General features: G+C 54.1%; 43 protein-coding genes. 14 read left to right on the top strand and 29 right to left on the bottom strand.

Annotation, left to right across the window (positions count from 1 at the left end):
* The 5 genes from IM267_RS19890 to IM267_RS19870 all read left to right on the top strand — a co-directional run.
* The coding region (locus tag IM267_RS19890) for a sugar tyrosine-protein kinase (RefSeq protein ID WP_193034135.1) at positions 1–326 on the top strand (326 nt) is incomplete at its 5' end.
* A gap of 1,231 nt (positions 327–1,557) precedes the next feature.
* Entirely contained in the window at positions 1,558–2,733 is a 1,176-nt protein-coding gene (locus IM267_RS19885; RefSeq protein WP_193034134.1) for an MFS transporter, read from the top strand.
* Positions 2,702–3,673 carry an HTH-type transcriptional regulator YidZ gene (gene yidZ / locus IM267_RS19880; RefSeq protein ID WP_063868605.1) on the top strand — a complete coding sequence of 324 codons (972 nt, stop codon included), beginning with the start codon at positions 2,702–2,704 and terminating at the stop codon, positions 3,671–3,673. The genes IM267_RS19885 and yidZ overlap by 32 nt, the downstream gene beginning before the upstream one ends.
* A gap of 122 nt (positions 3,674–3,795) precedes the next feature.
* A complete protein-coding gene (locus IM267_RS19875) occupies positions 3,796–4,542 on the top strand; it encodes a 4'-phosphopantetheinyl transferase superfamily protein (protein WP_193034133.1) in 747 nt (248 codons plus the stop codon).
* Between the two features lie 36 nt (positions 4,543–4,578).
* Positions 4,579–5,145 carry an NADPH-dependent FMN reductase gene (locus IM267_RS19870; RefSeq protein WP_003861147.1) on the top strand — a complete coding sequence of 189 codons (567 nt, stop codon included), beginning with the start codon at positions 4,579–4,581 and terminating at the stop codon, positions 5,143–5,145.
* Positions 5,146–5,236: 91 nt separating this feature from the next.
* On the opposite strand, the gene adeP is transcribed toward IM267_RS19870, so the two are convergent.
* Positions 5,237–6,574: an adenine permease AdeP gene (gene adeP / locus IM267_RS19865; protein WP_139152660.1), complete on the bottom strand. Its 1,338-nt coding sequence runs from the start codon at positions 6,572–6,574 to the stop codon at positions 5,237–5,239.
* 165 nt (positions 6,575–6,739) lie between these two features.
* Between adeP and yieH the strand changes: the two genes are divergently transcribed.
* Positions 6,740–7,405 (top strand): 6-phosphogluconate phosphatase, encoded by a 666-nt coding sequence (gene yieH / locus IM267_RS19860; RefSeq protein WP_022649879.1) that lies wholly within the window; start codon positions 6,740–6,742, stop codon positions 7,403–7,405.
* A 44-nt stretch (positions 7,406–7,449) separates the two neighbouring features.
* Here the strand turns inward: yieH and phoU are convergent, their stop codons facing one another.
* The 24 genes from phoU to asnC form a co-directional block, all read right to left on the bottom strand.
* A complete protein-coding gene (gene phoU / locus IM267_RS19855) occupies positions 7,450–8,175 on the bottom strand; it encodes a phosphate signaling complex protein PhoU (protein WP_003861153.1) in 726 nt (241 codons plus the stop codon).
* A 26-nt stretch (positions 8,176–8,201) separates the two neighbouring features.
* Positions 8,202–8,975, bottom strand: coding sequence for a phosphate ABC transporter ATP-binding protein PstB (pstB, locus tag IM267_RS19850; protein WP_003861154.1), 774 nt, complete (start codon positions 8,973–8,975; stop codon positions 8,202–8,204).
* A 47-nt stretch (positions 8,976–9,022) separates the two neighbouring features.
* Positions 9,023–9,913: a phosphate ABC transporter permease PstA gene (pstA, locus tag IM267_RS19845; protein ID WP_003861156.1), complete on the bottom strand. Its 891-nt coding sequence runs from the start codon at positions 9,911–9,913 to the stop codon at positions 9,023–9,025.
* The gene (gene pstC / locus IM267_RS19840; protein WP_022649877.1) at positions 9,913–10,872 is read right to left on the bottom strand and encodes a phosphate ABC transporter permease PstC; all 960 of its coding nucleotides are present in this window, start codon (positions 10,870–10,872) and stop codon (positions 9,913–9,915) included. The genes pstA and pstC overlap by 1 nt, the downstream gene beginning before the upstream one ends.
* Positions 10,873–10,999: 127 nt before the next feature.
* Entirely contained in the window at positions 11,000–12,040 is a 1,041-nt protein-coding gene (pstS, locus tag IM267_RS19835) for a phosphate ABC transporter substrate-binding protein PstS (protein ID WP_063452042.1), read from the bottom strand.
* Positions 12,041–12,287: 247 nt separating this feature from the next.
* Positions 12,288–13,346, bottom strand: a complete 1,059-nt coding sequence (locus tag IM267_RS19830) for a fimbrial protein (protein WP_193034132.1) — start codon at positions 13,344–13,346, stop codon at positions 12,288–12,290.
* A gap of 12 nt (positions 13,347–13,358) precedes the next feature.
* Entirely contained in the window at positions 13,359–15,878 is a 2,520-nt protein-coding gene (locus IM267_RS19825) for a fimbria/pilus outer membrane usher protein (protein ID WP_193034131.1), read from the bottom strand.
* A gap of 24 nt (positions 15,879–15,902) precedes the next feature.
* A complete protein-coding gene (locus IM267_RS19820) occupies positions 15,903–16,589 on the bottom strand; it encodes a fimbrial chaperone (protein WP_063868592.1) in 687 nt (228 codons plus the stop codon).
* A gap of 84 nt (positions 16,590–16,673) precedes the next feature.
* Positions 16,674–17,243 carry a chaperone-usher fimbrial major subunit gene (locus IM267_RS19815; RefSeq protein ID WP_063868590.1) on the bottom strand — a complete coding sequence of 190 codons (570 nt, stop codon included), beginning with the start codon at positions 17,241–17,243 and terminating at the stop codon, positions 16,674–16,676.
* A 333-nt stretch (positions 17,244–17,576) separates the two neighbouring features.
* Positions 17,577–19,406: a glutamine--fructose-6-phosphate transaminase (isomerizing) gene (gene glmS, locus IM267_RS19810; protein ID WP_193034130.1), complete on the bottom strand. Its 1,830-nt coding sequence runs from the start codon at positions 19,404–19,406 to the stop codon at positions 17,577–17,579.
* A 347-nt stretch (positions 19,407–19,753) separates the two neighbouring features.
* Positions 19,754–21,124, bottom strand: a complete 1,371-nt coding sequence (gene glmU / locus IM267_RS19805; protein WP_112792448.1) for a bifunctional UDP-N-acetylglucosamine diphosphorylase/glucosamine-1-phosphate N-acetyltransferase GlmU — start codon at positions 21,122–21,124, stop codon at positions 19,754–19,756.
* Between the two features lie 138 nt (positions 21,125–21,262).
* Entirely contained in the window at positions 21,263–21,682 is a 420-nt protein-coding gene (locus tag IM267_RS19800; RefSeq protein WP_003862360.1) for a F0F1 ATP synthase subunit epsilon, read from the bottom strand.
* 20 nt (positions 21,683–21,702) lie between these two features.
* Positions 21,703–23,085, bottom strand: a complete 1,383-nt coding sequence (atpD, locus tag IM267_RS19795) for a F0F1 ATP synthase subunit beta (RefSeq protein WP_015570150.1) — start codon at positions 23,083–23,085, stop codon at positions 21,703–21,705.
* 31 nt (positions 23,086–23,116) lie between these two features.
* Positions 23,117–23,980 (bottom strand): F0F1 ATP synthase subunit gamma, encoded by an 864-nt coding sequence (gene atpG / locus IM267_RS19790; RefSeq protein WP_063452039.1) that lies wholly within the window; start codon positions 23,978–23,980, stop codon positions 23,117–23,119.
* A gap of 51 nt (positions 23,981–24,031) precedes the next feature.
* Positions 24,032–25,573 (bottom strand): F0F1 ATP synthase subunit alpha, encoded by a 1,542-nt coding sequence (gene atpA, locus IM267_RS19785; protein WP_063452038.1) that lies wholly within the window; start codon positions 25,571–25,573, stop codon positions 24,032–24,034.
* A 12-nt stretch (positions 25,574–25,585) separates the two neighbouring features.
* Positions 25,586–26,119 carry a F0F1 ATP synthase subunit delta gene (gene atpH / locus IM267_RS19780; protein WP_003862369.1) on the bottom strand — a complete coding sequence of 178 codons (534 nt, stop codon included), beginning with the start codon at positions 26,117–26,119 and terminating at the stop codon, positions 25,586–25,588.
* 14 nt (positions 26,120–26,133) lie between these two features.
* A complete protein-coding gene (atpF, locus tag IM267_RS19775) occupies positions 26,134–26,604 on the bottom strand; it encodes a F0F1 ATP synthase subunit B (protein WP_003862370.1) in 471 nt (156 codons plus the stop codon).
* A 48-nt stretch (positions 26,605–26,652) separates the two neighbouring features.
* Positions 26,653–26,892 carry a F0F1 ATP synthase subunit C gene (gene atpE, locus IM267_RS19770; RefSeq protein ID WP_000429386.1) on the bottom strand — a complete coding sequence of 80 codons (240 nt, stop codon included), beginning with the start codon at positions 26,890–26,892 and terminating at the stop codon, positions 26,653–26,655.
* A gap of 49 nt (positions 26,893–26,941) precedes the next feature.
* Entirely contained in the window at positions 26,942–27,757 is an 816-nt protein-coding gene (gene atpB, locus IM267_RS19765) for a F0F1 ATP synthase subunit A (protein ID WP_014881883.1), read from the bottom strand.
* 8 nt (positions 27,758–27,765) lie between these two features.
* Positions 27,766–28,146, bottom strand: a complete 381-nt coding sequence (atpI, locus tag IM267_RS19760; RefSeq protein ID WP_003862375.1) for a F0F1 ATP synthase subunit I — start codon at positions 28,144–28,146, stop codon at positions 27,766–27,768.
* A 616-nt stretch (positions 28,147–28,762) separates the two neighbouring features.
* A complete protein-coding gene (rsmG, locus tag IM267_RS19755; protein WP_193034129.1) occupies positions 28,763–29,386 on the bottom strand; it encodes a 16S rRNA (guanine(527)-N(7))-methyltransferase RsmG in 624 nt (207 codons plus the stop codon).
* A gap of 106 nt (positions 29,387–29,492) precedes the next feature.
* Positions 29,493–31,382 carry a tRNA uridine-5-carboxymethylaminomethyl(34) synthesis enzyme MnmG gene (mnmG, locus tag IM267_RS19750; RefSeq protein WP_107534297.1) on the bottom strand — a complete coding sequence of 630 codons (1,890 nt, stop codon included), beginning with the start codon at positions 31,380–31,382 and terminating at the stop codon, positions 29,493–29,495.
* 374 nt (positions 31,383–31,756) lie between these two features.
* Positions 31,757–32,206 (bottom strand): FMN-binding protein MioC, encoded by a 450-nt coding sequence (gene mioC, locus IM267_RS19745; protein WP_063452035.1) that lies wholly within the window; start codon positions 32,204–32,206, stop codon positions 31,757–31,759.
* 90 nt (positions 32,207–32,296) lie between these two features.
* Entirely contained in the window at positions 32,297–32,755 is a 459-nt protein-coding gene (gene asnC, locus IM267_RS19740) for a transcriptional regulator AsnC (RefSeq protein ID WP_003862383.1), read from the bottom strand.
* A gap of 151 nt (positions 32,756–32,906) precedes the next feature.
* Between asnC and asnA the strand changes: the two genes are divergently transcribed.
* A complete protein-coding gene (gene asnA, locus IM267_RS19735) occupies positions 32,907–33,899 on the top strand; it encodes an aspartate--ammonia ligase (RefSeq protein WP_107534295.1) in 993 nt (330 codons plus the stop codon).
* Here asnA and viaA read toward each other — a convergent pair whose 3' ends face one another.
* Both viaA and ravA read right to left on the bottom strand, forming a co-directional pair.
* Positions 33,900–35,351: an ATPase RavA stimulator ViaA gene (gene viaA / locus IM267_RS19730; RefSeq protein ID WP_107534293.1), complete on the bottom strand. Its 1,452-nt coding sequence runs from the start codon at positions 35,349–35,351 to the stop codon at positions 33,900–33,902.
* Positions 35,345–36,841, bottom strand: coding sequence for an ATPase RavA (ravA, locus tag IM267_RS19725; RefSeq protein WP_193034128.1), 1,497 nt, complete (start codon positions 36,839–36,841; stop codon positions 35,345–35,347). Before ravA ends, viaA begins: the two co-directional genes overlap by 7 nt.
* A gap of 222 nt (positions 36,842–37,063) precedes the next feature.
* Between ravA and kup the strand changes: the two genes are divergently transcribed.
* The 7 genes from kup (at position 37,064) to rbsR (ending at position 44,983) form a co-directional block, all read left to right on the top strand.
* Entirely contained in the window at positions 37,064–38,932 is a 1,869-nt protein-coding gene (gene kup / locus IM267_RS19720; RefSeq protein WP_006808744.1) for a low affinity potassium transporter Kup, read from the top strand.
* Between the two features lie 196 nt (positions 38,933–39,128).
* Entirely contained in the window at positions 39,129–39,548 is a 420-nt protein-coding gene (gene rbsD / locus IM267_RS19715; protein WP_193034127.1) for a D-ribose pyranase, read from the top strand.
* A gap of 7 nt (positions 39,549–39,555) precedes the next feature.
* Positions 39,556–41,061, top strand: a complete 1,506-nt coding sequence (gene rbsA / locus IM267_RS19710; protein WP_107534287.1) for a ribose ABC transporter ATP-binding protein RbsA — start codon at positions 39,556–39,558, stop codon at positions 41,059–41,061.
* A gap of 4 nt (positions 41,062–41,065) precedes the next feature.
* Positions 41,066–42,031, top strand: a complete 966-nt coding sequence (gene rbsC / locus IM267_RS19705; protein ID WP_047360514.1) for a ribose ABC transporter permease — start codon at positions 41,066–41,068, stop codon at positions 42,029–42,031.
* A 27-nt stretch (positions 42,032–42,058) separates the two neighbouring features.
* Positions 42,059–42,949 (top strand): ribose ABC transporter substrate-binding protein RbsB, encoded by an 891-nt coding sequence (gene rbsB, locus IM267_RS19700; RefSeq protein WP_193034126.1) that lies wholly within the window; start codon positions 42,059–42,061, stop codon positions 42,947–42,949.
* 108 nt (positions 42,950–43,057) lie between these two features.
* Positions 43,058–43,987: a ribokinase gene (gene rbsK / locus IM267_RS19695; RefSeq protein WP_193034125.1), complete on the top strand. Its 930-nt coding sequence runs from the start codon at positions 43,058–43,060 to the stop codon at positions 43,985–43,987.
* Positions 43,988–43,990: 3 nt separating this feature from the next.
* Positions 43,991–44,983, top strand: coding sequence for a ribose operon transcriptional repressor RbsR (rbsR, locus tag IM267_RS19690; protein WP_003862402.1), 993 nt, complete (start codon positions 43,991–43,993; stop codon positions 44,981–44,983).
* Here rbsR and mdtD read toward each other — a convergent pair.
* Both mdtD and IM267_RS19680 read right to left on the bottom strand, forming a co-directional pair.
* A complete protein-coding gene (mdtD, locus tag IM267_RS19685; protein WP_193034124.1) occupies positions 44,949–46,382 on the bottom strand; it encodes a multidrug transporter subunit MdtD in 1,434 nt (477 codons plus the stop codon). The two genes, rbsR and mdtD, sit on opposite strands and share 35 nt — an antisense overlap.
* Positions 46,379–47,086 (bottom strand): FadR/GntR family transcriptional regulator, encoded by a 708-nt coding sequence (locus IM267_RS19680; protein ID WP_064910073.1) that lies wholly within the window; start codon positions 47,084–47,086, stop codon positions 46,379–46,381. The genes mdtD and IM267_RS19680 overlap by 4 nt, the downstream gene beginning before the upstream one ends.
* Positions 47,087–47,268: the final 182 nt, after the last annotated feature.

Raw genomic sequence — 47,268 nt, 5'->3', positions numbered from 1 at the left:
ACTATCAGAGTTTATATAATAAAAACGATTTCTCCACTTTATATACTAATGGGACTGATGAATTTAAAAAAATCACAAGCAAAGAAGATTTTTTTACGTTAATGAAAAGAAAAAAGGAAGTTTTAGGTGATTTTATAAAGTCTGATTTGATATCAAGTAATGTCATCAACTCTAACGTAGTAGTACTTTCTTATCGTTCAGTATATAACCACTATTCATTAATAGAGGAGTTTACTTTAATAAGAAAAGATGAACGGGATAAATTGCGTTTAGGAACGTATTTTATTGATGACGGAGGCAAGCGTGGGAAAGTTATAAAACTATAAAAAATCCATTTAAAATGAAATAGAATAAAATCGTAAATAACACAAATGAATAATTCATGAGTGGAATGCGGCGACGGGATAAAGTGCAGCCACTAAATGTTACCTCGATTATACAAGGATAGACGGGAAAAATGATTGGCGCAGCAATAATATCAGCTATAAATCCACCATCCGGCAGTCGACAGGCTGGCAGAAGGGGAACTGTATCCAGGGTTGCTGGCAATGTGGTGGAATAACAGTAACAACGAAGACGCAGCGTTCATTTACCGTTATGACGAACACAGCAAGCTGACAGAAAAGGATGAATGCCTAATCCTCGAAGGCTGTAGCCATAGCCACCACTATTATTATGATAACCTGCATCGGCTGGTACATTACCGCTGTGAATAACAGGGAGCCGCACTGCTGGAAAGCCGTTAACTTTATAACTCGCTGGTCCATCGCTCGGTAAACGGGTGCGGGCCGCGAAAAATATATATGATCGCTGCGGGATCAAACAATTATATAGCCATGTATAATCCAGGTCACATTTATAATCATGGGTAGACATCACTGAGATATTATATCCAAGACGCAACATTATATAGTGAAACAGAAGCCTTAAATGAATAAGCGCAATAAATTCACTTGAATTATTTAACTCTAAACAACCGGACAACCTAACGCTTGAAAAAACAAGCATTGTAATTATTGAACACCTCTGCTTTTCAAGCACACCTACCACCCAAAAATAACCCAAAAACATTATACCCCATTATTTTTATGCATTACTAAAAACTATCTAAAATCTTATACATGGCTCTCAGTAGCTTTTTACAATGTATTGAAAGATGCCACCAAAAAATATAGCAAAATTAATATTGGCGGAATTAGCAATTCCAAAAACGCCATCAATCAATACATATCAAAAATAATAATATATATAACAAATACGAACCAAGAATAATGCATGATATAGCATAGGTGTTTTACACATTATTGCAGAAAAACTGTGATTTGATTACGCTAAAAGAGGACAGTATGGGCCAAAGCGTTATAGCTAACTGAAACTCAAAAATGCCCTTGCGATTATGCTCAACCTTCATCACGGTTTTAGAGTCCTTAGCAAGATAGGCTGCCGGTTACGCTGATGATTATTTTTTCCTTTCAGGAAATCACCATTGTCCAAATGGCAACTCGCTTTATCCCCTCCATGCCCCCTATCCTGCATGCCTGCATCCATGGGGGATTTATGGCTCGTTTTCTGTTCTGTAGTTTTGCACTCGTTCTGCTTTATCCATCCGGCATTGATATGTATCTGGTGGGGCTACCGCATATTGCCCGCGATCTGGGGGCCAGCGAGGCGCAGCTGCACATCGCGTTTTCGGCCTACCTTGGGGGGATGGCGTCGTCGATGGTGTTTGCCGGGAAAATCGCGGATAAAGCCGGTCGTCAGCCCGTCGCCATTACGGGTGCGGTTATTTTTGCGCTGGCATCGGTACTGTGTTCAATGGCTCAGGAAAGCACGATGTTCCTGGCAGGGCGCTTTATTCAGGGCATTGGCGCGGGCGGATGCTACGTGGTGGCGTTTGCCATTCTTCGCGATACCTTAAGCGCCCAGCGCCGCGCCAGGGTGCTGTCGATGCTGAACGGCATTACCTGCATCATCCCGGTGCTGGCGCCGGTCGTGGGCTACCTGATCATGCTGAAATTTCCATGGCAGAGCCTTTTCTGGACCATGGCCACCATGGGCACTATCGTCTTTATTCTGTCCGTGACGGTGCTGAAAGAGACCCATCCCGGTTCGCAGCAGATGCACCACGCTGCTACCTTTCATCCGGCTGAAAAGCTTCTGAATCGCTTTTTCCTGAGCCGCCTGACCATCATCACGCTCAGCGTGGCGGTGATCCTCACCTATGTAAACGTTTCCCCGGTGTTACTGATGGAAACGATGGGCTTCGATCGCGGTGAGTATTCGACGATGATGGCGCTCAATGCGATGGTCAGCATGGTGGTTTCATTCTCGATGCCCTTTGCACTCAATATTTTCCGCCAACGCACGATGATGCTCACTTCACAGACGCTGTTTCTCGCCGCCAGCGTCATTCTGGCGACCGCCACCTCACACGCGCTGATGCTGGTGAGTATGACCCTGATCTGCGCCGGATTCTCCGGCGGCTTCGGCGTGGCGATGAGTCAGGCGCTTGGTCCGTTCTCACTGCGGGCTGGCGTGGCAAGCTCGGTGCTGGGCATTGCGCAGGTCTGCGGTTCGTCGCTGTGGATTTGGCTGGCGGCAGTGATCGGCCTTCACGCGCTGAATATGCTGATCGGGGTGCTGATTGGCTGTAGCATACTTAGCATTATCTTACTTATGGTCATCCAGCCCGCGGCGCACTATGAAGAAGCCCATCAGCAGTCTCGATCTTAATCTTTTACTTTGCCTGCAACTGTTGTTGCAGGAGCGCAGCGTCACCAAAGCCGCGAAGCGGATGAACGTGACGCCGTCCGCGGTGAGTAAATCGCTGGCGAAGCTGCGCGACTGGTTCGACGATCCGCTGTTTGTAAAAACGCCTTTAGGACTACTGCCCACGCCGCTGACGGTGAGCCTGGAACAGGACCTGGCCGACTGGATGCAGATTGGTAATCAGATCGTCGATAAATCTCACCACAGCTCTCCTGGCGGGCTCAAGTTTGTGCTCGCCGCCGAAACGCCGCTGATGCTGATTCGCTTTAACACCCTGCTGGAGCAGGTGAATCAGCGCTACCCGCAGGCGACGGTGAAGTTGCGCCAGTGGGATTACGATTCGCTGGACGCCATTACGCGCGGGGAGGTTGATCTCGGTTTTACCGGCCGCGAAACGCACCCGCGCTCCCGCGAGCTGCTGAAGCTGATGCCATGGTTTATTGACTACGAAATCCTGTTCAGCGACCGTCCGTGCGTCTATTTGCGAGAAGACCATCCGGCACTTCGCGAAGCGTGGAACCTCGAGACGTTTCTGCGCTACCCGCACATCAGCATCTTCTGGGAGCGCAGCGATACCTGGGCGCTTGATGAGGTGCTAAAGGAGATGGGCCGCGAGCGCAACGTCGCCATGTGCCTGCCCGGCTTTGAACAGTCGATGTTTGTGGCGGCCCAGCCGGACCACAACTGCATTGCCACTGCGCCTTACTACTGCCATCACTATAATCAACTCCACCAGCGTAAACTTGTATGCCTTCCCATTCCCATCGATGAGGCACAGGCAGAAAAGTTGACCGTCCCCTTCACGCTCATCTGGCATAAGCGGAACAGCCATAATCCGAAAATTATCTGGCTGCGCGAAACCATAAAAGCCCTGTATACCGCGCCAGGTCAGGTTTTTGCCTAAGATAATGTAAAGTTCGGTCCTCAGGCTTCTCTTATTTCTATTTACTGATTAAAACAGAAGCTGAGTTAAGCGATAATCATGTAACCGTTTAACCGACTACGACCATTATCAAGGAGCGAAAAATGGCTACGCACTTTGCACGAGGAACATTAGCGGAAGGGCATCTCGTATCGGCCAGAATTTCTTCAGCCTGCCACGGTGAGGCGCTCAAGCTACCTGAACACCGCAGGACGCGGTTTTTAGCCTCCAGAGCACTTCTCGCAGAACTGCTTTTTATGCTGTACGGCACCAGCGAATTACCGGACATACTCACCCAGCCAGAAGGTCGCCCGGTTTTTGCGGACCCGGCACTCCCCCATTTTTCCATTGCGTACACCGGCAACATTGTTGGCGTCGCGCTGACCACCGAAGGCGATTGCGGGCTGGATATGGAGTTGCAACGCGTCACGCGCAGCTTCCACGGGGCTAACGCGCTTGATGAATACCCGCTCTCAAGCAATGAAATGCTGTGGATACGTAACCAGAACGACCCCGTTGAAGCCAGAGCGCAGCTCATTACCCTTCGCCAGAGCATCCGCAAACTGAGCGGTGCGGCGTCAGACGACGCCAGCCTGTTGCAGCTGCTGCCTGGCTCCGGACGCCTGCGGGCCACAAAAGCCTCGCTGGTAGAGGCGCTCAGCGACGCTGAGGACGTGTTGATCTGGTCTGTTGCGGTGAGTCCCGCCATCGAACGGCTGAAAATCTGGGAATTTGACAGTATTCGCGGTTGGCGTAGTCTTCCGGATGTCCCCGAGCGCGCCAACGAGCCCGCCGCGCGCCTGATGCGATTAACCAGTTTACCGGCAGAAAAAGCATACACCCATAGCTGATCCGTCCAGGATCATCATGATGAAACAGGAGTAATCATGTCTGATACGTTGAAAGTTGTTACGTTACTGGGAAGCCTGCGCAAAGGTTCTTTTAACGGGATGGTTGCACGCACGCTGCCGCAGCTGGCGCCTGCGGGAATGGAAATCAGTGCCCTGCCGTCTATTGGCGACATCCCGCTTTATGATGCTGACGTTCAGCAGGAAGAAGGGTTCCCGCAGAGCGTGGAAGCGATAGCCGAGCAGATCCGCCAGGCTGACGGCGTGGTGATTGTAACGCCAGAGTATAACTACTCGGTGCCGGGTGGCCTGAAGAACGCGATTGACTGGTTATCCCGTTTACCGGAGCAGCCGCTGTCAGGCAAACCGGTGCTGATCCAGACCAGCTCTATGGGCGCTATCGGCGGCGCGCGCTGCCAGTATCACCTGCGTCAGATCCTGGTGTTCCTGGATGCGATGGTCATGAACAAGCCGGAATTTATGGGCGGTGTGATTCAGAACAAGGTCGACCCGCAGACGGGTGAAGTGGTGGATCAGAGCACGCGTGACCATCTGTCTGGCCAGCTGACCGCGTTTGGGGATTATATTAAGCGGGTTAAAGCCTGATAAAAAAGCCCGGTGGCGCTAGCGCTTACCGGGCCTACACGCGTCAGTAGGTCAGGTAAGCGAAGCGCCACCTGACACCACAAACCGCACCTTAGTGCGCGTCAATAAACACAATCTTCAGCACAAACAGCAGCGCCACAATCATCACGCACGGGCTGAGTTCGCGGAAGCGACCGGTACCGATCTTCATCACGCAGTAAGAGATAAAGCCCAGCGCGATCCCTTCGGTGATCGAGAAGCTGAACGGCATCATTACGGCTGTAATAAAGGCTGGCACCGCTTCGGTTAAATCTTCCCACTTCACGCGCGCCAGGCTCGAGGTCATCAGCACGCCGACATAAATCAGCGCACCCGCCGCCGCGTACGGTGGCACCATCCCGGCGAGTGGAGAGAGGAAGATCACCAGCAGGAACAGCAGACCCACCACCACCGCCGTCAGGCCGGTACGGCCGCCCACGGAGACGCCGGAAGAGGATTCAATGTAAGCGGTAACAGACGAGGTGCCGATGAAAGAACCCGCAACGGAAGAGATGCTATCCACATACAGCGCCTGCTTCATGCGCGGGAATTTGCCTTTCTCGTCCGCCAGACCCGCTTTGTCCGTCACGCCAATCAGCGTACCGGAGGAGTCAAACAGGTTGACCAGCATGAAGGAGAAGATCACCCCCGCCAGGCCCAGGTTCAGAGAGCCCGCCAGATCAACGTGACCAATCACGGTAGAGACGCTCGGCGGCGCAGAGACAATACCGCTGTAATGCACGTCACCCAGCATCCAGCCCAGCAGCGTGGTCACGATGATAGAGACTAGCACCGCAGCGTGGATGTTGCGCGACGCCAGGATCGCGATGATGAAGAAGCCCAGCACGCCCAGCAGCACGCTGTGCGAGGTCAGGTTACCGATGCTCACCAGGGTTTCCGGGTTCGCCACGATCACACCGGCGTTTTTTAGCCCCATCATGCCGATGAACAGACCGATACCGCTGGTGATACCCACGCGCAGGCTCACCGGGATATTGGCAATCATCCAGTAGCGGACGCGGAAGATAGTCAGCAGCAGCAGGCCGACCGCGCCCCAGAAGATAGCGCCCATACCAACCTGCCACGGCAGGCCCATCGCCTGAACCACCACGAACGCGAAGAACGCGTTCAGACCCATCGCCGGGGCCAGCGCCACGGGCAGGTTAGCGAAAACGCCCATCAGAATGCTGCCAAGGGCCGCGATCAGACAGGTGGTAACAAAGACGGCGCTGGTGTCCATGCCAGCCACGCCCAGAATTTGCGGGTTCACAAAAACGATGTAGACCATCGTCAGGAAGGTAGTAAAACCGGCGATCACTTCGGTGCGTGCCGTTGTGCCGTGCTCGCGCAGTTTGAATACGCGCTCAAGCAGACCCTGACCAGATGTCTGGGTTGTGTGTTGTTGACTCATCATCAATTTCCGAACAAGGAGGGAAAATTCGTCGCTATCCTATACCAAAATGCGACAATAGTGGCGGTTACGGGATACTTTTTTCATTGATTTTGCTTATACGGCAACGATTGCGTCTCGTAAATCTGTCGTACGTAAACGTTAAACTTGTTAAAAGGGAAGGGCATGTCCGGAATTGAAGCGGTATTTTTCGACTGTGACGGTACGCTGGTCGACAGTGAGGTCATTTGTTCCCGCGCGTATGTCGCCATGTTCCAGGAATTTGGCATTACGCTCGATCTCGAAGAGGTGTTCAAACGCTTTAAGGGCGTGAAGCTGTACGAGATCATCGACATCATTAACGAAGAGCACGGGGTGGATCTGGCGAAAGCGGATCTGGAACCGGTGTACCGCGCCGAGGTCGCACGCCTCTTCGACGCCGAGCTGGAGGTTATCGCCGGCGCTAACGCGCTGCTGGATGCGATGACGGTGCCGATCTGCGTGGTCTCTAACGGCCCGGTCAGCAAAATGCAGCATTCGCTCGGCAAGCTGGACATGCTACACCACTTCCCGGAAAAACTGTTCAGCGGCTACGATATTCAGCGCTGGAAGCCCGATCCGGCATTGATGTTCCACGCGGCGAAGGCGATGAACGTCAACGTGGAGAACTGCATTCTGGTGGATGACTCGTCTGCGGGCGCGCAGTCGGGGATTGATGCAGGAATGGAAGTGTTTTACTTCTGTGCCGACCCGCACAACAAGCCGATCGATCATCCAAAAGTGACGACCTTTACCGACCTGGCTCAGCTGCCAGAACTGTGGAAGGCGCGGGGTTGGGATATTACGCGTTAAGCTAACGTAGGGCGGGTAAGCGCCAGCGCCACCCGCCACAAACATCACTCTTTCGGATCTTTACCCGCCAGCAGCTTGTCCAGCTCGTCGCCGCCCACGTGACGGAAGTCCTGCCCCTTCACGAAGTAGAAAATGTATTCACAAATGTTCTGGCAGCGGTCGCCAATACGCTCGATTGAGCGCGCGCAGAACAGCGCGGTCAGCACGCTTGGAATGGTACGGGAATCTTCCATCATGTAGGTCATCAGCTGACGCACAATGCCTTCGTATTCCTGGTCAACTTTCTTGTCTTCACGGTAGATACGCACCGCTTCGTCCAGATCCATGCGCGCAAAGGCGTCCAGCACGTCGTGCAGCATCTGCACGGTGTGGCGACCGAGAGACTCCAGGCTGACCAGCAGCGGCTGGTGCTGCTGAGAGAATTTCTCCAGCGCGGTGCGGCAGATTTTATCCGCGACGTCGCCAATACGCTCCAGCTCGGCGATAGTTTTGATGATCGCCATGACCAGACGCAGATCGCTCGCGGTCGGCTGACGCTTGGCAATGATGCGCACACACGCTTCGTCGATGGCGACTTCCATCATATTGACGTTGTGATCGCCTTCGATAACGCGCTTCGCCAGCTCGCTGTCCTGGTTGTGCATCGCCGTGATCGCATCAGAAAGCTGCTGCTCGACCATGCCGCCCATGGTCATCACCTGGGTGCGAATGCTTTCCAGCTCTGCGTTGAACTGGCCTGAAATGTGTTTATTAAGATTGAGGTTGTCCATGGTTTCTCCACATGCACTAAGGCAAATCAACCGTAGCGGCCAGTAATGTAATCTTCGGTTTGTTTCTTCGCGGGCCGGGTGAACAGCGCGTCCGTATCGCTGAACTCAATCAACTCGCCCAGGTACATAAACGCCGTGTGGTCAGAACAACGGGCAGCCTGCTGCATGTTGTGGGTGACGATCACCACGGTGTAATCCTGCTTCAGCTCGGTGATCAGCTCTTCAATACGCCCGGTTGAGATCGGGTCCAGCGCTGAGCACGGCTCATCCAGCAGCAATACTTCCGGGCGAATGGCGATACCGCGCGCAATGCACAGACGCTGCTGCTGACCACCGGAGAGAGAGTACCCGCTCTGGTGAAGTTTATCTTTGGTTTCGTTCCATAATGCGGCCTTGGTCAATGCCCACTGCACGCGCTCGTCCATGTCCGCACGGGAGAGCTTCTCAAACAGACGCACGCCAAAGGCGATGTTGTCATAGATCGACATCGGGAACGGCGTGGGTTTCTGGAACACCATCCCCACCTTCGCGCGCAGCAGGGCGATATCCTGGGTATTGGTCAGGATGTTGTCACCGTCCAGCAGAATTTCACCTTCCGCACGCTGCTCCGGATAGAGCGAATACATTTTGTTGAAGGTGCGCAGCAGCGTGGATTTACCACAGCCAGACGGACCGATAAATGCCGTGACCTGGTTCTTCGCGATATCCAGGTTGATATTCTTCAGGGCATGGAATTTGCCGTAGTAGAAGTTCAAATCACGAACCTGAATCTTACCCGGGGCAGTATCAACCATACTCATTGACTCATTTCCTCATTCGGCGCCGCGATGTGCCGCGCCGTAAAAATTTAACCGTGTTTCTTCTTCGCGAAAATGACGCGCGCCAGAATGTTCAGCAACAGTACGCAAAGGGTGATGATCAGCACCCCGGCCCAGGCCAGCTGCTGCCATTCCGCGAATGGGCTCATCGCAAATTTAAAGATCGTTACCGGTAGGTTGGCGATCGGCTGCATCATGTCCGTGCTCCAGAACTGGTTGGAGAGCGCGGTAAACAGCAGCGGTGCGGTTTCACCGGCGATACGGGCGATAGCCAGCAGGATGCCGGTCATGATCCCCGAGACGGACGCTTTCAGGGTGATCGCCGAAATCATCTTCCATTTCGGCGTGCCCAGCGCGTAAGCCGCTTCACGCAGGCTGTCCGGCACCAGTTTCAGCATGTTTTCAGTGGTACGAATAACGATAGGCACCTGCAACAGCGCCAGCGCAATCACACCCGCCCAGCCGGAGAAGTGTTCCATTTGTGCCACCACGATGGTGTAAACAAACAGACCCACAACAATCGATGGGGCAGATAGCAGAATGTCGTTAATAAAACGGATGACTTCAGCGATCCAGGATTTACGGCCATACTCCGCCAGATAGATACCCGCCATGATGCCCAGCGGCGTACCGAAAACGGTCGCCCACAGGATCAGCAGGCCGCTCCCCGCCAGGGCGTTTGCCAGACCACCGCCCGCCGTGTTCGGCGGCGGCGTCATCTCGGTGAACAGCGCCAGGGACATTCCATCGATGCCGCGGGTGATGGTGGACATCAGGATCCAGATCAGCCAGAACAGGCCGAACGCCATCGTGGCCATGGAAAGCGTCAGCGCAATGCGGTTTTTAATCCGGCGCTTTGACTGCATTTTGCGACGGGATTCCGCAAGCTGAGCGGTGTTTTGCATGTCGAGAGTCGCCATTAGCGTGCCCCCTCGTTTTTAGCCAGACGCATAATCATCAGCTTGGAGATAGCCAGTACGATAAAGGTGATAACAAACAGGATCAGGCCCAGCTCCATCAGCGCAGCAACGTGCAGCCCGGATTCCGCTTCGGCGAATTCGTTCGCCAGCGCAGAGGTAATGCTGTTGCCCGGCATGTACAGAGAGACGCTGTCGAGCTGGTAGGTGTTGCCGATGATAAAGGTCACCGCCATGGTTTCACCCAGCGCGCGGCCTAAGCCCAGCATGATGCCGCCGATCACCCCATTTTTGGTGAACGGAAGGACGATGCGCCAGATAACCTCCCAGGTGGTGCAGCCGATGCCGTAGGCCGACTCTTTCATCATCACCGGGGTTTGTTCGAAGACATCGCGCATAACCGCCGCAATGTACGGAATAATCATGATGGCGAGGATCACACCAGCCGCCAGAATACCGATACCGAATGCCGGGCCAGAGAACAGGGCGCCCACAAACGGAACGGCAGAAAGCACGTTACCGACCGGCTCCTGGAAGTACGTTGCAAACAGCGGAGCAAAGATAAACAGGCCCCACATGCCGTAAACGATACTTGGAATGGCCGCCAGCAGTTCGATGGCAATACCCAGCGGGCGTCGCAGCCAGCCCGGCGCCAGCTCCGTCAGGAACAGGGCAATACCGAAGCTTACCGGCACCGCAATCAGCAGGGCGATAAAGGAGGTTACCAGCGTGCCGTAAATCGGCACCAGCGCACCGTAGATATCGTTCGGCGCATCCCACTCTTTGGTCCACAGGAAGGCGAAACCAAATTTCTGAATGCTCGGCCAGGAGGAAAAGATCAGGGACACGATAATGCCGCCCAGCAGCAATAGCACAATCAGCGCAGCCAGTTTCACCAGGGCGCTGAAAATCATGTCACCTTTTTTACCCGGAGGGTTAAATGCAGGCTTGGTTGCAGCCATAAATTACTCTTCTTTTTGAGACGTCTTACGAATATGCCCGGTGGCGCTGACGCTTACCGGGCCTACAGGATGAACCGTAGGGCGGGATCGCTGCGCGCCACCCGCCATCTTCGTCAAAAATATCCTGTTAGTACAGCGCTTTACCGCTGCTGTCTTTCACGTTGGTTTTCCATGCAGCGCGAATCTGCTCAACCACGCTGTCCGGCAGGCTGGCGTAGTCCAGGTCGTTAGCCTGTTTGCCGCCGTTTTTATATGCCCAGTCGAAGAATTTCAGCACTTCTGCACCCTGCTCAGGTTTCTTCTGATCTTTGTGGACCAGAATGAAGGTGGTAGAAGTGATTGGCCACGCATCGTCGCCTTTCTGGTTAGTCAGGTCCTGCGCGAAGGATTTGCTCCAGTCTGCGCCTTTTGCGGCGTTAGCGAAGTTCTCTTCGGTCGGGCTAACCGGTTTGCCGTCAGCAGAAACCAGTTTGGTGTAAGCCAGGTTGTTCTGCTTCGCGTAAGCGTATTCTACGTAACCGATAGAGCCCGGCAGACGCTGTACGAAGGCAGCGATGCCGTCGTTACCTTTACCGCCCAGACCGGTTGGCCAGTTAACGGTAGAGCCGGAACCGACTTTGGATTTCCACTCTTCGTTCACTTTTGCCAGGTAGCTGGTGAACACGAAGGAGGTACCGGAACCGTCAGCGCGGCGAACCACAGCGATGTTCTGCGAAGGCAGCTTAACGCCCGGGTTCAGCTTAGTGATGGCTTCGTCGTCCCATTTTTTGATTTTGCCCAGGTAGATGTCGCCCAGGGTTTTGCCGTCCAGCACCAGCTCGCCTGATTTCAGGCCAGGGATGTTAACGGCCAGCACAACGCCGCCGATCACGGTCGGGAACTGGAACAGGCCTTCCTGATTCAGTTTTTCATCAGACAGCGGAGCGTCGGATGCGCCGAAATCAACGGTATTCGCGGTAATTTGTTTTACGCCACCGGAGGAGCCGATACCCTGATAGTTAACCTTGTTGCCGGTTTCTTTCTGGTAGGTATCCGCCCATTTGGCATACACCGGCGCAGGGAAGGTTGCACCAGCGCCAGTCAGGCTTGCTGCTGCGAAGGCAGAGAAAGCGCTCAGGGATAAGGTCGCGGCGACAACAGTTGCGACAGTGGTACGCATAACTTTCATAATGTCTCCTGCAAGGATTTCGTAAATCATTGTTTAAGTGGCTACGATGAGCAAAATAGGACAAACAGGTGACAGATAAATGTACGAATTATGACAGTTTTATGACAATCAACGCGTTTGCGTTAAGTGCATGATTTAAATATAAATAAAATCACATCCTTGTCATGATAATGTCACACTGAGATGCGTTAAGCCTGGTTCAAAGACGGGAATATGACAACGGCTGTCATAAACAGCCGTCGTGAGATCAGTTAGAAAATTCCAGGGTTATGGTGGCATCCGCATTAAACGTGCCGGGCGTCGGTCTCGCTCCGGTAGCGCTGGCCGGGGCGGCAGAGAACGTAATAGTGCCATTACTTCTTCCGCCAATAATGCTTGTAGAACCCATCTCCGTTTTGAGCGCGCCGCCGTTCACCATCACTGGATCGCCGTTTGTATCAAAGATTTTGATCCCCACGTCGTTGTTTGACGTTGAAACCATCGTGCTGTCGGCGCTGGCTGCCGTAGCGTTAAAATCAGCGTTCACCTTTTGCGAGCGGTCCAGACCGGAACAGCTCACCGTAACGGTTTTCTCAATTTTTTTACTGGTTATCGATGTGCCGGGCGTGGCGGAAAATTCAGAGGCGGGGATCTGACCAAAATCGATATTAATCACCTGCCCGTCGTTAATTTCACACTGCTGGGACGCAATGATTGAGCCTTTAATCCTGACTTTTGCGATCGCCTCTCCCCTGGGCAAATCATTAGATATTCCGCCGTAGACGAGGGCGACATCGGTCAGGGGAATCGTGACCAATCCGGTGATCGATTTTCGAATATAAAACGAGAGCATCGAAGACGTTCCGGTATCAAGCGTAATATCGTTTGACGAACCACAGGTGTGAGAGGCCGTACTGCGGTTAGAAACGTGCTCAAAAGGAATCGCCGTATAACCCACGTTTTTGATGAAGATCTTTACGCCGACATCGAGATATTCGTTTAGATTGTAATAAGAGACCTCACCAACCTTTTTATCAAATACGAGACCGCCGGTTGGGTCCGCCGTGTAGTAGATTGCCGAAAATCCCTTATTAAGCCGGTGCTTTGAATCACAGGAACAGTTGACCTGGTAGCTGTCGCTGGCCGTCGCCTCGGCGACATCCACCATCGTCTTTCCCGGAACGTTATCTTTAGCGCTAATACTCGTTTGGGGAAAATTCAGGTTAAGCACATGCGTGCCTGAAGTGGTCGTGCAGGTTCCTGCCACCTCAGCGAACGCCGTCGGGCTGGCCAATATCAGCAGGCCAGCGATAAGTAAGCTCTTCATCTAAAATCCTTTTTAATTACATACTACGGTTTGTTGGACCAGCGATGCTCCGGTCTGAGGGGAAATATGGAACGGTGCCCGGCATTCCACGCCGTTACCCGCACCCCACCGCAGCGCAAAAGTACCCTCTTCCGGAACGCCAGACAGGTAAAGTTGCCCGTTTTCTCCCACGATGCCCGTCAACAGCTCACCTTTACTTTCGCCGTTCGCGACGGCACCAAACGGTGCAGGCTTGCCGTTTGCCAGTATGACGTTGAATAGCACCCGATAACCCAGGTGGGTCAGAAACTCTGCTTTGACAATCGCACCGCGGGTCGGCACAAGATCGATCACGCTATTTTCAAGCTCCACGTTGGCTCGGGAGAAATAGTCGTTGTCGATGGCAACCCGGTTTTCGTCATAAGGATTAAGCTGGGTTTTCACCGCATAACCGCGCCAGTCGGTGGCTACGCCAGAGGTGTTTTCAACGGCTAGCCCCGACGCGCCAGGCGTTTTGATCAGCGCAACCGTCTCTCCAAGCTGCTGCGAGAACGTGACGCCTTCACCGTGCACAATAACGCCCCCGCGCGCGCCGAAATTAAGGTGTTCGGCGTTTGCGCTGTAGGCGTAGCTGCCGTCCAGCGTGCCGTAAGTGCCGTTATAGGTCATCGCAAGGTTGCTGGCATCCGCTGCGCTATCGCCTGTCCAGGATTGTTGCAGGTTATACGAGAGATTATCCCGTTCCAGCAGCGTTCCGCTTAACCCCACCTGATGGGATGCCTGCGCATTGTCGTTTTGCGTCATGGCATAGTTGAGGTAACTGTTTTTCGCCCAGCCGGACAGCGGAACCGAAAGAGAAAACATAAAGATATTTTCACCCCCGTTGTTATCCTCATCTTCGCTGGCGCTGTCGTGGTGCGTCGCGCTATCGGTGTAGCTCCACGACACGTTCCAGGAAACCATGCCGAGATTGTTGCTGTAGCCCGTCTGGATCAAGCGCTCTACCGCGTCGGTTTGCCAGTACTGTTGACGGCTCAGCGTCAGATAAACGTTCCCCCAGCCGCGTCCAAAAGACTGCGTCCATGTTCCCTCCAGACGGCTACGGCGGTTGCCCGTTTCCCAAAAATCACTTTCATCTCCCTGACGCGATGACCACTCGTTAAGGGTATAAAAACCCTGGGTAGAATAGCGGTAGCCCACCAGCCTGAAATTCGTGTCGGTGGCATCAATACGCTTGGAGTATAAGAAACGATAGGATTGCCCCTGAGATTCATCGCCCTCATCAAACCGGGCTTTCGCCTGCGTCACGTCCATAGAAAGCGCGCCAAACGCGCCCAAGTCTTTACCCACGCCCAGCGCCGCCGCGCGGTACTCGTCCGCCAGCTGCACGCCGCCATAAAGCGTGATACCGTCTGGCAGACCGCGCATGATTTGCGCCTGCATGACGTTTGGGGTAAAGCGATTGTCTTCCCGCATTTCGCCAATGCTGACGTCGAAGTCGGTTTGTCCTTCACGTTTCAGAATGGCCAGCGAAGCATAAGGCTGGATAAAATGTTGCTCGCTGCCGTCCTCTTCTTTGATGGTCACGTCCAGATCCCCACCCGAGCTGGTGGTATTGAGATCGGTAAGGGCAAACGCCCCCTGCGGCACGGCAGACTGAAAGATGACGTAACCGTTTTGCTTGATCGTCACCATGGCGTTGCTTTTCGCTACGCCGCGCACCACGGGTGCGAAGCCGTTCATGCTGGCGGGCAGCATGTCATCATCGGTGTAAAGCCGCACCCCGCGCAGTCTGGCCCCCTCAAAAACATCGCTTGCCGACCAGGTATCGCCCACCATGAACTGGCTGCGCAGCCCGGGAATATCACGCTGTAGCCACGAACTGACGGAGTGATATTCTGCATTGCCGCCTTCAGAGCTGAACGTGCTGTAGTTGCGTACCCGCCAGGCACCGAGATTCAGACCATTTTGCAGGTTGAGGTAATAGCTATCCGCCGTGTCGTCGTAGTCAGAGTGAACGGTATGGGAGCCTGAAAAATCATAATTAACCGAAAGCGCATTGATCCCCTGGTCCCAGCGTTCGGGGCTGATATAGCCCATGGCATAGTTGTCCAGCCAAATCTGCGGTATCACAATATTGAGCGTCAGCTTGTCCGTATCGAACTGCCATACGGAACCTTCAACAAGCGGCCCCGGCGCGACGCAGGCATCGTCATCAATGTCTGTAACCGCTTTGATGGCATCCGCTTTTACACCGAACGCTTTCAGCTGGCTGGAGAGGTGGGTGAAGCAGGGCTGGATCTCCCCCTCCGGATTATCCGCTATAAAGGTGACCTCGCGGCGCTCACGTTTTTTCCCGTTAATAAGGATATCCACTTTGTACGTGCCGGGTGGCAGCGTGTTTGCGCGATCGAACTGATGAATATCGATACCCGCCGGATGGTCAATCTCCAGCAAGGCGGGGTTAAAGAAGGCTTCTTTCGCCTGTAGCTGGCAAGCCAGCAGAAGCAGCGCCCCGGAGGCAAAGAGAACGTGAACAGGTGAACCGGCCATCTCGCATCATTCCTTGTTTTGCACTTAAAGGGAGAGATTCAGAGGCTCGCTAATCGCACCGTAGTCATTGATAAAACGCCAACGAAGCGTTTTGCCAGCCGCACCTGCGGGTAAAGGCAGCTCTAGCTTCTCGAAGGGTTTAAGCATATTGAGCGGAACTTCTTTGCCGTCGACGAACACATCCATCACGTTGATATGAATTGGAGCAGGGTTTTCTATTTGCAGATGGTTTCCCACGCGATGCCATTTCACCTTCATATACGCTTTTTCGGGCGTCATATTGAGCGCCACCGGGCGCCAGAACAGTTTGATTCGGGTTTTTATGGCAATTTCCATCGTGTTGCTATCCGCACTGCTCCCGGATGGTGGAATATTTTTGATATTCAGCCAGAAAACCGATTCCCGATCTTCGGGAAGCGCACCCTTGGTTTTAATAATGCGCAGGATTTTTTCCTGCTGCGGCTCCAGACGTGAAACCGGTGGAATAGCCGTGAAGGGAGGTGGGGTAGTCTCTTTTTTATCAAATGGCTCAACCCAAACCTGGATCAGGTAGGGAACGTTTGTCTCTTTATTGAAGATAGAAAACGTTTCATCAGCGCGATCGCTATTAAAAATCACGCGGGTGCCGCCGATAATGACCCCAGCCCAGGACGAAGACATATTCAAAAGACAAATAACAACGAACAGCGACTTAATAAGGTTGCACAACATAATTTCATCCGTGAAATGAGCCTGCTAAAGGAAAATTCGCCAGTACTCTCGCTTTTAACGTCAGCAGGCCCGGGCGAAAATCGATTACTTCATGTATTCGATGGTGAACTGTGAATCAGCGTTAGCCGTGCCTGGCGTAACATCGGCAGAAGTCGCGATATAACGCGCGATAAATTTCAGCTCAGCATTTCCTGAATCAATGGTTGTATAAGCGGAATCTTTGTACAGCTTAACCTGTGAATTATCAGCGCGGTTATAGATACGAATTGCCACGCCCGTCGCCGCAGTCTCTGTACCCTCACCGGTATAGTCGCCTGGCGTCGATGCAGTTATCGGGGTGCCGATGGCCAAATCGCCGTTGCCGTCAGAGGCTTCGGTGCCGTCAAAACGCGCTGCCGCCTGAGTGTACGTGGCCGGACATTTTTCCAGCTTAATGCTAAATTCGGTCGGGGCCGCCGTGGTGCCTACCGTGCTAAAAGCAGATCTATTAACTTTACCCAGGGCAACGGTCTGGCCAATAGTATCCGTGGTGACTTCACAGGTGCTGTCGATAACCTCACCGGTAAAATGCACCACGCCATCAGACGCGAGCGCCTGGTTTGCCATAAACAGTGAGCACAGAACAAAAGAACCTGTAATCCAATTACGTTTCATTACCACTCCGTTAAATCATGATTAATTCATTCATAAAACAAATATCAGCGAAAGAATTCTTCGCCTGAATGAGATTATATTTTATTAAGATTAACGGACAAAATCTGGAGCAGGTAAGTACAAATTAAATGAAAAGGTAAATAAATTAACTTGATAAAATAAATGCTGATTAATTAGAGAGTTAAAAGAAGTTAACTTTCTTTATATTAGCTAAAAAGACATATTCAGAAACATACACAAATAACACTTAATACTTTTTAGGAATAAATTTAGGTCGTAATAAAAAAGCCTCACATTTTCATGCGAGGCTTTTTCCATTATGTGTCGAGACGATTACTCTACGGTAACGGACTTCGCCAGGTTACGCGGCTGGTCAACGTCGGTGCCTTTGATCAGTGCCACGTGATAAGCCAGGAGTTGCAGCGGAACGGTGTAGAAGATCGGCGCAATTACCTCTTCCACATGCGGCATCTCGATGATGTGCATGTTGTCGCTGCTGACGAAACCGGCGTCTTTATCCGCGAAGACGTACAGCACGCCGCCACGGGCGCGAACTTCTTCGATGTTAGACTTCAGTTTTTCCAGCAGTTCGTTGTTTGGTGCAACAACGATCACCGGCATATCCGCGTCAATCAGCGCCAGCGGGCCGTGCTTCAGCTCGCCTGCCGCGTAGGCTTCCGCGTGGATGTAGGAGATCTCTTTCAGCTTCAGTGCGCCTTCCAGCGCGATAGGGTACTGATCGCCACGGCCCAGGAACAGAGCGTGGTGCTTATCAGAGAAGTCTTCAGCCAGCGCCTCAATGCGTTTGTCCTGAGACAGCATCTGCTCGATACGGCTCGGCAGCGCCTGGAGACCGTGAACGATGTCATGCTCAACGGAAGCATCTTCGCCTTTCAGACGCGCCAGCTTCGCCACCAGCATCAGCAGAACGGTCAGCTGCGTGGTAAACGCTTTGGTGGAGGCCACGCCGATTTCGGTGCCCGCTTTGGTCATCAGCGCCAGATCGGATTCACGCACCAGCGAAGAGCCCGGCACGTTACAGATGGCCAGAGAGCCCAGGTAACCCAACTCTTTAGACAGACGCAGCGCCGCCAGGGTATCCGCCGTTTCGCCAGACTGGGAAAGGGTGATCATCAGGCTGTTACGGCGCACAGCGGATTTACGATAGCGGAACTCAGACGCGATTTCGACATCGCACGGCACGCCCGCCAGGGATTCAAACCAGTAGCGAGAGACCATACCGGAGTTGTATGAGGTCCCGCAGGCCACAATCTGAATATGCTCAACCTTGCCGAGCAGCTCGTTGGCGTTCGCCCCCAGCTCGCTCAGATCCACCTCGCCGTGGCTGATGCGCCCGGTCAGGGTGTTTTTGATGGCGTTAGGCTGCTCGTAGATCTCTTTCTGCATGTAGTGACGGTAAGCGCCTTTGTCGCCCGCGTCGTATTGCAGGTTAGATTCGATCTCCTGACGCTTCACCTGCTCGCCTTTGGTATCGAAGACGGTCACGCTGCGGCGCGTCACTTCCGCGATATCGCCCTCTTCCAGGAAGATAAAGCGACGGGTAACCGGCAGGAGCGCCAACTGATCGGACGCGATAAAGTTCTCGCCCATGCCCAGACCGATAACCATCGGGCTACCGGAACGCGCGGCCAGCAGCGTGGACGGATCGCGGGAATCCATGATCACCGTACCGTAGGCGCCGCGCAGCTGAGGAATAGCACGCAGCACTGCCTCACGCAGCGTACCGCCCTGTGCCAGTTCCCAGTGTACGAGGTGAGCAATCACTTCGGTGTCGGTTTCAGAGACGAAGGTGTAGCCGCGCGCTCTAAGTTCTTCGCGCAGCGGTTCGTGGTTTTCGATAATGCCGTTATGCACCACCACGATGTGTTCAGACACATGCGGGTGCGCGTTGCCTTCAGACGGTTCACCGTGCGTCGCCCAGCGGGTGTGCGCAATACCGGTTCCCCCGTGCAGCGGATGTTCTTCCGCGGCCTGGGCCAGCATCTGCACTTTACCGAGACGGCGCAGACGGGTCATATGACCTTCTGCATCCACGACAGCCAGACCGGCAGAGTCATAGCCACGGTATTCCAGACGACGTAAACCTTCGAGAAGGATTTCAGCAATATCACGCTGCGCAACTGCGCCAACAATTCCACACATAATTTAGATTCCGAATTTAGGCATTATGCCTGCGTTGTCGCTGACCTGTATTTACCCTGCGTTTTTCACGCTGCGGCTGCGTTGGCTTCTCATACTCGCCACGGTCACTTACTTAAGTAAGCTCCCATGGACTCATACGCTTGCCGCCTTGCCACAACGCGAAATCCTTTGGGTAACGCCCTTTCCGGGCACCCCGAGCCTTGTAGAGAGTGGGGTTATTTTATGGGTACTGCCTGTGGGGGGAGATATATCTTTATCTCCTCTCCCGGGTTTGCCTGATGACGGCTACGCCTTATCAGGCCTACTCAATCGTAGGGCGGGTAAGCGCAGCGCCACCCGCCTTAGAGTTACTTTTTCTTCACCGGGCGTTTCCAGCCCTGCTTGCTGACCTGCGGCACGCGGCTTAACACCAGCTCGTTATCCGCTACGTCGCGCGTGACGGTCGTTCCGGCGGCAATGGTCACCCCGTTACCCACGGTAACAGGCGCCACCAGCTGCGTATCGGAGCCAACGAATACGTCATCACCGATGATGGTTTTAAACTTATTGGCACCGTCATAGTTACAGGTGATAGTACCTGCACCAATATTCACGTTGTCGCCAATTTCTGCATCGCCCAGATAGGTTAAATGACCCGCTTTGGAGCCTTTACCCAGACGCGCTTTTTTCATTTCAACGAAGTTACCAACATGTGCGCCTTCCAGCAGCTCAGCGCCCGGGCGCAGACGCGCAAACGGGCCGATGGTACATGCCGCATCAAGACGCGCGTCTTCCACCACGCTGTACGGGCTGATTTCGCAGTCGTCGCCGATAACGCTGTTTTTAATCACGCAGCCAGCGCCGATTTTGACGCGGTTACCCAGCGTGACGTTACCTTCCAGGATAACGTTAGTATCAATTTCAACGTCGCGCCCGTGGGACAGCGTACCGCGCAGATCGAAACGCGCCGGATCGCGCAGCATGACGCCTGCGAGCAGCAGCTTCTCTGCCTGCTCGGACTGGTAAATGCGCTCCAGACGGGAAAGCTGAAGACGGTTGTTTACCCCGTCCGTTTCGCTGATGCGTGCCGGATGAACGGCGGCAATCTCACGCCCTTCCTGGTACGCCATCGCAATAATATCGGTGATGTAATACTCACCCTGTGCGTTGTTGTTATTCAGCTTAGACAGCCAGCGCTTCATATCAGCACCGTTCGCAATCAGGATGCCGGTGTTGATCTCCTGAATCTGACGCTGCGCTTCGCTGGCATCTTTATGCTCAACAATCCCCGTCACGTTGCCGTTTTCACGGGTAATGCGGCCATAGCCACTCGGATCGTCCAGTACGACGGTTAACAGCCCAATGCCACCCTGCGGTTTGGCTTCACGCAGACGAGTGAGGGTTTCAACGGAGATCAGCGGGACGTCGCCGTAGAGCATCAGGATGTCTTCATCATCAGAGAAGAAGGGTGCAGCCTGCTGCATTGCATGACCGGTACCCAGCTGTTCTGCCTGTAGCACCCAGTTGAGATTGTCGTCACGCAGCGTTTTTTTCAGCAGATCGCCGCCGTGTCCATAAACCAGATGCACCTGGCTGGCGCCTAATTCATTAGCTGCATCAATAACATGCTGCACCATTGGCTTTCCTGCCAGCGTGTGGAGCACCTTAGGCAGATCGGAATACATGCGGGTACCTTTGCCTGCGGCAAGGATCACCACGCTCATCGCACTGTTTAACATACGCATCCTGACGGTAGTTTGTGTGAGAAGTAAAAACGTTTGATGCTTAAAATTCTACATCTTTTTCATCATGAATTAAGGCCGAAAAAAAAAGCCAGCCTGGGATCCAGACTGGCTTTTGTGCTTTTCAAGCCGGTGTTACATCGCTTTTTTGGTCAACTCGATAACGCGCAGTTTCGCGATCGCTTTGGCCAGCTCCGCAGACGCCTGAGCGTAATCCACGTCACCATGAGAGCTGTTAATGTGCTCTTCAGCCTTACGCTTCGATTCCAGGGCTCGCGCTTCGTCGAGATCCTGGCCACGAATAGCGGTATCGGCCAGAACGGTCACACTGCCAGGCTGCACTTCAAGAATGCCGCCGGACAGATAGATAAACTCTTCGTGACCGAACTGTTTAACGATGCGGATCATACCAGGCTTAATGGCGGTGAGCAGCGGTGCGTGACCCGGGAAAATACCCAGTTCACCTTCACTACCCGTTACCTGGATTTTCTCGACCAGACCAGAGAACATTTGTTGCTCTGCGCTGACGACGTCCAGGTGGTAAGTCATTGCCATATCACCCTCCGATTAAGGCGTTAAAGTTTTTTGGCTTTTTCCACGGCTTCTTCGATGGAACCAACCATGTAGAACGCCTGCTCTGGCAGGTGATCGTATTCGCCTTCCATGATGCCTTTAAAGCCACGGATGGTGTCTTTCAGGGAAACGTATTTACCCGGCGCACCGGTGAATACTTCCGCAACGAAGAACGGCTGGGACAGGAAGCGCTGGATCTTACGCGCACGTGCTACCACCAGTTTGTCTTCTTCAGACAGTTCATCCATACCCAGGATGGCGATGATGTCTTTCAGTTCCTGGTAACGTTGCAGCAGGGACTGTACGCCACGCGCGGTGTCGTAGTGTTCCTGGCCAACAACCAGTGGATCCAGCTGACGGCTGGTGGAGTCCAGCGGGTCAACGGCCGGGTAGATACCCAGAGACGCGATCTGACGGCTCAGTACCACGGTTGCGTCTAAGTGCGCAAAGGTGGTGGCTGGAGATGGGTCAGTCAAGTCATCCGCAGGTACGTATACCGCCTGAACGGAGGTGATAGAACCGGTTTTGGTCGAGGTGATACGTTCCTGAAGAACACCCATCTCTTCCGCCAGCGTAGGCTGATAACCTACCGCTGAAGGCATACGACCCAGCAGTGCAGATACTTCGGTACCGGCCAGGGTGTAACGATAGATGTTATCAACGAACAGCAGAACGTCACGGCCTTCGTCACGGAATTTCTCAGCCATTGTCAGGCCAGTCAGCGCAACGCGCAGACGGTTTCCTGGTGGCTCGTTCATCTGGCCGTAAACCAGGGATACTTTATCCAGAACGTTGGAGTCGGTCATTTCGTGGTAGAAGTCGTTACCCTCACGAGTACGTTCACCTACGCCCGCAAACACGGAGTAACCGGAGTGCTCGATCGCGATGTTACGGATCAGCTCCATCATGTTTACGGTTTTACCTACACCCGCACCGCCGAACAGACCGACTTTACCGCCCTTCGCGAACGGACACATCAGGTCGATAACTTTGATGCCGGTTTCCAGCAGTTCCTGAGAGCTGGACAGCTCTTCGTAGGAAGGTGCCGCGCGGTGGATAGCCCAACGCTCTTCTTCACCGATGTCGCCTTTCATGTCGATTGGCTGACCCAATACGTTCATGATACGACCCAGCGTTGCTTTACCTACCGGGACTTCGATCGGGTGCTCAAGGTCTTTAACTTCCAGACCACGACGCAGACCGTCGGAAGAACCCATGGCGATGGTACGCACGATACCGCCGCCGAGCTGCTGCTGAACTTCCAGCACCAGGCTCTCGTTACCATTCTGTACCTCAAGCGCGTCGTACACGCGTGGTACGGCGTCCTGAGGGAACTCGACGTCCACCACGGCGCCGATTACCTGGACAATCTTTCCAGTAGCCATCTTGAATCCTCTACGTAATTCGTAAACCTGGTTAAACCGCGGCGGCCCCCGAGACGATCTCGGTGAGTTCCTGAGTAATGCTGGCCTGACGAGCTTTGTTGTAAACCAACTGCAGCTCTTTAATCAGGCTGCCGCCATTATCGGTCGCGGCTTTCATCGCCACCATTCGTGCGGCCTGCTCGCTGGCCAGGTTTTCTACAACGCCCTGATAAACCTGAGATTCAACGTAACGACGCAGCAGGGTATCCAGCAGCGGTTTCGGATCGGGTTCATACAGGTAATCCCAGGCTTTCTGTTTCAGCTCGTCATCTTCTGATGCCGGTAACGGCAGCATCTGAGTGAGCGTAGGCACCTGAGACATGGTGTTAATAAATTTGTTGCTGACAACGTACAGTCTGTCCAGACGGCCTTCATCGTAGGCCTGCAACATCACTTTAACCGGGCCGATCAGTTCGGACAGGGACGGGTTATCACCCATACCGGTCACCTGAGCGACAATGTTGCCGCCAACGGAGTTAAAGAAAGAGACGCCTTTAGAGCCAATCAGTGCCAGATCGCACTGAACGCCTTTATCGGACCAGACTTTCATATCCGCCAGCAGTTTTTTGAACAGGTTAATGTTCAAGCCGCCACACAGACCACGGTCAGTCGACACCACCAGGTAGCCCACGCGCTTAACGTCGCGTTCTTCCAGGTAAGGGTGCTTATATTCCAGATTACCGTTTGCAAGGTGACCAATCACTTTGCGCATGGTCTCTGCATAAGGACGGCTGGCCGCCATGCGATCCTGCGATTTACGCATTTTGGAAGCGGCGACCATCTCCATCGCTTTAGTGATCTTTTGCGTGTTCTGGACGCTTGCGATCTTACTACGTATCTCTTTTGCGCCGGCCATGAGCTTCTCCTCAATGCCAGACGGCTTGTCCTGAGACAAGCCGCCGGACGATTACCAGGATTGGGTTGCTTTGAAGGAATCGAGGATAGCTTTCAGCTTGCCTTCGATTTCGTCGTTATAGCCACCGGTCTGGTTGATCTCTTGCATCAGCGGAGCGTGATCACGGTCAGCGTAAGCCAGCAGAGCGGCTTCGAAGCTACCGATTTTCGCCAGTTCCACATCTTCGAGGTAACCGCGTTCAGCCGCGAACAGTACCAGGCCCTGCTGAGCAACAGACATTGGCGCGTACTGTTTCTGCTTCAGCAGCTCGGTCACTTTCTGACCGTGGCTCAGCTGTTTACGGGTTGCTTCGTCCAGATCGGATGCGAACTGAGAGAACGCAGCCAGTTCACGATACTGTGCCAGCGCGGTACGGATACCACCGGACAGTTTCTTGATGATCTTGGTCTGAGCAGCACCACCCACACGGGATACGGAGATACCCGGGTTAACTGCCGGACGAATACCGGAGTTAAACAGGTTGGTTTCCAGGAAGATCTGACCATCGGTAATGGAGATTACGTTGGTCGGAACGAACGCAGAAACGTCACCCGCCTGGGTTTCAATGATCGGCAGCGCGGTCAGAGAGCCCGTTTTACCCTTCACTTCACCTTTAGTGAAGTTCTCGACGTATTCCGCGTTAACGCGGGAAGCACGCTCCAGCAGACGAGAGTGGAGGTAGAATACGTCGCCCGGGAATGCTTCACGTCCTGGTGGACGACGGAGCAGCAGGGAAACCTGACGATACGCAACAGCCTGTTTGGACAGGTCATCGTATACGATCAGTGCATCTTCACCGCGGTCACGGAAGTATTCGCCCATTGCGCAACCGGCGTATGGCGCCAGGTATTGCAGTGCAGCAGATTCAGACGCGGTTGCTACCACAACGATGGTGTTAGACAGTGCGCCGTGCTCTTCCAGTTTACGAACCACGTTGGAAATGGTGGACGCTTTCTGGCCGATAGCCACGTACACACATTTGATGCCGGAGTCACGCTGGTTGATGATGGCGTCGATTGCCATCGCGGTTTTACCGGTCTGACGGTCACCGATGATCAGTTCACGCTGACCACGACCGATTGGGATCATGGCATCAACGGACTTATAACCCGTCTGCACAGGCTGATCAACGGACTGACGGTCGATAACGCCCGGTGCGATAACTTCGATTGGCGAGAAGCCATCGTTATCAACCGGACCTTTACCGTCGATTGGCGCACCCAGGGTGTTAACAACGCGACCCAGCAGGCCACGGCCAACCGGCACTTCCAGAATACGGCCAGTACACTTAACCTTCATGCCTTCGGCGAGGTCAGCGTATGGACCCATCACAACGGCACCTACGGAGTCGCGCTCCAGGTTCAGTGCGATAGCGTAACGGTTACCCGGCAGGGAAATCATCTCACCCTGCATACAATCGGCCAGGCCGTGGATGCGGATAACACCGTCACTTACAGAAACAATAGTACCTTCGTTGTGAGCTTCACTCACAACACTGAACTGAGCAATGCGCTGCTTGATCAGTTCGCTGATTTCGGTGGAATTCAGTTGCATGCTCCAGTCCCCTTAAGACTGCAAGACGTCTGCAAGGCGCTCAAGACGGCCGCGTACGCTGCCATCAATGACCATATCACCCGAGCGGATGATTACGCCTGCCATTACAGACTTATCGATTTTGCAATTCAGCTTAACTTTGCGTGACAGACGTTTTTCCATCGCGGCGGTGATTTTCGCAAGCTGTTCATCACTCAGTTCAGTTGCGGAAGTTACTTCAACTTCAGCGGTAGCTTCACTGAGGGCACGTAAGTGCTCAAACTGCTCGAGAACATCCGGGAGCACACGGAGACGACCATTTTCTGCCATGACCTTAATCAGGTTCTGGCCGTTGGCATCCAGTTGCTCTCCGCACACGGCGATAAACGACGCGGCGAGGGTTTCAGGCGCTAACGCACCGGAAAGCAACTCGGCCATTTGTTCGTTTTTCGTCACCTCAGCGGCAAACGCCAGCATATTCTGCCAGCGATCGACATTTTGGTGTTCGACAGCAAAGTCAAAAGCTGCTTTGGCGTAGGGGCGAGCTACCGTAACAAATTCAGACATCAGCCCCTCCCTCCTTACAGTTCAGCGACAAGTTTGTCCACGATGTCGCTGTTAGCAGCTTCATCCACGGAACGTTCGATGATCTTCTCGGCGCCAGCAACAGCCAGAATCGCAACCTGCTTACGCAGTTCTTCACGAGCACGTTTACGCTCAGCTTCAATTTCAGCCTGAGCCTGTGTCACGATCTTAGTACGTTCCTGTTCTGCTTCAGCTTTGGCTTCGTCCAGGATCTGAGAACGGCGTTTGTTAGCCTGTTCAATGATTACCTGAGCTTCAGCTTTCGCTTTTTTCAGCTGGTCTGTCGCGTTGGCCTGTGCAAGGTCCAAATCTTTCTTAGCGCGTTCTGCGGAAGCCAGACCGTCAGCAATTTCTTTCTGACGTTTTTCGATGGCAGCCATTAAAGGCGGCCATACATACTTCATGCAGAACCAGACAAAGAGAATAAACGCGATGGCCTGGCCGAGGATTGTTGCGTTCATGTTCACAGCACAATACCTCTTAAATTTCTGTGGCTTGGGGTTTTAAAACAACTACTACGCGACAGCAAACATCACGTACAGACCCAGACCTACAGCGATCATTGGGATTGCATCCACCAGACCCATAACGATAAAGAACTGAGTACGCAGCAGAGGAATCAGATCAGGTTGACGCGCAGCGCCTTCCAGGAATTTGCCCCCGAGGATGCCGATACCGATCGCAGCACCGATAGCCGCCAGACCCATCATCACAGCGGCAGCCATGTACAGCAGATCCATATTCAGGTTTTCCATGACAGTCTCCAGTTTGTTTCAATTAAAACGTAGTAGTGTTGGTAAAAAATCAGTGCTCTTCAGACGCCATCGACAGATAGACGATCGTCAGAACCATGAAGATAAAGGCTTGCAGCGTAATGATCAGGATGTGGAAAATGGCCCATGGCACATTCAGAATCCACTGTGACCACCACGGCAGAAGACCCGCGATCAGAATGAAAATCAGCTCACCCGCATACATGTTGCCGAACAGTCGCAGACCCAGTGAAACAGGTTTGGACAGCAGGCTAACGCCTTCCAGGATCAGGTTGACCGGAATAAACGCCCAGTGGTTGAACGGCTGCAAGGTAAGCTCTTTCACAAAGCCGCTTACGCCTTTCATTTTGATGCTGTAGAAAAGAATCAGGATAAACACGCCCAGCGCCATCGACAGGGTGATGTTCACGTCCGCAGACGGTACAACACGCAGCGCAGGCAGGCCGAAGATGTGCTCGCCGATGAACGGCAGCAGGTCAATTGGCAGCAGGTCCATCAGGTTCATCAGGAAGACCCAAACGAACACGGTCAGGGCCAGCGGAGCAATCAGCTTGCTCTTACCATGGTACATGTCTTTCACGCTGCCATGGACGAAGCCGATGATCATCTCAACGAACGTCTGGAATTTCCCTGGAACACCGCTGGTCGCCTTTTTAGCAACGCTGCGGAACATGGCCAGGAACAGAAGACCCAAAACCACCGAGAAGAACATGGAGTCGATGTTGATCGTCCAGAAGGTGGCCGGGGGGTTATGTGGATCCACCAGCGAGAATGTACGCAGGTCCAGCTGAAGGTTATTCAGATGGTGACCTATGTAATCCTGCGGCGTCATATTTTCTGAAGCCATGATGCCTTTTACCCTTTGTTATTGATTACAGCTGGAGCCAGAACTTGTACCACCAGCACCAAAACCCACGTTGCTATCAGCGGCATGAATACCACTTTCAAAACCGCCAGCGCCATCACCAGTAGAGCAAAGGTCAGCAACACCTTACACACTTCGCCGAGAGCGAAGGACCAGGCCACGCGGCCTTTGGCGGGTGTATGCGCCTGATGACGCCAGGCAAAAATCATAAACAACACGTTTGGCAGCACAACCGCCAAACCTCCGCACGCGGCGGAGATGCCCCAGAAGGGGTCTTTGAGGCTAAACAGCAGTCCACTTGCTATTACCGCCAGAAACTGAATGAACAGAAGCTTACGAGCAACGTTTCTACTCAAGAGCGACACAGACATCACGTTTTTACTCCTGCTCCCTTCGAGGTATGCCGCGTGTCGTATAAAACGTCCTTTAAGGCTCAGAGTCAAGCATCAAAAAGCGGTCAAATTATACGGTGCGTACCCGTGATTTCAAACATTAAGTAGCGAAAAGGTGAATAAATGTTTAAATATTTTTCCCCAGCGCTATTTTTCAACTTTTGACCAATGCGTCGACCTTCAGGCGAAACTGCAAACAGCGCGAAAACGTTGGCGATAAAGCGTGCACGAGATCACAAAATGCACATTTGCGATAAAGCGGTAATTATCAAACACGTAAAACGTTTTATTTCATCTTCATGAATTTAAAGCCAAAAAATCGCAACTATTTCTAAAACAGCCCTATATACAACAAAAACCTTTTATTGACATTTTTAATAAATATTTAACATTGCATTCTGGTTGCTACAGCCCACTTTTAGCAGACTGATATTTTCATAGTTGATTATCATTACGGTGAATGAATCAGCTAAGGTTAACCGCAAGAAAAACCATGGTGAACACAAGGTTAAAATGACTTCAGAATTATCCTCATGGGTGTGCTGTTTTTTAACACAATAAGAACAGCACAAATTCCCCATTTTTTATTTAAATTTTAAAATTTGTTTGGCTTAAGAATCACCAAATGCCGTTCACCGTCGAGATGAGGAACCTGTAACTTCTCGATTGATTCAACAGCAAAATCCGCTGGCAGCTGTTGAATCTCATCTTCAGGCACCAGCCCTTTCAGGGCATAAAAGCGGCCATTTTCCGCCGGCAGGTGTTTACACCAGCTCACCATGTCGTTGAGCGATGCAAAGGCACGGCTGATAACGCCGTCAAACGGCGGCTCTGCCGGGAACGCCTCTACCCTGCTCTGCACCGGCGTGATGTTTTCCAGCTTGAGCTCATGCTGTACCTGGCGTAAAAAGCGCACGCGCTTGCCCAGGCTGTCCAGCAGCGTGAAATGGCTCTCCGGGCGGACAATAGACAACGGGATCCCCGGCAGCCCCGGACCGGTGCCAACATCGATAAAATGTTCACCTTTCAGGTACGGCGCCACCACGATGCTATCGAGAATATGGCGAACCAGCATCTCGTTGGGATCGCGCACCGAGGTCAGGTTGTACGCTTTGTTCCATTTGTTCAGCATATCGACATAGGCCACCAGCTGGTTTTTCTGGTGATCGGTGAGCGAAATACCTGCTTCATCCAGCAGACGAGAGAGTTTATTGAGCACGGTGGATACCTGTTGAGATACTTACTGGCGGGTGGCGCTTCGCTTACCCGCCCTACGGGGTTCTGTAGGCCCGGTAAGCGCAGCGCCACCGGGCAATGTTCAAACGTTACGCGCTGCGGCGCAGCATACCCTGCTTTTTCAGCCACACCAGCAGAATTGAAATCGCGGCAGGCGTGACGCCGGAGATCCGCGAGGCCTGGCCAATCGACACCGGTTTATGATCGTTCAGCTTAGCGATCACTTCGTTGGAAAGGCCCGTCACCTGACGATAGTCCAGCATTTCCGGCAGCAGCGTATTTTCATTACGCTGCTGTTTTTCGATCTCATCCTGCTGACGCGCAATGTAGCCTTCGTATTTCACCTGAATCTCAACCTGCTCAGCCGCTTCAGCGTCTTCAAGGCCCGGTGCGAACGCGGTCAGTTTGACCAGATTCTCGTAGGTGACTTCAGGACGGCGCAGCAGATCTTCGCCGCTGGCTTCGCGCGAAAGCGGCGCTGTTAAGTGAGCGTTCACTTCGGCAGCGGTTTCCGCCTGCGGGTTTACCCAGGTGGTTTTCAGGCGCTGACGTTCCTGTTCAATGCGTTCCAGCTTCTCGTTGAAGCGCGCCCAGCGTTCGTCATCCACCAGGCCCAGCTCTCGACCCATTTCGGTCAGACGCAGATCGGCGTTGTCTTCGCGCAGCATCAGGCGATATTCCGCACGGGAGGTAAACATGCGGTACGGTTCTTTGGTCCCCAGCGTGCAGAGGTCGTCGACCAGCACGCCCAGATACGCCTGAGAGCGCGCCGGCGCCCAGCCCTCTTTCTCGGCAGAGAAGCGGGCGGCGTTCAGACCGGCCAGCAGCCCTTGCGCAGCGGCTTCTTCATACCCGGTTGTGCCGTTAATCTGGCCCGCGAAGAACAGACCGTGGATGAATTTGCTCTCCAGGGTTGGCTTCAGGTCACGCGGATCGAAGAAATCGTACTCAATGGCGTAGCCAGGACGAACGATTCTCGCGTTCTCCATGCCCTGCATTGAGCGAACAATTTGCATCTGCACGTCGAACGGCAGGCTGGTGGAGATGCCGTTCGGGTAAATTTCGTTAGAGGTCAGTCCTTCCGGCTCCAGGAAGATCTGGTGCTGGTTACGATCGGCAAAGCGCATCACCTTGTCTTCGATCGACGGGCAGTAGCGCGGGCCGATCCCTTCGATCACGCCCGCGTACATTGGGCTGCGATCGAGGTTATTGCGGATCACGTCGTGCGTTTTCTCATTGGTGTGCGTGATGTAGCACGGCACCTGCTGCGGATGTTGTGCCGCATTGCCCATGAACGAGAACACCGGCATTGGGTTATCGCCGTGCTGCTGTGCCAGCACGCTGAAGTCAATGGTGCGCGCATCAATGCGCGGCGGTGTACCGGTTTTCAGGCGGCTTACGCGCAGCGGCAGCTCACGCAGACGACGAGACAGCGGAATGGACGGCGGATCGCCAGCGCGGCCACCGCTGTAGTTGTCCAGACCGATATGGATTTTGCCGTCCAGGAATGTCCCGACCGTCAGCACAACCGCTTTTGCGCGGAACTTGAGGCCCATCTGGGTCACAGCGCCGACAACACGATCGTTCTCCACGATAAGATCTTCTACCGCCTGCTGGAAGATCATCAGGTTCGGCTGGTTCTCCAGCGCGGTGCGGACAGCCTGACGGTAAAGCACGCGGTCTGCCTGCGCACGAGTGGCGCGGACAGCAGGGCCTTTACTCGCGTTTAGTATCCTAAACTGAATACCCGCATGATCGATCGCTTTCGCCATCAGGCCGCCAAGTGCATCCACTTCTTTTACCAGGTGTCCTTTCCCAATGCCGCCAATCGCCGGATTACAGGACATTTGTCCCAGCGTGTCGATATTGTGTGTCAAAAGCAGGGTCTGCTGACCCATTCGCGCTGCGGCCATTGCGGCCTCAGTGCCTGCATGACCCCCGCCAATGATGATGACGTCAAAAGGATCCTGATAAAACATGGTGGTCTGCCTCGCGTAAAGCGGTATGAAAATGGATTGAAGCCCGGGCCGTGGATTCTACTCAACTTTAGTCTTTCGAGAAAGCATTGGGATCCTGGGCTATTAAAAAGAAGATCTTTTTATTTAGAGATCTGTTCTATTGTGATCTCTTATTAGGATCGCAGACCTTTGTGGATAAGTCCGATCCCATAAATAAGATCATGCAGTTAGGAAGGATCGTTTGCTGTGAATGATCGGTGATCCTGGACAGTATAAGCTGGGATCAGATCGCTGCTTTATCCACAGGTCAAAAACTAAACCAACGTTGTTCTTTGGATAACTACGGGTTAATACGAGCTTTTAACCAGAGTTATCCACATCTGATCGCACGATCTTTAATCGTTTTTGAGTAAATTTTTCCATTCTGCGAGCCAGATCTCGGCTGGATCTTCCGGAATATCATGATCGAGGATGTTGATCTTTAGGGTTTCACCCAGCTGTTTTGCTCCGCAGGCGGTTACAGCGGCTTCGACTTTCTCTATTGCACCGCAGAAGGTGTCATATTCACGGCTGCCGATCCCGATCGCACCAAACCGGACGTTTGACAGACTGGGCTGCTGTTCCAGCAGTTCGTCATATAAAGGTTGCAGGTTATCCGGCAGATCGCCCGCGCCGTGCGTGGAGGTGATCAGCAGCCAGACCCCATCAGTCGGGAGATCTTCCAGCAGCGGGCCGTGCAGGGTTTCTGTTGAAAAGCCCGCGTCTTCCAGCTTCTCAGCCAGATGTTCCGCTACGTATTCCGCACCGCCCAGGGTGCTGCCGCTGATAAGAGTAATGTCCGCCATTGATCGCTCGCTCAGATAAAGAGGCGGCCATTGTACGCTGTGAACGAGCTGGGATCTACCTGTGGAAAATGTGGGAATGAAATTGCCCGATCACGGGCGGATGGTACGCATGATCGGGTTTTGCAGGGAGATCAGGGTTTCGGTGGACTGAATTTCATCGATTGTTTGGATCTTGTTGATAAGTACCTGCTGGAGGGCATCGATGGATCGGCACATTACCTTAATAAAGATGCTGTAGTGCCCGGTGGTGTAGTACGCCTCGGTGACTTCATCCAGCGCGTTCAGCTTCTCCAGCGCGGAGGGGTAATCTTTTGCACTTTTAAGAATGATGCCAATGAAGCAGCAAACGTCGTAGCCGAGCTGCTTCGGACTGACGTCAATACGTGCGCCGGTGATGATCCCCGCCTGCTTCATTTTCTCTACGCGGACGTGAATTGTCCCCGGGCTGACGCCAAACTGTTTCGCCAGTTCGGCATACGCGGTGCGCGCATTGGCCATCAGCGCCTCCAGGATGCCGCGGTCCAGATTGTCGATCTGATAATTTTCCATAGCTTTTTCTTATGAAGATTGATGATTCCCTCTATTCTAGCGGCTAATTTTATCGAATCAAAAGTGAAGTCGGCTTTTTGTTGATGGGTTATTGAATAAGGTGCCATTTTTGTTGCTTAATCAATACCAACAGGACGCAGGAGTATAAATAATGAAAACCGCTTACATCGCAAAACAACGCCAGATCAGTTTCGTAAAATCCCATTTTTCCCGCCAGCTGGAAGAGAAGCTTGGCCTTATTGAAGTTCAGGCGCCGATTCTGAGCCGCGTGGGTGACGGGACGCAGGATAACCTGTCTGGTTGCGAAAAAGCGGTACAGGTAAAAGTGAAAACACTGCCAGACGCCCAGTTCGAAGTGGTGCATTCCCTGGCGAAGTGGAAGCGTCAAACCCTGGGACAACACGACTTCAGCGCGGGCGAAGGGCTTTACACGCACATGAAAGCCCTTCGCCCCGATGAAGACCGTCTCTCCCCAATTCACTCTGTCTACGTTGACCAGTGGGACTGGGAGCGCGTAATGGGTGACGGCGAGCGTCATGTCGGTACGCTGAAATCCACCGTAGAGGCGATCTACGCGGGGATCAAAGCAACCGAAGCAGCCGTGAGTAAAGAGTTTGGTCTGGCACCGTTCCTGCCGGAAACGATCCACTTTGTTCACAGTCAGGAATTGCTGAGCCGTTATCCGGATCTGGATGCGAAAGGCCGTGAACGCGCGATCGCCAAAGCGCTGGGCGCGGTATTCCTGATCGGCATTGGCGGAAAACTGTCTGACGGTAAACGTCACGACGTCCGTGCGCCGGATTACGATGACTGGAGCACCGTGGGCGAAAGCGAATATGCCGGACTGAACGGCGATATTCTGGTCTGGAACCCAGTTCTGGAAGATGCGTTTGAACTCTCATCAATGGGGATCCGCGTGGATGCTGAAGCACTGAAGCGTCAGCTGGCCGTGACCGGTGATGAAGATCGTCTGCAACTGGAGTGGCACCAGGCGCTGCTGCGTGGTGAAATGCCGCAGACCATCGGCGGCGGTATTGGCCAGTCTCGTCTGACCATGCTGCTGCTGCAACTGTCCCACATTGGTCAGGTGCAGTGTGGGGTCTGGCCGCAGCAGGTACGTGAAAGCGTCGGTTCTCTTCTTTAATTAACGTCGCCAGCGTCTGAGCAGACGGCTACGCAACCCGGTATCAAAGCGCCAGATGTGATCGAAGATGCGCATGATGCCGGGTTTTCCATGTGCGGACATCGCCACGGCATGAAAACGGTGCTGGTGTACGCGCTGCATCTCCTTCACTTTACTCACCACGTCGTCCGGCAGCCGCTGGGCAATAAAATCGGAAATCACCACTGCATCCGCGTCGTACCAGTCGCCGCCCTGCATACGCTCAATGATGCTGCGAAAACAGCTGGCCAGATCGGTGCCGCCGCGAAAGCGTTGGCTTAAAAAGCGGATCGCCTGCTCCAGCCCCTGTGAGCCGGTCAGTTCATACCCGACCACTTCGCTGGAAAATAACATGATGTAGCAGCGACGACGATCGGCGAGCGCCACGCGCATCAGGGCCAGGCAGAACGCTTTTGCGCACTGTTCATTAAACCCCCCCATTGAGCCGGACGTATCGACGCAAACAATGAACGGGCCGCGCGGTTGCTCATCAAAGTCCTGATGCACCACCGGACGCTGGCTGATCTTCTCGCGCCAGGCTTCGCCGTGCAGCCGATAGGTGAGCAGCTGTTTTTCCACCAGCCGACGATAAAACTCATACTCCAGCTCGGTCATTCCCAGCGTGCTGAGTTCCGTGGGCAGCAGGCGCAGGATGTCATCGCTTTGCTGTAGCCCGTCAACCTGCTCCGGCACGGTGGAGGGTTCACGCACCAGGGTGCGGAAGGTTTCCATCGGCGCATCGTTCTTTGGGACCGATTTTGCCTCCCGGGAGCGCCCAAGCTGTTCCGCGAGCTTCATCAGCTCCGGCTGTTGCGCCAGAAAGTCGCCGTACCTGACTATCAGCTGATAGTCGCCGCGCTTTAGCTGTCCGGCACTCATATCCCAGAGGCGTCCGGCAGCGTTTTCATTCTCCACCAGCACCTGTTCTAGCTGGCCGCTTAACGTCATCCGCTCCTGAACCTCGCTCAACAGCTGTTCGCGCTCTTCGTCCAGCAATTGCTGGTTGAGCGAGGTGGCCTGAACGACAAGGCTGAGCCGCCAGCGCTGTAAAAACAGGGTGTGCAGGGCGGGAGTAAAGCTCGGGTTGTCCGTGACCAGCGCTCTGGCCTGGCTGGCAAACGGGGAATGAACGTTATCAAGCAATGTCAGGGTTTGCGGAAGCTGGGCAATAAACTGCGGCGTTGAAAGCCGCTGGCACTGCTGGTAACCAGCCACTTCCTCTGTCAGTTCCGGCGGGACTTCCGTCTCCTTAAACCGCTGTCGCAGGCTATCGCGCCAGCGAGGAAGATCGTCCGTCATTGCCTTTCTAAGCTTCGGGAATTTTTCAAAAAAGGCCGCCAGCTGCGGTGAAGCGAGCAGGGTAATGACGACCTCTTCGATTAAACCGTCCTCGCTAACCGCCAGCATGACGTTGAGCGTATCCAGCGTTAGCATTGACGCGCCTGTTTGATCTGCGCGCTGACATCCTGCAAGCTGGCTTCAATACGGCCTAACCAGTCGCTATGAATAAAGAGGCATTTCTGCTGCTCGCTGAAGCGCGTGTGCTGCTGATGCCATTCGTTATCCAGCGCGTCGAGCTGCTGCTTGATTTCCTCCGGAAGGCTGTCGGAGGCTGTTCCCGGCAGCGCCAGGCGCGATCCCTGAAGGCTGACGTCGCGGATCACCAGATGCTGGCTGCTATCGACTTCCAGCGACAGCGGCTGTGCAAAGCCGATACCGTTGAGTTTACCGCGGATCTCACCGCCCTTATCCAGCCACTGAACCAGCGCAACGCGTTCGATCGTCACGTGCACCACCTGCATATCATGAAGCTTAAGCGGCTGCTGGAGGAGGAGCGTGAGCGAGGCGTCAGTCAGCCCGGCGGGCAGTTCGTAGTGTGGCTTACGGGCAAACATCCCGCCGAGACGGTTCACCTTCAGCGCGGTTTTGTCACTTTGCTGCTGCTGGAGCTGAAGGCGACGTTGGGCAATCGCTCCCAGCTGATTGAGCATCGACTGCTGGCCCCACGCGTGTCCGGTCATCAAAACGTCCAGCTGCTGCTGCATCAGATTCATCCCTTCTGCATCGTGCCACAGACAGTCTTTCAGCAGGATCAGATCGACAGGGGCAACAGCATCGCGGCCGCTGAACAGGGCGCTTGCCTGGAGCAGGCGAATGGCTTTTTTCCAGCGACGGTCGGAGACGTACGGCGCGGAGGGCAGTAAATCAAGCTGCTGGCGCAGCATGAAGATCAGCTCAAATACAGTATCAGGCAGTTTTATCTTGCCGATATCCTCCTGCCACTGGTGATATTCCTCGTCCGTGACCTGTAACGATGCTACCACCGGGTTTTCGTTTTCGTCCTGCTGGCTCACCAGCATTGAACGGAAGTTCGATTTATCCTGGACCTTATCCAGCCACAGGCGGATCAGCATGCGGTCATACAGCGCTTCCAGGCTGCTGTCGGCTTCGGGCAATTCGTTTGACGCGGCCACCAGCAGGCGCATGGGGATCTTCTCTTCGCTCGCGCCGTTGCGGAAGCGGCGTTCGTTGATTGCCGTCAGCAGGGTGTTCAGAATGGCCGGGCCGGCTTTCCAGATCTCATCAAGAAAGACGATTTCCGCTTCCGGGAGATAGCCCGCGGTCAGACGCTCGTAGCGTCCCTCGTCTTTTAACGCCTGAATGGAGAGCGGGCCGAAAACTTCTTCCGGCGTGGAGAAGCGCGTCATCAAATACTCAAACGCGCGAGCGTTCTGGAAAGCGAACTTGAGGCGGCGTGCGATCAGACTTTTGGCAATGCCCGGCGGGCCCAGCAGAAACACGCTTTCCCCGCTCAACGCCGCCAGTAAACAGAGGCGAATGGCGTGGCTACGCTCGTAAAGGCCTTTCTCCAGCGCGCTGCTGAGGCGGGAAATTCTTTCTGCTAATAAATGTGAGTGAGCCATAATAGTTTTGCATCCTTTCACCGTGGTGGCGGCTAATTGAAGCGAGTATAGACGTTTCGGTCTGGCCTGGTAATAGGCTGAAGTGCGGCGCTATTTTCTTTGCGCTACATTAATGCGGCTGCATTTAGGGGTACGATTTTGCATTGAATCGTGCATACTGTGCGCTTTTTGTGGGCCAAGGGACTAAGCACACATTTGTTATTCAAACGAAAAGACTAGTCTATGAGCACTGATAATAAGCAATCATTACCCGCAGTAACGCTTGCGGCGATCGGGGTTGTCTACGGTGATATCGGCACCAGCCCGCTTTATACGCTTCGTGAATGTCTGTCCGGTCAGTTTGGTTTTGGTGTAGAGCGTGACGCCGTATTTGGTTTTCTCTCGCTCATCTTCTGGCTGCTGATCCTGGTGGTCTCCCTGAAGTATCTCTCCTTCGTTATGCGGGCTGATAACGCGGGCGAGGGCGGTATTCTGACCCTGATGTCCCTTGCCGGGCGCAATACCTCTGCAAGAATGACCTCTGTGCTGGTCATTATCGGCCTGATTGGCGGCAGCTTCTTCTATGGGGAAGTGGTGATTACGCCGGCGATTTCGGTGATGTCGGCCATAGAGGGGCTGGAGATTGTCGCGCCGCAGCTTGATACGTGGGTCGTGCCACTCGCTATTATCGTGCTGACATTGCTGTTTGCCATACAAAAACACGGTACCGGGCTGGTGGGTAAGCTGTTTGCGCCTATTATGCTGGCCTGGTTCCTGATCCTGGCGGCGCTGGGCTTGCGCAGCATTATTGCCAACCCGGATGTTCTGCACGCGCTGAACCCGATGTGGGCGGTTCATTTCTTCCTTGAATATAAAGTGGTGTCGTTCGTGGCGCTGGGCGCGGTGGTGCTTTCCATTACCGGTGTTGAAGCGCTGTATGCGGATATGGGCCACTTCGGGAAACTCCCTATTCGCGTCGCCTGGTTTAGCGTTGTCCTGCCTTCACTGGTGCTGAATTACTTCGGCCAGGGCGCGCTGCTGCTTGCCCATCCTGAAGCGATTAAAAACCCGTTCTTCCTGCTGGCGCCGGACTGGGCGCTGGTTCCTATGCTGATCCTGGCGACGCTGGCGACGGTCATTGCTTCTCAGGCCGTTATTTCCGGCGTCTTCTCCCTGACGCGTCAGGCCGTGCGTCTGGGGTATCTCTCGCCAATGCGCATTATTCATACCTCTGAGATGGAGTCAGGCCAGATCTACATTCCGTTCGTCAACTGGCTGCTCTATTTCGCGGTTGTGATTGTTATCGTCAGCTTCGAGCACTCCAGTAACCTGGCGGCGGCGTACGGTATCGCGGTGACCGGAACGATGGTGTTGACCTCTATTCTCTCCACCACCGTGGCGTACCGTAACTGGCACTGGAATAAGTTCCTCGTGGGGCTGATCCTGGTTGGCTTCCTCTGCATCGACGTACCGCTGTTCTCTGCGAACCTCGACAAAATTGTCTCCGGTGGCTGGCTGCCGCTGACGCTGGGTCTGGTGATGTTCATCGTGATGACGACGTGGAAGAGCGAACGTTTCCGCCTGCTGCGTCGTATGCATGAGCACGGTAATTCTCTGGAGGCGATGATCGCCTCGCTGGAGAAATCCCCGCCAGTGCGCGTGCCGGGCACGGCGGTGTATATGTCTCGTGCGCTGAACGTGATCCCGTTTGCGCTGATGCATAATCTTAAGCACAACAAAGTGCTGCACGAGCGCGTGATTCTGCTGACGCTGCGCACCGAAGATGCGCCGTACGTTCACAACGTGCGCCGCGTACAGATTGAGCAGCTGTCGCCGACCTTCTGGCGCGTGGTGGCGAGCTACGGCTGGCGCGAAACGCCGAACGTGGAAGAAGTATTCCACCGCTGCGGTCTGGAAGGGCTGAGCTGCCGCATGATGGAGACGTCGTTCTTTATGTCCCACGAGTCGCTGATCATCGGCAAGCGCCCATGGTATCTGCGTCTGCGCGGTAAGTTGTATCTCATCCTGCAACGTAACGCCCTGCGTGCGCCTGACCAGTTTGAGATCCCGCCTAATCGCGTGATTGAGCTGGGGACGCAGGTCGAGATTTAAGTCCTTCTAAAAATGCCGGGTGGCGCTGTGCTTACCCGGCCTACCAGATCCTCAACATACCCGCCAAAATCTCCTCAATATTTCACTTAGCGAAACGTTTCGACGCTGATCACAAATCCGTTACGTCATGATGGTTTTCTGAACATTTTTGCGGCTACACTGTTTTTAGCGAAACGTTTCGCTAGTGGAGCAAAAAATGAAGAAAGGCACGGTACTCAACTCAGAAATCTCGTCGGTTATTTCCCGTCTTGGGCATACCGATACGCTGGTGGTTTGCGATGCAGGCTTACCGGTTCCGCGCAGCACAACCCGTATCGATATAGCGTTAACGCAGGGCGTGCCCTCGTTCATGCAGGTACTGGAGGTGGTGACCGCGGAAATGCAGGTTGAGACGGCCATTCTCGCCGCGGAAATCAAACAACATAATCCGCAACTTCACGAAACGTTGCTCAGCCACATTGAGCAGCTTCAACAACGCCAGGGAAACACCATAGAAATTCGTTACACAACGCACGAGCAGTTCAAACAACAAACCGCAGACAGTCAGGCGGTGATTCGCAGCGGGGAGTGTTCCCCGTATGCGAATATCATTCTCTGTGCTGGCGTCACCTTCTGAGGCCATCATGGACGCATTACTCCAACTCAAAGGGATCGATAAGTCGTTCCCGGGCGTTAAAGCCCTCTCCGGCGCGGCGCTGAACGTCTATTCCGGGCGCGTAATGGCGCTGGTGGGCGAAAACGGCGCCGGCAAATCCACCATGATGAAAGTGCTGACCGGTATCTACCAACGCGATGCCGGTTCGCTCTTATGGCTGGGTAAAGAGACCACCTTCAGCGGCCCGAAATCCTCTCAGGAAGCGGGCATCGGCATTATTCACCAGGAGTTAAACCTGATCCCGCAGTTGACCATTGCGGAGAACATCTTCCTGGGTCGCGAGTTCGTGAACCGGTTTGGCAAAATCGACTGGAAAACCATGTATGCCGAAGCGGACAAACTGCTGGCGAAGCTGAACCTGCGCTTCAAGAGCGACCGCCTGGTGGGCGACCTCTCCATCGGCGATCAGCAGATGGTGGAAATCGCGAAGGTGCTGAGCTTTGAGTCGAAGGTCATCATTATGGATGAACCGACCGACGCCCTGACCGATACCGAAACCGAATCCTTGTTCCGAGTGATCCGCGAGCTGAAAGCGCAGGGGCGTGGCATTGTCTATATCTCTCACCGCATGAAAGAGATCTTCGAAATTTGCGACGACGTGACCGTCTTCCGCGACGGGCAGTTTATCGCCGAGCGCGAAGTGGCGACGCTGACCGAAGATACGCTGATCGAAATGATGGTGGGACGTAAGCTCGAAGACCAATATCCGCATCTGGACAAAGCGCCGGGCGAGATCCGCCTGAAGGTAGATAACCTCTGCGGCCCGGGCGTTAACGATGTGACCTTTACCCTGCGCCAGGGCGAGATCCTGGGCGTTGCGGGTCTGATGGGCGCGGGCCGTACCGAACTGATGAAAGTGCTGTATGGCGCACTGCCGCGCACCAGCGGTTACGTTACCCTTGACGGTCATGAAGTGGTCACCCGCTCGCCGCAGGACGGGCTGGCGAACGGCATCGTCTATATCTCCGAAGACCGCAAGCGCGACGGCTTAGTGCTGGGCATGTCGGTGAAAGAGAATATGTCCCTGACCGCGCTGCGCTATTTCAGCCGCAGCGGCGGCAGCCTCAAGCACAAAGACGAACAGCAGGCGGTCAGCGATTTTATCCGTCTCTTCAACGTTAAAACGCCGTCGATGGAGCAGGCGATTGGCCTGCTGTCCGGCGGGAATCAGCAGAAAGTGGCGATTGCCCGCGGGCTGATGACGCGCCCGAAAGTGCTGATCCTCGACGAGCCAACCCGCGGCGTGGACGTGGGCGCGAAAAAAGAGATCTATCAGCTGATTAACCAGTTCAAGGCCGACGGTCTGAGCATCATTCTGGTCTCTTCCGAGATGCCAGAAGTATTAGGCATGAGCGATCGCATTATCGTCATGCATGAAGGGCATCTCGGCGGTGAATTCACTCGCGAGCAGGCCACCCAGGAAGTTCTGATGGCTGCCGCTGTGGGCAAGCTTAATCGCGTGAATCAGGAGTAAGAAGATGACTACCCAGGCTGTTTCTGGTCGCCGCTATTTCACAAAGGCATGGCTGATGGAACAAAAATCGCTGATTGCCCTGCTGGTGCTGATCGCGATTGTCTCGACCATGAGCCCGAACTTTTTTACCGTCAATAACCTGTTCAATATTCTTCAGCAGACTTCCGTCAACGCCATTATGGCGGTGGGGATGACGCTGGTGATTCTGACCTCGGGTATCGATCTGTCCGTCGGTTCCCTGCTGGCGCTCACCGGTGCCATTGCCGCGTCGATTGTCGGCATTGAAGTTAACGCGCTGGTGGCCGTTGCCGCTGCCCTGGCGGCAGGCGCAGCGATTGGCGCCGTCACCGGTGTGATAGTGGCGAAAGGTCGCGTTCAGGCGTTTATCGCCACGCTGGTGATGATGTTGCTGCTGCGCGGCGTGACCATGGTGTACACCAACGGTAGCCCGGTGAATACCGGGTTTACGGATAACGCCGATCTGTTTGGCTGGTTCGGTATTGGACGCCCGCTGGGCATCCCGACGCCGGTCTGGATCATGGCTATCGTCTTCCTGGCGGCGTGGTACATGCTGCACCATACCCGCCTGGGCCGGTATATCTATGCGCTGGGCGGTAACGAAGCGGCCACGCGTCTGTCCGGCATCAGCGTCAATAAAGTCAAAATTATCGTGTACTCCCTGTGCGGCCTGCTGGCCTCTCTGGCGGGCATTATCGAAGTGGCGCGCCTCTCTTCCGCACAGCCAACGGCGGGAACGGGGTACGAGCTGGATGCCATCGCGGCGGTGGTTCTGGGCGGTACGAGCCTTGCGGGCGGTAAAGGTCGCATTGTTGGGACATTGATCGGCGCACTGATCCTCGGTTTCCTGAATAATGGTTTGAATTTGTTAGGTGTTTCCTCCTATTACCAGATGATCGTTAAGGCAGTGGTGATTTTGCTGGCGGTACTGGTAGACAACAAAAAACAGTAACTGACGACACTACAGGACATCTTAGATATGAACATGAAAAAACTGGCTACCCTGGTTTCTGCTGTCGCGCTGAGCGCAACCGTAAGTGCTAACGCCATGGCGAAAGATACCATCGCGCTGGTTGTCTCTACCCTGAACAACCCGTTCTTCGTCTCCCTGAAGGACGGTGCGCAGAAAGAAGCAGACAAACTGGGCTACAACCTGGTGGTGCTGGATTCACAGAACAACCCGGCGAAAGAGCTGGCTAACGTTCAGGACTTAACCGTACGCGGTACGAAAATTCTGCTGATCAACCCAACGGATTCCGACGCGGTCGGTAACGCCGTGAAGATGGCAAACCAGGCGAAGATCCCGGTGATCACCCTGGACCGTCAGGCGACGAAAGGCGACGTGGTCAGCCACATTGCGTCTGATAACGTACTGGGCGGAAAAATCGCCGGTGACTACATCGCGAAGAAAGCCGGTGAAGGCGCGAAAGTGATCGAATTGCAGGGTATCGCCGGTACTTCCGCGGCCCGTGAACGTGGTGAAGGCTTCCAGCAGGCTGTCGCGGCGCATAAATTTAACGTACTGGCGAGCCAGCCGGCAGACTTCGACCGTACTAAGGGTCTGAACGTTATGCAGAACCTGCTGACCGCGCATCCTGATGTGCAGGCGGTATTTGCACAGAACGACGAAATGGCGCTCGGTGCGCTGCGTGCGCTCCAGACTGCGGGTAAAGCAGATGTGATGGTTGTCGGATTTGACGGCACGCCGGATGGTGAAAAAGCAGTAAATGATGGCAAACTGGCTGCGACCATCGCTCAGCTGCCTGAGCAGATTGGCGCGACTGGCGTGCAAACTGCCGATAAAGTGCTGAAGGGCGAAAAAGTTCAGGCCAAATATCCTGTTGACCTGAAGCTGGTCATTAAGCAGTAAAGGCGATTCAGGCAGTCGCTGGCTGCCTGAGGGACACCAAATAAAAGAAAAGTGTGGCATACGCCACCGGGTAATACCGGTGGCGCTCTCAGATGGACACCTCAATACATGAAAACCGCAGGCAACCTCGTCGTCCTTGGCAGTATCAATGCCGATCACATTCTTAACCTTGAAACGTTCCCCACGCCGGGCGAAACCGTCACCGGCAATCAGTATCAGGTCGCGTTCGGCGGTAAGGGCGCAAACCAGGCGGTTGCTGCCGGGCGCAGCGGGGCGAATATCGCGTTTATCGCCTGTACGGGTGATGACGATACCGGCGAGCGCGTACGTAATCAGCTGGCAAGCGACAACATCGATACTGCACCCGTCAGCGTTGTTGAAGGGGAATCTACCGGCGTGGCGCTGATCTTCGTCAATGCGGAAGGTGAGAATGTCATCGGTATTCATGCGGGGGCTAACGCCGCGTTAACGACTGAGCGCGTTGAAGCGCAGCGTGGGATCATCGCCGGAGCGGAAGCCCTGCTGATGCAGCTGGAGTCTCCGGTTGAAAGCGTGCTGGCCGCCGCGAAAATTGCGCATGAAAATCATACCACTGTCGTACTTAACCCTGCGCCTGCCCGTGTATTATCAGACGAACTGCTGGCGCTGGTGGATATCATCACCCCGAACGAAACCGAAGCGGAAAAGCTGACGGGTATCCGTGTCGAAAATGATGACGATGCAGCGCGTGCGGCGCGTGCGCTGCACGAAAAAGGCATTGGAACCGTGATAATCACCCTCGGCAGCCGTGGAGTGTGGGCTAGCGTCAATGGCGAAGGCCGCCGCGTACCGGGCTTTAAGGTCAAAGCCATTGATACCATCGCCGCAGGCGACACCTTCAACGGTGCGCTGGTAACGGCATTGCTGGAAGGAAAAGCAATGGATGACGCGATCCGCTTTGCGCATGCCGCCGCCGCGATTGCAGTGACGCGTAAAGGCGCTCAGCCTTCTGTTCCATGGCGTAAAGAGATTGATGAATTCTTAAGTCAGCAGGGGTAATGCTTGGCCACAATGAAAGATGTCGCCCGTATGGCGGGCGTTTCTACCTCGACCGTCTCCCACGTTATCAATAACGATCGCTTCGTCAGCGAGGCGATTCGGGAGAAAGTTGACGCTGCAATTAAAGAACTCAACTATGCGCCGTCCGCGCTGGCGCGCAGCCTGAAGCTTAACCAGACGCGCACCATCGGCATGCTGATCACGGCCAGTACCAACCCTTTCTATTCTGAACTGGTGCGCGGCGTGGAGCGCAGCTGCTTCGAGCGCGGCTATAGCCTGGTACTGTGCAATACCGAAGGGGACGAGCAGCGCATGAACCGTAACCTGGAGACGCTCATGCAAAAACGCGTCGACGGATTGCTGCTGCTCTGTACCGAAACGCATCAGCCCTCGAAAGAGATCATTCAGCGCTACCCTTCTATTCCCACGGTAATGATGGACTGGGCGCCGTTCGACGGGACCAGCGATCTGATTCAGGATAACTCGCTGCTGGGCGGCGATATGGCGACGCAGCACCTAATTGATAAAGGTCATACCCGCATTGCCTGTATTACCGGCCCGCTGGATAAAACCCCGGCGCGCCTGCGTCTGGAAGGCTATCTTTCAGCAATGGAGCGGGCAGGGCTTGCCATTCCTGATGGCTATCGCATCACCGGCGATTTCGAATTTAACGGTGGATTTGAAGCAATGCAGAAACTGCTGGCGCAAGAGCCGCGCCCGCAGGCCGTGTTTATTGGTAACGATGCGATGGCATTCGGAGCTTACCAGGCGCTGTATCAGGCGGGGTTACGTGTTCCGGACGATATGGCGATCGTCGGTTACGATGATATCGAACTGGCGCGCTACATGACGCCGCCGCTGACCACAATCCATCAGCCGAAGGATGAACTGGGTGAGTTGGCCATCGACGTGTTGATCCATCGTATGGCGCAGCCCACGCTGCAACAGCAACGTTTGCAGCTTACTCCTGTTCTGATGGAACGCGGTTCGGTTTAGCCTTTTCTTTGTGACGCTCTTTAATCAGGTTCTGGCCGTCTTTCGGCTTTAACAACATAAAGACCACCGCCGATACCACGGTAAGTGCGCCCATGGTGATAAAGGTATAGTGGAACTGCTCAACGGTATTCGTACCGTCAAACCCTTCATAAAACCGCAGTACCGCCGCGCTCACGGCTACCCCGAGGCTAATCGACAGCTGTTGGGTCACCGCCAGTACGCTGTTCCCGCTGCTGGCGTTCTCATCGGTGAGATCCGCAAGCGTAATCGTGTTCATCGACGTGAACTGCGTCGACATAGCCATCCCCAGCACAAACAGCGGCAGGATCAGCATCCATATCGGTAACGCCGCAGATTGCAGGGAGAACTGCGCAATCATCAATCCGATAAATACCGTCACGCCAACCAGCGTCTTACGATAGCCAAACCAGCGCAGCACCTGCGTGACCGTCGATTTTGCAAGAATCGAGCCCATCGCCGTGGGGGCCATCATGCAGCCGGCAATCAGCGCCGGATAGCCAAAACCAACCTGAAGCATCAGCGGCATCAGGAAAGGCACACAGCCCGTGCCGAGACGTGAAGCTATATTGCCCGCGATCCCGACGGAGAACGTTCTGGTGTTAAAGAGAGATAAAGAGATAAGCGGCGTCGGGTGGCGACGCGCATGGCGTATATAAAGAAGGAACAGCAGAATACCGCTGAGGATGACGGCCAGTGCCAGCCACGTCGCTACGATTTTCTCGCCAAACAGCTCCATCCCGCTGGAGAACAGGACCAGGCTCAGGCCAAACAGGAAGAAGCCGCCCATATCGAAGCTGCGCCGTGGCGTGGTGAAGTTCGGCATATATTTGCGGGCGTAAATCAGCCCTGCCACACCAATCGGAATGTTAATCAGGAAGATCCAGTGCCAGCTTGCCCAGGTCACCAGTACGCCGCCGAGTACCGGGCCAAGTATCGGCCCGACCAGCCCCGGCATGGTCACAAAGTTGAGCACCGGGAGCAGTTCGCTGCGCGGATAGGCGCGCAAGAGCGCCAGACGCGCGACGGGCATCATCATCGCGCCGCCTATCCCCTGTAGGACGCGGAAGATAACCAGTTCCGTCAGAGAAGTGGAAAGGGCGCACGCCAGAGAACCGAGGGTGAACAGCGTCACCGCCAGCATGAACACTTTACGCGTGCCGAAACGATCGGCCAGCCAGCCGCTGACCGGAATAAGCATCGCCACCGTCAGGGTATAGCTGATGATGGCAGATTGCATCGCCAGCGGAGAGCGGTTAAGGCTTTGGGCTATGGCGGGAAGGGCGGTATTGAGGATAGTGGCATCCAGTGCCTGCATAAAGAACGCCATGGCTGCAATCCACGGCAATCCGGCCATACTGCGTGCTTTTTTCTCAGTCATTTATTTACCTGCTGGTGGGTTGGCGCGGCCAGCAACGCCTGGCACGCACTCAGGGCTCGCTGCCCGTCGCTCTCCTGAATGGCATCGACTATCGCCTGATGCAGATCCAGCTTCACCACCTCATCTTGTGTGATAGAGGTAAAGTAAGTGTGGTACACAGAATGGAATAAAGAAGCAAAGGAGGTCAGGAAAGGATTTCCGCTCATATTATAGATATGTTCGTGCCAGGCCATATCGACCTCTATCCAGCGTTCGCGGTTAAAGTGCTTTTTCAGAAACACCATCTCTTCCATTAATGTATTGAGCTGCGCTTTTTGCTCTGCCGTGCCGAGCGTGGCGGCAAGCAGGCAGGCCTGAGGCTCAAGACTGCTGCGCATGACCAGAAAGTGATCAACGACCTGATTAAAGTTATCTTCGGTCATCCACCAGGTGAGTAATTCCTGATCGAGAAAGTTCCAGTTCCCCTGAGGCATAACGCGGGTGCCAATGCGCGGGCGTGGAAGCACCATTCCTTTCGCCGTTAATGTTTTTACCGCTTCGCGAACGGCGGTACGGCTTACGCCAAACCGATCCCCCAGTTCCATCTCGCTGGGCAGGATGCTCCCTGGGGCATATTTACCCGCTAAGATCAGCTGGGCCAGCTTTTCTGCCAGCACGTACGACAGGTTTTTTTGAGCTGCCAACTGTTGTGCGCTTAATGGCATCGCTTTTATTCCTTAAATATTGATGCGGCTAATTATGCCATCTCAGGTGTGATTGTGGTTGCAGATACATCAAATAGAACAATTTGTAGCTTGATCTCATCGCTTTTGGTGAAAAAAAACACGGTCAGAAACTTTTTTTAAATTTCCTCTTGTCACTTGAGAAGAACTCCCTATAATGCGCC

The sequence above is a fragment of the Enterobacter cloacae complex sp. P15RS genome, assembly GCF_014895905.1.
GTDB lineage: Bacteria > Pseudomonadota > Gammaproteobacteria > Enterobacterales > Enterobacteriaceae > Enterobacter > Enterobacter quasihormaechei.
This window is presented reverse-complemented; position numbering and strand designations above follow the sequence as displayed.

What these genes read in the sequence shown, in the direction of transcription:
- asnC (WP_003862383.1), bottom strand. Translation starts at nt 32,755, where the DNA reads ATGGAAAATTATCAGATCGACAATCTGGACCGCGGCATCCTGGAGGCG.
- atpH (WP_003862369.1), bottom strand. Translation starts at nt 26,119, where the DNA reads ATGTCTGAATTTGTTACGGTAGCTCGCCCCTACGCCAAAGCAGCTTTT.
- IM267_RS19885 (WP_193034134.1), top strand. Translation starts at nt 1,558, where the DNA reads ATGGCTCGTTTTCTGTTCTGTAGTTTTGCACTCGTTCTGCTTTATCCA.
- atpE (WP_000429386.1), bottom strand. Translation starts at nt 26,892, where the DNA reads ATGGAAAACCTGAATATGGATCTGCTGTACATGGCTGCCGCTGTGATG.
- mdtD (WP_193034124.1), bottom strand. Translation starts at nt 46,382, where the DNA reads ATGACTGAGAAAAAAGCACGCAGTATGGCCGGATTGCCGTGGATTGCA.
- mnmG (WP_107534297.1), bottom strand. Translation starts at nt 31,382, where the DNA reads ATGTTTTATCAGGATCCTTTTGACGTCATCATCATTGGCGGGGGTCAT.
- rbsC (WP_047360514.1), top strand. Translation starts at nt 41,066, where the DNA reads ATGACTACCCAGGCTGTTTCTGGTCGCCGCTATTTCACAAAGGCATGG.
- IM267_RS19875 (WP_193034133.1), top strand. Translation starts at nt 3,796, where the DNA reads ATGGCTACGCACTTTGCACGAGGAACATTAGCGGAAGGGCATCTCGTA.
- IM267_RS19870 (WP_003861147.1), top strand. Translation starts at nt 4,579, where the DNA reads ATGTCTGATACGTTGAAAGTTGTTACGTTACTGGGAAGCCTGCGCAAA.
- atpG (WP_063452039.1), bottom strand. Translation starts at nt 23,980, where the DNA reads ATGGCCGGCGCAAAAGAGATACGTAGTAAGATCGCAAGCGTCCAGAAC.
- ravA (WP_193034128.1), bottom strand. Translation starts at nt 36,841, where the DNA reads ATGGCTCACTCACATTTATTAGCAGAAAGAATTTCCCGCCTCAGCAGC.
- kup (WP_006808744.1), top strand. Translation starts at nt 37,064, where the DNA reads ATGAGCACTGATAATAAGCAATCATTACCCGCAGTAACGCTTGCGGCG.
- asnA (WP_107534295.1), top strand. Translation starts at nt 32,907, where the DNA reads ATGAAAACCGCTTACATCGCAAAACAACGCCAGATCAGTTTCGTAAAA.
- glmS (WP_193034130.1), bottom strand. Translation starts at nt 19,406, where the DNA reads ATGTGTGGAATTGTTGGCGCAGTTGCGCAGCGTGATATTGCTGAAATC.
- glmU (WP_112792448.1), bottom strand. Translation starts at nt 21,124, where the DNA reads ATGTTAAACAGTGCGATGAGCGTGGTGATCCTTGCCGCAGGCAAAGGT.
- IM267_RS19815 (WP_063868590.1), bottom strand. Translation starts at nt 17,243, where the DNA reads ATGAAACGTAATTGGATTACAGGTTCTTTTGTTCTGTGCTCACTGTTT.
- pstB (WP_003861154.1), bottom strand. Translation starts at nt 8,975, where the DNA reads ATGAGTATGGTTGATACTGCCCCGGGTAAGATTCAGGTTCGTGATTTG.
- atpD (WP_015570150.1), bottom strand. Translation starts at nt 23,085, where the DNA reads ATGGCTACTGGAAAGATTGTCCAGGTAATCGGCGCCGTGGTGGACGTC.
- rbsD (WP_193034127.1), top strand. Translation starts at nt 39,129, where the DNA reads ATGAAGAAAGGCACGGTACTCAACTCAGAAATCTCGTCGGTTATTTCC.
- viaA (WP_107534293.1), bottom strand. Translation starts at nt 35,351, where the DNA reads ATGCTAACGCTGGATACGCTCAACGTCATGCTGGCGGTTAGCGAGGAC.
- atpA (WP_063452038.1), bottom strand. Translation starts at nt 25,573, where the DNA reads ATGCAACTGAATTCCACCGAAATCAGCGAACTGATCAAGCAGCGCATT.
- rbsK (WP_193034125.1), top strand. Translation starts at nt 43,058, where the DNA reads ATGAAAACCGCAGGCAACCTCGTCGTCCTTGGCAGTATCAATGCCGAT.
- IM267_RS19820 (WP_063868592.1), bottom strand. Translation starts at nt 16,589, where the DNA reads ATGTTGTGCAACCTTATTAAGTCGCTGTTCGTTGTTATTTGTCTTTTG.
- mioC (WP_063452035.1), bottom strand. Translation starts at nt 32,206, where the DNA reads ATGGCGGACATTACTCTTATCAGCGGCAGCACCCTGGGCGGTGCGGAA.
- atpI (WP_003862375.1), bottom strand. Translation starts at nt 28,146, where the DNA reads ATGTCTGTGTCGCTCTTGAGTAGAAACGTTGCTCGTAAGCTTCTGTTC.
- pstC (WP_022649877.1), bottom strand. Translation starts at nt 10,872, where the DNA reads ATGGCTGCAACCAAGCCTGCATTTAACCCTCCGGGTAAAAAAGGTGAC.
- phoU (WP_003861153.1), bottom strand. Translation starts at nt 8,175, where the DNA reads ATGGACAACCTCAATCTTAATAAACACATTTCAGGCCAGTTCAACGCA.
- atpB (WP_014881883.1), bottom strand. Translation starts at nt 27,757, where the DNA reads ATGGCTTCAGAAAATATGACGCCGCAGGATTACATAGGTCACCATCTG.
- yidZ (WP_063868605.1), top strand. Translation starts at nt 2,702, where the DNA reads ATGAAGAAGCCCATCAGCAGTCTCGATCTTAATCTTTTACTTTGCCTG.
- rbsA (WP_107534287.1), top strand. Translation starts at nt 39,556, where the DNA reads ATGGACGCATTACTCCAACTCAAAGGGATCGATAAGTCGTTCCCGGGC.
- pstS (WP_063452042.1), bottom strand. Translation starts at nt 12,040, where the DNA reads ATGAAAGTTATGCGTACCACTGTCGCAACTGTTGTCGCCGCGACCTTA.
- IM267_RS19800 (WP_003862360.1), bottom strand. Translation starts at nt 21,682, where the DNA reads ATGGCAATGACTTACCACCTGGACGTCGTCAGCGCAGAGCAACAAATG.
- IM267_RS19830 (WP_193034132.1), bottom strand. Translation starts at nt 13,346, where the DNA reads ATGAAGAGCTTACTTATCGCTGGCCTGCTGATATTGGCCAGCCCGACG.
- pstA (WP_003861156.1), bottom strand. Translation starts at nt 9,913, where the DNA reads ATGGCGACTCTCGACATGCAAAACACCGCTCAGCTTGCGGAATCCCGT.
- rbsB (WP_193034126.1), top strand. Translation starts at nt 42,059, where the DNA reads ATGAACATGAAAAAACTGGCTACCCTGGTTTCTGCTGTCGCGCTGAGC.
- yieH (WP_022649879.1), top strand. Translation starts at nt 6,740, where the DNA reads ATGTCCGGAATTGAAGCGGTATTTTTCGACTGTGACGGTACGCTGGTC.
- adeP (WP_139152660.1), bottom strand. Translation starts at nt 6,574, where the DNA reads ATGAGTCAACAACACACAACCCAGACATCTGGTCAGGGTCTGCTTGAG.
- IM267_RS19680 (WP_064910073.1), bottom strand. Translation starts at nt 47,086, where the DNA reads ATGCCATTAAGCGCACAACAGTTGGCAGCTCAAAAAAACCTGTCGTAC.
- IM267_RS19825 (WP_193034131.1), bottom strand. Translation starts at nt 15,878, where the DNA reads ATGGCCGGTTCACCTGTTCACGTTCTCTTTGCCTCCGGGGCGCTGCTT.